Raw genomic sequence first — 57,671 nt, 5'->3', positions numbered from 1 at the left:
CCTGGCGGCGCGGCTCGCCCTCACCCGCGTCGGCCTGGGCCTGACGACGATCGCCAGTGACGAACTGGTCGGGCTGGACCTTGAACAGCAACAGCTTGCACGGCAATGCGCCGTTCCAGAAAGCGTATTGCTTGTGGCTGCGGATACCCATGCGCTTGCCCAGCTCCGGCGCGCCGGTGAACACCGCCGCGTCCCAGCCCATGCATGCCTGGCGCAGGCGCTCGCCGAGGTTCTGGTAGAGGTACAGCAGGCTGGCCTCATCGCCCAGGCGCTCGCCATAGGGTGGGTTGCTGATCACCAGGCCCTTCTGGTTCTGGTCTGGGCGCGGCTCGAAGCTGGCCACCTCTCCCTGATAGATCTTCACCCAGTCGCCCAGGCCTGCGCGCTCGACGTTGTTGCGCCCCGGCTGGATCAGCCGCGGGTCGGCCTCGTAGCCACGAATCCACAACGGTGGCTTGGCCAGGCCCACTTGGGCACGGGCCTGGGCCTCCTCGTGCAGCTTGCGCCACAGCGCCGGTACGTGCCCGAGCCAGGCCGTGAAGCCCCAGCGCTCGCGCTTGAGGTTGGGGGCGATGTCGGCGGCGATCATCGCCGCCTCGACCAGGAAGGTGCCCACACCGCACATCGGGTCAGCCAGCGCGCCGCCCTCGGCCGCAATGCGTGGCCAGCCCGAGCGGATCAGCACCGCCGCTGCCAGGTTTTCCTTCAATGGCGCCGCGCCCTGCTGCAGGCGATAGCCGCGCTGGTGCAGGCTGTGGCCGGACAGGTCGAGGGACAGGATGGCCTCGCCACGGTCCAGGCGCAGGTGTACGCGCACGTCCGGGTCGACCTTCTCCACCGACGGGCGCAGGCCTTCGCGGTTGCGCAGCTTGTCGACGATGGCGTCCTTCACCTTCAGGGCGCCGAAGTGGGTGTTGTCGATACCCGAACCATGGCCGCTGAACTCCACCGCCAACGTACCGTCGGCCGCCAGGTGATCGGCCCAATCGAGGGCGTGCACACCGTCATAGAGGTCATCGGCGTTCTTCATGGAAAAACGCTTGAGCACCAGCAGCACCCGGTTGGCCAGGCGCGACCACAGGCATAGGCGATAGGCGGTTTCCATATCGGCGTCGCCGCGAATGGCCGAGGTGTGTTCACGCACCTCGCTCAGGCCCAGTTGGCGGGCCTCCTCGGCGAGCAGGCCTTCAAGACCCTTGGGGCAGGTGAGATAAAGTTCGAAACGGTCCGACATGTGCAATCCAGAGCCTTTGGCTAGGTAGATGGCAAGCCGACGCATCGGCTGCCGCTGTTTGCCCGGGCACCTTTCCAGCAGGCGCCCGGGTGGCCTTGCGAAGCGTTCGCAAGACCTGGCCGCCCGGCAGACCAACGCCTCGCGCAGAAGCGAAAGAGGCTTTGATCGTCGGGCAGTGTGAAAATTTCGTGGACCCAGGGTTCAGATGTGACCCTTCGTCGCATTACCAATTATTACTGTCATCATCGAGCAACGCTGGCCAATTGACGTCAACGTTGACTAAACCCTGATCATAGCGGGCTCAACGGCAAACAAGGTTGAGTCGCATTTATTTACTTATCCCCTCACCCTCGGAAAGGTTACGTCCTTATGACAAATCGATCATTCACACTGTGACTCGCATTCGTTAGAACTGATCTCAGGCCGCACCGCAACGGGGCGGCACTTTCAGCCCGCGACGCCGGCAGCGGGCGCAAACCGGCAGAACGATTCTGCCCGGCCTCGGAGAGGCCGACGGGACATTACAGTCAACAAGTGAGGGCAACACCCTATGAGAAGACTTAAGCGTGATCCGTTGGAAAGAGCATATTCACGTGGCTACCAGTATGGAGTCACCGGCAAATCCCGCGAACTTTGCCCCTTCAATCTACCCTCTGTACGCCAAGCCTGGATCAACGGCTGGCGCGAAGGTCGCGGCGATAACTGGGATGGCATGACCGGCACCGCTGGCATTCATAGACTCAACGAAAATCACGCCGTTGGCTGAACGAGGACACTGAATTCGAGTCACCATGCGCGCCCTATCCGGGCGGCGGGCTGCGGCCCAGGGGCCCCTTTGAAGGGGCCCTTTTTTATGCACCTTATTTTCTCGCCATATCTTCTATACAGCGTGGGAGCGGCTCATTTCATGGTTTCGGCATCGCCGCAATCGCATCCACCGCTTCACGAATCAACGCCGGGCCTTTGTAGATAAAGCCCGAATAGATCTGCACCAGGCTAGCCCCAGCGGCGATCTTCTCAGCCGCGTGGCGCCCCTCGGTAATGCCGCCAGCGGCGATGATCGGCAGCTTACCGCCCAGCTCGCCCGCCAGCACCTTCACCGTGTGCGTGCTCTTTTGCAGTACCGGCGCACCCGACAGGCCGCCCGCCTCGCCACCGAACGGCAGGCCTTCGACACCTTCGCGGCCCAGGGTGGTATTGGTGGCGATCACCGCGTCCATGCCCGACTCGCGCAGCGCCGCAGCCACCAGCGCGGTCTCTTCGTCGCTCATGTCCGGTGCAATCTTGATCGCCAATGGCACGCGCTTGCCGTTGGCCGTGGCCAGCTGTTCACGGCGCTCGGCCAGGGCATCGAGCAGTTGCTTGAGCGAGTCGCCGAACTGCAGCGAACGCAGGCCCGGGGTATTCGGCGAGCTGACGTTGACGGTGATGTAGCTGGCGTCGTTGTAGACCTTTTCCAGGCAGATCAGGTAGTCGTCCTGGGCCCGTTCGACCGGGGTGTCGAAGTTCTTGCCGATGTTGATACCCAGTACCCCGGTGTACTTCGAGGCGCGCACACGTGCCAGCAAGTGGTCGACACCCAGGTTGTTGAAGCCCATGCGGTTGATGATGGCCGTGGCTTCAGGCAGGCGGAACAGCCGTGGCTTGGGGTTGCCCGGCTGCGGGCGTGGCGTCACGGTGCCGATCTCGACAAAGCCGAAGCCCAGCTGGGCGAAACCGTCGATGGCCGCGCCGTTCTTGTCCAGGCCAGCGGCCAGGCCGACCGGGTTGGCGAAGTTCAAGCCCATCACCGTCACCGGCAACGCCGCTGGCTGCTTGCACAGCAGACCATTGAGCCCCAGGCGGCCACCGGCGCCGATCAGGTCCAGCGAGAGGTCGTGGGAGGTTTCCGGGGAGAGCTTGAACAGCAGCTGGCGGGCCAGGGTATACATGGGCGGGCGGACTCGCGGTGTGTGAGGGGGCGATTATAGCCAGCGCGCCGCCGGGGCGACAGGGCCATGGCACATGGGTTGCTATGTCTGTTGCATGCCGCTCTATTGCGAACGCTCGAGGAACTCCGTGAACACAGCCCTCCCGACAACGCCCCTGGCCTGGGTCAACGGCAGCGACGCGCCGGAAAAACCCAGCCTGGACATCGGTTTCATGGCCCTCACCGACTGCGCCTCGGTGGTGGTCGCCGCCACCCAGGGCTTCGCCCAGCCATTCGGCCTGACGTTAAACCTGCGCCGCCAGGCCTCTTGGGCCGGGCTGCGCGACAAGCTGGTCAGCGGCGAGCTCGACGCCGCCCACTGCCTGTATGGGCTGGTATACGCCGTGCACCTCGGTATCGGCGGCGTGCCCGCCAGCCCCCTGGCCGTGCTTATGGGCCTGAACCAGAACGCCCAGGCCATCAACCTCTCCGCCGCACTGCAGCGCAAGGGCGTGACCAACCCCGAGGCACTGGCGCGGCTGGTGCACCAGCAAGGCGCACGACTCACCTTCGCCCAGACCTTTCCCACCGGCACCCATGCCCTGTGGTTGTACTACTGGCTGGCCAGCCAGGGGATTCACCCATTGCGTGACGTCAGCAGCGTGGTGGTGCCCCCGGCGCAGATGACCGCCCACCTGCAGGCCGGACGTATCGACGGCTTCTGCGTCGGCGAACCCTGGTCGGCGGACGCGCTCGCCAAGGGCCAGGGCTTCACCCTGGCCACCAGCCAGTCGATCTGGCCCGATCACCCGGAAAAGGTCCTGGCCTGCGCCCGGGGTTTCGTCGAACAGTACCCCAACAGCGCCCGCGCACTGATCCAGTCGGTACTCGCCGCCGCGCGCTTCATCGAGCAGAGCCAGGAGAACCGCCGCAGCACCGCGCAACTGCTCAGCGGCAGCGCCTACCTTGACACCCCCGTCGACAGCATCGAGCCGCGCCTGCTCGGCGACTATCAGGATGGCCTCGGTCACCGCTGGCACGACCCCCATGCCCTGCGCCTGTTCGACCAGGGCCGGGCCAACCTGCCCTACCTGTCCGACGGCATGTGGTTCATGACCCAGTTCCGCCGCTGGGGCCTGCTGCGTGACGACCCGGACTACCTCGGGGTCGCCCGCCAGGTGCAACAGCTGGCCCTTTACCGCGAGGCCGCCTCAGCACTGGGCGTGCCCTGCGCCGACCTACCCATGCGCAGCAGCCTGCTGCTCGACGGCCGCCGCTGGGACGGCAGCGACCCCCATGGCTATGCGCGCAGCTTCCCCCTACACGCCCTGGACGCGGCGCCTGATGCCCGCGCCAGTCATTGAGGGGACGAGCATGCTGCGTATCCTGCTGATCGACGACACCGAAAAGAAAGTCGGTCGTCTCAAGGCGGCCCTGATCGAGGCCGGCTTCGAAGTGATCGAGGCCGGCAACCTGAGCATCGACCTGCCCGCCTGTGTCGAAACGGTGCACCCGGACGTGGTGCTGATCGATACCGAGTCACCTGGCCGGGATGTGATGGAACAGGTGGTGCTGGTCAGCCGCGATCGCCCCCGCCCGATCGTGCTATTCACCGACGAGCATGACCCCGACGTGATGCGCCAGGCGATCCAGGCTGGAGTCAGCGCCTATATCGTCGAGGGTATCCAGGCCACGCGCCTGCAGCCGATCCTCGACGTGGCCATGGCCCGTTTCGAAAGCGACCAGGCATTGAAGGCGCAATTGCTGGCCCGCGACCAGCAACTGGCCGAGCGCAAGCGCATCGAAAAAGCCAAGGGGCTGCTGATGAAAATGAAGGACTGCAACGAGGAAGCGGCCTACACCCTGATGCGCCGCCAGGCCATGAGCCGCCAGCAGAAGCTGATCCAGGTGGCGGAGCAGATCATCGCCATGTCGGAGATGCTGGGCTAGTTGCAATGACCCGCAGACCTTGGCCCGTCTCTTGCTCATGGAACCCCAGGTAGCCAACGGCGGTTGCCCCCCAGACCCCGACAAAGACGTCGCTCCCCAGCCACTCATCCGTGGACCGGGCAGCGGCGTCTTTTCGTTTCCGCCCTGTGTTGTGCGCCCCACGAGGTGTCAGATGAATACGAGCTTCTGGAAATCCGGGCATGTGCCCACCCTGTTCGCCGCCTTCCTGTATTTCGACCTGAGTTTCATGGTCTGGTACCTGCTCGGCCCGATGGCGGTGCAGATTGCCGCCGACCTGCAACTGACCGCACAGCAACGCGGCCTGATGGTGGCCACGCCGATCCTGGCCGGCGCGCTGCTGCGCTTTGCCATGGGCGTGCTGGTCGATCGCCTGTCGCCCAAGACCGCCGGGCTGATCGGCCAGGTGGTGGTGATCGTCGCCCTGGCCTGTGCCTGGCAGCTGGGCGTGCGCAGCTACGAACAAGCCTTGCTGCTGGGTGTGTTCCTTGGCTTTGCCGGGGCCTCGTTCGCCGTGTCTCTGCCGCTGGCCTCGCAGTGGTACCCGCCGCAGCACCAGGGCAAGGCCATGGGCATCGCCGGTGCCGGCAACTCCGGCACGGTGTTCGCCGCGCTGCTGGCGCCAGCGCTGGCCGCCGCCTTCGGCTGGAACAATGTGTTCGGCTTTGCCCTGCTGCCGCTGCTGCTGACCCTGGTGCTGTTCGCCTGGCTGGCCCGCAATGCCCCGCAACGGCCCAAGCCCAAGGCCATGGCCGACTACCTCAAGGCCCTCGGCGACCGCGACAGCTGGTGGTTCATGTTCTTCTACAGTGTCACCTTCGGCGGCTTCATCGGCCTGGCCAGCGCCCTGCCCGGCTATTTCAGCGACCAGTACGGCCTGAGCCCGGTGACCGCCGGCTACTACACCGCCGCCTGTGTGTTCGCCGGCAGCCTCATGCGCCCGCTCGGCGGCGCCCTGGCCGATCGCTTCGGCGGCATCCGCACCCTGCTGGCGATGTACAGCGTGGCCGCCGTGTGCATCGCGGCAGTAGGCTTCAACCTGCCCAGCGCGGCGGCGGCCCTGGCGCTGTTCGTCAGCGCCATGCTCGGGCTCGGTGCGGGCAATGGCGCGGTGTTCCAACTGGTGCCGCAGCGCTTCCGCCAGGAGATCGGCGTGATGACCGGGCTGATCGGCATGGCCGGCGGTATCGGCGGTTTCCTGCTCGCTGCGGGCCTTGGCACCATCAAGCAGCACACCGGCGACTACCAGCTCGGCCTGTGGCTGTTCGCCAGCCTCGGCCTGCTGGCCTGGTTCGGCCTGCATGGCGTCAAGCAGCGCTGGCGCACCACCTGGGGCTCGGCCGCAGTCACCGCGGCGCGGGTCTGAGGCGCCGCCATGAGCCTGCTACTGAGCTTCGCCCAGGCCAGCGCCACAGGCCCGCGCACGGATAACCAGGATGCCCTGCGCCTGGTCACCCCTGCAGCCGAGCTGGCGGCCAGCAAGGGCTACCTGTGCGCGCTGGCCGACGGCGTCAGCCAATGCGCCGACGGCGGCCTGGCAGCGCGCGCCAGCTTGCAGGCCCTGGCCCTGGACTACTACGCCACGCCCGCCACCTGGAGCGTGGCCCAGGCCCTGGACCGTCTGCTGATGGCGCAAAACCGCTGGCTGCGCGCCCAAGGCAACGGCCAGCCGCTGCTCACCACCCTCAGCGCCCTGGTGCTGCGCGGGCGACGCTTCACCCTCGCCCACGTCGGCGACTGCCGGGTGTACCGCTGGCAGGACGACCAACTGCAATGCCTGAGTGAAGACCATGTGTGGGACCAGCCCGGCATGCAGCACGTGCTCAAGCGCGCGCTGGGGCTGGACCAGCAGTTGTTGGTGGACTATCTGGAGGGCGATCTGCACGAAGGCGAGTGCTTCGTGCTACTCAGCGACGGCGTGTGGGCCAGCCTGGGCGATGCGCATATCCAGTCGATCCTGCGCGAACACCGCGACCTGCAGGAAGCCGCCGATACCCTCGTGGCCAGCGCCCACCACTGCGGCAGCCAGGACAATGCCAGCGCCTTGCTGGTACGAGTCGACCAGCTGGGCGCGAGCAACCTGGGCGACACCCTGGCGCAGCTCAAGCAGTGGCCGCTGCCAGCCGCTTTGCGTGAAGGCCAGATGATCGATGGCTGGCAGGTCGACGGTTTGCTGGCCCAGAGCAGGCAAGCGCTGCTCTACCGCACCCGTGATCCGCAAGGCCGGCCCTGGTTGCTCAAGACCCTGCCCCCGGCCCGCGATAACGAGCCCGGGGCCGCCCAGACCTTGCTCATGGAAGAGTGGTTCCTGCGCCGGGTCGCCGGCCGCCACTTCCCCGAAGTGCACCCGGCCAGCCAGCGCCAGCACCTGTACTACCTGATGCGCGAATACCCGGGCACGACCCTCGCCAACCTGCTCGTGGCGGGCGGCCCGCTGCCCCTGGCGCAATGGCTGGAAATGACGCGCCAGCTGCTGCAGGCTGTCGGCGCGCTGCACCGGCGCAACCTGCTGCACCGTGACATCAAGCCGGAAAACCTTCACTTGGGCGAAGATGGCCAGTTGCGCCTGCTGGACTTCGGACTGGCGTACTGTCCGGGGCTTTCCGAGGACCCGCCCCGCGCCTTGCCAGGCACGCCTTCGTTCCTTGCCCCGGAAGCCTACGACGGCCTGCCCCCTGCGCCGCGTCAGGACCTCTATGCCGCGGGCGTGACGCTTTACCAGCTGCTTACCGGCCACTACCCCTACGGCGAAGTCGAGGCGTTCCAACGGCCACGCTTCGGTACGCCAGTAAACCCGGCGCGCTACCGCCCGGATGTGCCGGAGTGGTTGCAGCACAACCTGTTGCAGGCGGTGGCGGCAGATCCAGCGCAGCGCTTCGAGACCGCCGAACAGTGGTTGCTGTTGCTGGAGCGGGGGGATCGCCAGGAACTGGACGAGCGACCACGACCACTGCTGGAGCGTGAGCCACTTAAGGTATGGCGCACGATTGGGCTGCTGTCGCTGCTGTTGAACATGGTGCTGTTGCTGGTTCTGCTCAAGCACTGAGCACGCGGCCATCCACGCCCCATCGCCCCCAAAAAATCGCGGACAAAGAAAAACCCGGCCAAGGCCGGGTTTTTCGTGAAGCGTCAAACCAATTACTTGGCCTGGGCTTCTACCTGAGCTTCTACGCGACGGTTGACGGCGCGGCCAGCTTCGGTGGCGTTGTCGGCGACCGGACGGGTCTCACCGTAGCCAACCGAGTCAACACGGCTCGATTCAACACCGTACTGCTGGGTCAGGACCTGCTTGACAGCGCTGGCACGACGCTCGGACAGCTTCTGGTTGTAAGCGTCTGGGCCGACGGAGTCAGTGTGACCTTCCACGGTGGTGGTGGTCTGTGGGTACTGCTTCATGAAGTCAGCCAGGTTCTTGATGTCGCCGTAGCTGTTTGGCTTGACGACCGACTTGTCGAAGTCGAACTTGACGTCCAGCTCAACGCGAACGACTTCGGCAACAGCCGGGCAGCCATCAGCGTCAACGGTAACGTTGGCTGGGGTGTCAGGGCACTTGTCGACGTTGTCGCAGACGCCATCGTTGTCGCTGTCGGAGCAGACTTCGGCAACTGGAGCAGGCGCAGGAGCGGCTTTCTGGCCACCGCTGCCACCGAAGTTCAGACCCAGACCAACGGTCGGGCCCCACTCGGTGTTGCCGTTGTCGATGTTGTACATGGCTTCGACGCCGGCACGGGCGAAGAACATGTCGGTGATGTACCACTTGGCGCCAGCGCCAACGTTGGCGAAGGTGGAGTGGTCACGGCCGCTACGAGTGGCCTGGCCCAGGCTCTCGTGAGCGAAACCGGCGGAAACGTACGGACGCAGTGCATCGCCTACGGTACCGAAGTGGTAGGTAGCGTCGAGCTTGGTCTTGGAGCCTTTGATGTCTTTGTTGAAGACTTCACCACGAGCGTTGTGGGTCTCGTTGTAGCCCAGGTCCAGGGAGACGTCGTCGGTCAGGAAGTAACCGAGGCGAACACCTGGATTGGTGCCGGTGTTCTTGAAGTTACGTTCGCTGTCGTAGAACTGCTTGGTAACGTTACCTTCGATTTCGACTGCGCCTTGGCCTTGAGCCAGAGCGCCGAGCGAAGTCACGGCTACGAGAGAGCCAATGGCCAAGCCCAAGGTGTTTTTCAATTTCATCCGTTAAATCCCCATCTGGTGATAGTTAAGCAGTCCCACCAACATCCGGGGGACAACTCGACGGCAAGTCTAGCAGAACTTGCCGGTTGGTTAGAGGTATTTGCAGGCCACTAAGTTTCAGCCACGCCTGCAAATTTCTCTCTAAGCTTGTCGAGCGCACGCTTGTAGCGCATTTTCGTGGCGCTCAGGCCCATGTGCATGATGTCGGCGATTTCCTGGAATTCCAGCTCCGCGACAAATCGCAGCACCAGGATTTCCCGGTCGATCGGGTTCACATGTACCAGCCATTTATCCAGCCCGCCTTTTTCTTCCGGCTTTGGTGCCTTGTCCTCGGACGCCTCTTCGACAGGGTCCAGGCTCAGCGCATCCATCAGCCGGCGTTTGCGACGCTCCTTGCGGTACTGGGTGATGCATTCGTTGTAGGTGATGCTGTAGAGCCAGGTCTTGAACTTGGACTTGCCCTCGAAGTTCTTCAACCCGTAGAGCACCTTGAGCATCACCTCCTGACAGACATCGTCGGCATCCCGATCGTTCCCCAGGTAGCGCGCACAGACGTTGAACAGCGTGCGCTGGTAGCGCCGCATGAGCTCCTCATAGGCGCGGGTGACGTGAAACAGCTCCTCATGCGAACGCGCCACCAACTCCTCGTCGGTGAGCTCGCGGGGGTCATAACGCATGGGCGGCGAATGAACTTTATTCAAAACGGATCTGGCCGACAGTCAGGTCAATGTCGCCGCTCGGCCCCGTGGGCCGATTTTTGCGGCGGCATACATTAACAGCTTTTGTGCGGTTAGCGGCTATTCACGCGCTGCTCGAGGAGCTCGCGATTAGACAACGACACCAATTCGCCATCATCGGTCAGCAGGGTCGTCTTGACCGTGCCGATCTCCTCGATGTGCCCTTCGACCTCGCCAATGCGCACGTGCTGGCCGACCTGAAAGAGCTCACGCACATAGATGCCGGCCAGGATCTGCCCGGCAATTTCACGGCTGCCCAGGCCCATCGCCAGGGCAATTGCCAGACCAACGGTAATCAGCCCGATGACGATCACGTGGTTGAGCAGGTCGGTCTTGACCTCCAGCTGGCTGATGGCCACCGAAATACTGATGATGATTACCAGGCCCTGGACGATACGCCCGACGCCAGCGGCGTATTCCAGGCCAATGCCCTCGGCGGCGCCACGCACAAGGCCGTTGGCCAGTTGCGCCAACAGCACGCCGGCCAGCATCACCAGCGCCGCGCCGAACACCTTGGGCAGGTACAGCGCCAGCATGTCCAGGGTCGCCGAGACCCGCTCCAGGCCCAGCGATTCAGCCGCCGAAACCAGGAAGATCAACAGCACGAACCAATAGACGATCTTGCCGATCAGCGTCGAAATCGGTACCTGGATACCAATCCGGGCGAGCATCTTGGTCAGGCCGGTACCGCTCATCAGGCGGTCCAGGCCGAACTTGGCCAGTACCTTCGACAGCAAGGTGTCGAGCAGCTTGGCCACGACGAAACCGAGCAGCACCACGACCAGCGCGCCGAACAGGTTGGGGATGAAGTTCGCCACCTTGGTCCAAAGGGCAGTCATGGCGGTGACCAGGCTCTGGGTCCAGAGATCGAGTTCCATATTCAATCGGCCTTATCTGCAGGGCTGCCTGCGGCAGGGTTGCGGGTAGAGTTGCGGCGCACCGGCGCGACATGCGCCGAGCCATTGTTCACGGCGATCAGCAGCGCCTGGCTCCAGCGGCCAAGCAGGCTGAACAGATCGCCCGCGCCAACCTGGCGGTTGGCGGTCTTGAGCACGCGACCCAGGCACGCGGCGTCGTCACGGTCCTGGCCGGACGGCGACGCCTTGAGCAGGTCGCGCAGGGATTCTTCAAACGGATCGTGCATGGGCACCTCGCGCAATGTCAGTCAAAGACGTGGGTGCCAGGCGATGGGTCACACCTGCCACTGGGACGAATGTTTCAAAATGCCTCATTTCAGACCCAGCGCAGTCGACGGAACAACCACCACTGCCCCGCCGCCAGCCCCAGCACCACGGTGCAGGCGAGCGCGAAGCCGTAGGGGTTTTCCGCCCCGGGAATACCGCCGACATTGATGCCCAGCAGGCCCGTGACAAAGCTCATGGGCAGGAAAATGCAGGTAATGATGCCAAACCGGTACATGGTCCGGTTCATTCGCTCGCTGCGGCGCCGATCCTCGCTTTCCAGCACCAGGGCGGCTCGCTCGCGAGCCAGTTCGAGTTCTTCGAGGTAGCGGATCAGGCTGTTGTTCAGCTCGTTCCAGTAGTCCGCGTCAGCATCGGCGAACCAACTGCATTTATTGCGCGAAAGCTGGGCATAGATATCGCGCTGAGGGGCAAGGAAACGGCGCAGGCCGGCGGCACGACGGCGGATCTGCTGCAGGCTGCCCTGGGCTGGAGAATACCGTTCGTCGGATTCTGCCTTTTCCTCTTCCAGATCGACCGCTTCGGACAGGTCGCTGACGAGCGCCTGGACCTTCTCGGTCAGCAGTTCGCCCATCAGCAACAACAGTTCGGAAGCCGTTTTCGGCCCCCTGCCCTCGTCCAGCTGCTGGAGCACCTCGTCGCTGGCGCGCAGCGGCCGCAAACGCAGCGAGATGACCCGCCGCGCCTCGGCGAAGATACGTACCGAAACCATGTCCTCGGGTTCGGCACCCGGGTTGAGGTTGACCCCGCGCAGGAACAGCAGCATCTGCTCGCCGGCCATCTGCAACAGGCGCGGGCGGGTGTTCTCCTCAAGCAACAGTTCGCAGGCGAACTCGCTCAGACCGCTGTCGTGCAGCAGCCAGGTGCGAGTCTGCGGATGGCTGCGGTCCCAGTGCAGCCACAGGCTCTCCTGGGGCTGCAACTGCAGGTCGTCCAGCTCGGTGCGGGCGATCGAACGCGCGCCACCCTTGCCATCGAGCACCAGGGCATGCACCAGGCCCCATTGCGCGTTGTCTTCCTCGAACATCAAAGCTCCATGGGTGTGCGGCGAATCACTCGGGCATCTTCAGCGGGCTTGGCGAGACCAGCACGCCGTTGTTGTCGGCGTACACGTATTCGCCCGGGCGGAAGGTCACGCCGGCAAAGGTCACCGCGACGTTGAGGTCGCCAATGCCGCGTTTGTCGGTCTTCATCGGGTGGCTGGCCAGGGCCTGGATACCGACATCGGTCTGCGCCAGCACGTCCACGTCACGCACGCAGCCGTAGATCAGCAGGCCTTCCCAGCCATTCTTCGCGGCCTTCTCGGCGAGCATGTCGCCCAGTAGCGCACGGCGCAGCGAACCGCCGCCGTCGACCACCAGGACCTTGCCCTTGCCGTCGAGCTCGACCTGTTCCTTGACCAGGGAATTGTCTTCGAAGCACTTGATGGTGACGATTTGGCCGCCGAATGAGTCGTGGCCGCCGAAGTTGCTGAACATGGGTTCAAGCACCTGGACCAGGTCCGGGTAGGCGTCGCACAGGTCGGGCGTTACGTAATGCTGCATGGGAAACTCCTGTCAGTCACAACGAAAGCGGGTGTCGGCCAAGGCTACACCTTGGAAGGGCCGGCAGTCATCCGGGACCGAGTAGTCAGTTGAACCGTCGCCCCGCCGGCCGATGTTCAACTGGCAGCCACAGGCTCCATCACCACCGTCGAGGCATGCACCGGTACCAGGGGGTCGCGCAGCCAGCGCTCCACCAACGGCCACACCTGGGCCTGCGCCGCCTTGCTGACCAGCATGTCGACATGCCCGAAGGCCTCGAAGCCTTCCTCGCGGCCCAGGCGCAGGAACTGCCTGGCATCACCGCCAAACTGCTCGAACAGCTTGCGGCAGGCCCACACCGGATCCTGGAAGTCACCGGCTCCGGCCACCGCCAGCAGCGGCACCTCGACTTCGGCCAGCCCCGACCACCAGTCCTTCTCCTTGTCGCCGAAGCGGCCGAACAGGCCATTCCAGCGCAGGCTCTCCAGGGCCAGGCCGATGGGTTCGTCTTCCGGGCCCCGCTTGAGGCGCGAACCGGAAATCTGCGCAAAACGCTTGAGCAGCATGCGCGCGCCCCACTCCACCGGTGGCACTTTTAACGGCCAATAAACCCGGCTGACCTGGGTGCCAAACAACGCCGCACTGGCCACCAGGCCGGTGTCGAGATAGCCGCTGCCCAGTGCCGCCGCCAACGTGGTGCCGCCCAGCGAGTGGCCGATCCAGCGCGGAACCTGCCCGGCTTTTTCATGTACGAAGGCGCCGATCACCGGCAGATCGTAGCGCGCATAGTCGGCCACGCGATTCTGCCGCCAGTCGCGGTTGCGCGGCGACAGGCCGTGGCCGCGCATCTCCGGGATCCAAACATCGAAACCGGCACGTGCCAGGTAGGCGCCCAGGCCGATGCCCTTGGGCGAATACCAGAAACGCCGGTTGGAGAAGCTGCCGTGCAGGAGAATGACCGGCATGCCCTGGACGCGCTCCTGATCGGCCAGGCCCAGGCGGGTGACGGCCAGTTCTACACTCGCATCCGGGCTGTTGCCGGCCTTGATCCGGTAGACGTCTTCGCTGAGGTCGCCGCGGCGCTCGGCACTGAGCAACGCGACGGGAAATTGGGTGCTGCTGCTTTGCATGGCTTCACAAATTCAGTGGACATGAAACGTGGGAGCGGCGGTGCGCCGATGCGACTTGCCCCACGATGGTGTCAGAGCAGACTACAGAGGTGTCTTTACTGACGCTATCGCGGGGCAAGTCGCATCGGCGCACCGCCGCTCCCACGCACTAACACCAGGGCGCTACAGGCGCCCTGTTACCGCATCAGGCAGCGCCCTGGCCTTCGGCCAGGAAGAACCAGGTCTCAAGCACCGAGTCCGGGTTCAGCGACACGCTTTCGATGCCCTGCTCCATCAACCACTTGGCCAGGTCGGGGTGGTCCGACGGGCCCTGGCCGCAGATGCCGATGTACTTGCCGGCCTTGTTGCACGCGGCGATGGCGTTGGCCAGCAGCTTCTTCACGGCAGGATTTCGCTCATCGAACAGGTGGGCGATGATGCCGGAATCGCGGTCCAGGCCCAGGGTGAGCTGGGTCAGGTCATTGGAGCCGATGGAGAAGCCGTCGAAGTACTCGAGGAACTCTTCGGCCAGGATGGCGTTGGACGGCAGCTCGCACATCATGATCACGCGCAGGCCGTTGTCGCCGCGGGCCAGGCCGTTTTCGGCGAGCAGGTCAACGACCTGGCTGGCCTCGCCCAGGGTGCGCACGAACGGCACCATGATCTCGACGTTGGTCAGGCCCATCTCGTTGCGCACGCGCTTGAGCGCACGGCACTCGAGCTCGAAGCAGTCACGGAACGACTCGCTGATGTAGCGCGACGCACCGCGGAAGCCCAGCATGGGATTTTCTTCTTCCGGCTCGTAGAGCTTGCCGCCGATCAGGTTGGCGTATTCGTTGGACTTGAAGTCCGAAAGGCGCACGATGACCTTTTTCGGGTAGAAGGCCGCAGCCAGGGTGCTGATGCCCTCGACCAGCTTCTCGACATAGAAGCCGACCGGGTCGTTGTAGCCGGCAATGCGCTTGTCGACGCTCTCTTTCAGCTCCGGCGGCAGGCCGGCGTAGTTGAGCAGCGCCTTGGGATGCACGCCGATCATACGGTTGATGATGAACTCCAGGCGCGCCAGGCCGACACCGGCATTGGGCAACTGGGCGAAGTCGAAGGCGCGGTCCGGGTTGCCGACGTTCATCATGATCTTGAACGGCAGCTCCGGCATGGCGTCGACCGAGTTCTGCTTGATGTCGAAGCCCAGCTCACCTTCGAAGATGAAGCCGGTGTCGCCTTCGGCGCAGGAAACGGTGACGCCCTGGCCATCTTTCAGGACCTGGGTGGCGTTACCGCAGCCGACCACCGCCGGGATGCCCAGTTCACGGGCGATGATCGCCGCGTGGCAGGTACGCCCGCCTCGGTTGGTGACGATGGCGCTGGCGCGCTTCATCACCGGCTCCCAGTCAGGGTCGGTCATGTCCGAGACCAGCACATCGCCTGGCTGGACCTTGTCCATCTCGGACACGTCGTTGATCACGCGGACTTTGCCGGCGCCGATGCGCTGGCCGATGGCACGTCCTTCGACCAGCACGGTGCCCTTCTCTTTCAGCAGGTAGCGCTCCATGACATTGGCGCTGGCGCGGCTCTTCACGGTCTCGGGACGGGCCTGGACGATGTACAGCTTGCCGTCGTCACCGTCCTTGGCCCACTCGATGTCCATCGGGCGCTGGTAGTGCTGTTCGATGATCATGGCCTGCTTGGCCAGTTCATTGACTTCGTCGTCGCTCAGGCAGAAGCGCGCACGCTCGGCGCGGTCGACCTCGACGGTCTTGACCGAACGACCGGCCTTGGCTTCGTCGCCATAGACCATCTTGATCGCCTTGCTGCCCAGGTTGCGGCGCAGGATCGCCGGGCGACCGGCCTGCAAGGTGTTCTTGTGCACGTAGAACTCGTCCGGGTTGACCGCACCCTGGACCACGGTTTCACCCAGGCCATAGGCACCGGTGATGAACACCACGTCGCGGAAGCCCGACTCGGTGTCCAGGGTGAACATCACGCCCGCAGTACCGGTCTCGGAGCGGACCATGCGTTGCACGCCAGCGGACAGGGCGACCAGCTTGTGGTCGAAGCCCTGGTGCACGCGGTAGGAAATGGCGCGGTCATTGAACAGCGAGGCGAACACTTCCTTGGCCGCGCGGATCACGTTGTCGACGCCACGGATGTTGAGGAAGGTCTCCTGCTGGCCGGCGAAGGAGGCGTCCGGCAGGTCTTCAGCGGTGGCCGAGGAGCGCACGGCCACGGCCATGTTGTCATTGCCCTGGGACATTTCGGCGAAGGCGGTTCGGATTTCCGAATCGAGGCGCGCCGGGAAATCGGCTTCCATCACCCACTGGCGGATCTGCGCGCCGGTCTTGGCCAGGGCGTTGACATCGTCGACATCCAGCGCGTCGAGCGCCGCATGGATGCGGTCGTTGAGGCCACTTTGCTCGAGAAAATCGCGGTACGCCTGAGCCGTAGTGGCAAAGCCGCCCGGCACCGAGACACCGGCACCTGCGAGGTTACTGATCATCTCGCCCAGGGATGCGTTCTTGCCCCCCACATGCTCCACATCATGGACGCCGAGCTTATCGAGGGAAACTACGTACTCTACCAAGGTGATCTCTCCACTAACTGTATTGGAAAAGCTCAAGGGCGCCCGCCTGCCTGAATGACTGGGCCGGACGCTTGTGGCCTGGACCTGGAAAATAAGTGAGAATGCCGTGCAACCGCGTTCGGCAAACCGAACCTATCATATCCAGAAATCTTCGGCAGCTTAAGGCCCCCAGGTGCAAATGAAACGAACCGCGTTCTTCATCTCCGACGGTACCGGCATCACTGCAGAAACGCTGGGCCAGAGCCTGCTCGCACAATTCGAGAGCATTCCGTTCAATAAATTCACGCGCCCCTACATCGATACGCTGGAAAAGGCCCGGGCCATGGTCCAGCAAATCAACGCCGCGGCCGAGCGCGACGGGGTGCGTCCGATCATTTTCGACACCATCGTCAACCAGGACATCCGTGAGGTCATGGCCACGTCCAATGGCTTCATGATCGACATCTTCTCGACGTTTTTATCCCCGCTCGAGCAGGAATTGACCGCCCATTCGTCGTATTCCGTGGGCAAATCCCACTCGATCGGTGGCAATTCCAACTATATGGAGCGTATCGAGGCGGTCAACTTCGCCCTGGACAACGACGATGGCGCGCGCACCCACTACTACGACAAGGCCGACCTGATCCTGGTGGGCGTGTCGCGTTGCGGCAAGACCCCGACCTGCCTGTACATGGCCATGCAGTTCGGCATCCGCGCCGCCAACTACCCGCTGACCGAGGACGACATGGAGCGCCTGCAGCTGCCGGCGGTGCTCAAGAAGCACCACAACAAGCTGTTCGGCCTGACCATCGACCCCGACCGCCTGACCGCGATCCGCCACGAACGCAAGCCCAACAGCCGCTACGCAAGCTTCGCCCAGTGCGAGTTCGAGGTGCGCGAAGTGGAGAACCTGTTCCGTCGGGAGAACATTCCCAACATCAATTCCACGCATTTTTCGGTGGAGGAGATTTCGGCGAAGATCCTGGTGGAGAAAGGGGTGGAGCGGCGGTTCAAGTAACGCGAGGGGCTCGTCACAGGATTTTTATCGCCAGTGAGACCGAGCGCCGCGCGGGCGGCGCTCGATTCGCGCACCACCACAAACTCCGCGCACGCCCCATGAAAAAGCCCCGGCATCACTGCCGGGGCTTTTTTTCACTTCAGCGCAAGGCTCAGGACGGAATCACCGCCGCCTGACCACTCAGCGCCAGGTCGACCAGCTCACGGTTGGCCACCGCGTACATCGCATAGTCGGTGCCGGTGGCGTTGCGCAGGTCGTCGAGCATGGCGCGCCAGCGCTCGACCATCACCCGGTGCTGCTCGCACCACAGGGCCACGCGGGCGTCCATGTCTTCCGGCGCGTCGGCCATCTGCAGCACGGAGATGGTGATCGCCCGCTGCTGCAGGTCGATGTCGTCGCGGAACGCCTCGCGGGCCAGGGCCTGCCAGTTGTTCTCCACCGGCAGGTTGCTGATCTCCTGCAGGTACCAGGTCAGGTCCAGCGAGCTGCCCACCGCGAAGAACGCCTTGGCCACCTGCGCCGGATCGTGCCCGGTGACATCCGAGGCCTCGATGATCGGCAGCAGGGTGTACAGGTGCGTGGTGCCAGCGACCATGCGCGCCAACAACTCCGGTACCCCGGCGTCGACGAAGCCCTGGTAGCGGTTCATCCAGCGCTCGCGGGTCGGCCCCTCCAGCAGTTCGTCGAGTTTCAGCCCCAACTGGGCGATCTTCGGCCCGAAGTGAGCCACATCACGCCCGGCATCCTGCTCGTTGCGGCGGCTGCGCAGGAACCAGCGGGTGGCCCGACGGCCCAGACGCATCAGTTCGTCCATCAGGGTCAGCTGAATCTCGGCCGGGACTTGGTAGTCCAGGGCCTCGATCTGGCGGAACCAGTGCGGCAGGTGGAAGATGTCGCGCACGATCACGTAGGCGCCCGCCACGTTGGCCGGGCTCATGCCGGTGGACTCCTTCAGGCGCTGCACGAAGGTGATGCCCATGTTGTTGACCAGGTCGTTGGCGATCTGGGTGCTGACGATCTCGCGCTTGAGGCGGTGGCGACGCATGGAGTCGGCGAACTTGCTGACCAGCGACGGCGGGAACGCGGTCTCCATGTCGCGGGTCAGGTAGTCGTCGTCCGGCACCAGCGACTTGAGCAGCTGCTCCTTGAGGTCGATCTTGCTGTACGAGATCAGTACCGACAGCTCGGCGCGGGTCAGGCCCTGCCCCGCCGCCAGGCGTTCGGCCAGCTGCTCCTCGCTGGGCAGGAACTCGATGGCGCGGTCCAGCTTGCCACGGGCCTCCAGGTCGGCCATCAGGCGCTTGTACTCGGCGATGCGCTCGCGGGCACGGCGGGCCGCCAGCGACAGCGCTTGCGTCTGCTTGTAGTTGTTGCCCAGCACCAGCCCGGCGACTTCGTCGGTCATGCTGCCCAGCAACTGGTTGCGCTGCTTCTCGGTCATGTCGCCACCCTGCACCACTTCGTTGAGCAGGATCTTGATGTTGACCTCGTGGTCGGAGCAGTCGACGCCACCGGCGTTGTCGATGAAGTCGGTGTTGGTGGCGCCGCCATTGAGACCGAACTCGACACGGCCGAGCTGGGTCATGCCCAGGTTGCCGCCCTCGCCCACCACCTTGCAGCGCAGCTCGTTGCCGTTGACGCGCAGGGCGTCGTTGGCCTTGTCGCCAACATCGGCGTGGCTTTCGCTGCTGGCCTTGACGTAGGTGCCGATACCGCCGTTCCACAGCAAGTCCACCGGCGCCTGCAGCAGTGCATGCAGCAGTTCGGTCGGGGTCAGGCGGTCGGCCTCGATGGCGAAGCGTTCCTTCATCTGCGGGCTGATGGCGATGCTCTTGGCGCTGCGCGGGAAGATCCCGCCGCCTTCGGACATGATGCCGGTGTCGTAGTCGCTCCAGGCCGAGCGCGGCAGGTCGAACAGGCGCTTGCGCTCGGCGAAGCTGGTGGCCGGGTCCGGGTTCGGGTCGATGAAGATGTGCAGATGGTTGAACGCCGCCACCAGTTGCAGCTTGTCGGACATCAGCAGGCCGTTGCCGAACACGTCGCCGGCCATGTCGCCGACACCGACCACGGTGATCGGGTCTTCCTGCACGTTGATGCCGCGCTCACGGAAGTGGCGCTGCACGCCCACCCACGCGCCACGGGCGGTGATACCCATCTTCTTGTGGTCATAGCCGGCCGAGCCGCCCGAGGCGAACGCATCACCCAGCCAGAAGCCGTAGTCGATGGCGATGCCGTTGGCGATGTCGGAGAAGGTCGCGGTGCCCTTGTCCGCCGCCACCACCAGGTACGGATCGTCGTCATCGTGGCGCACCACGTTGGCCGGCGGCACCACGCCACCGTCCTTGAGGTTGTCGGTGATGTCGAGCAGGCCCGAGATGAAGATGCGGTAGCACGCCACGCCTTCGGCGGCGATCTCGTCACGGCTGCCGCCCAGCGGCAAGCGACGCGGCAGGAAGCCGCCCTTGGCGCCGACCGGCACGATCACCGAGTTCTTCACCTGCTGGGCCTTGACCAGGCCTAGCACCTCGGTGCGGAAGTCTTCCTCGCGGTCCGACCAGCGCAGGCCGCCGCGGGCGACGTTGCCGAAGCGCAGGTGCACGCCCTCGACCCGTGGCGAATAGACGAAGATCTCGAACTTCGGCACCGGCTTGGGCAGCTCGGGGATCAGCTTGGGGTTGAACTTGAAGCTGAAGTACGACTTGTTCTGCCCGTTGGCGTCCGGCTGGTAGAAGTTGGTGCGCAGGGTCGCCTTGATCAGGTCCAGGTAGCGACGCAGGATGCGGTCCTCGTTGAGCACCTGCACGTCGTCCAGGGCGGTGAGTATCGCCTGTTCCAGGCGCTGCTGCTTGTCGTCGAGGTCTTCGTTGGTGAGCTTGCGCGCCAGGTAGAAGCGGGTCTTGAACAACCGGGTCAGCTCGCGGGCGATATCGGTGTGGTTGTTCAGGGTGCTGGCGATGTAGCCCAGGTCGAAGCCCAGGCGGATCTGCTTGAGGTAACGGGCGTAGGCCCGCAGCAGCGCGACGTCGCGCCACGGCAGGCCAGCGGTCAGCACCAGGCGGTTGAACGCGTCGTTCTCGGCGTCGCCCTTGACGATATGGACGAAGGCGTCCTGGAAAGTGTCGTTGAGCTGCTGGATATCGAGGTTGAGGCCTTCGCTGTAGGTGAAGGCAAAGTCGTGGATCCAGAACTCGCGGCCGCTGGCGTGGCGCAGGCGGTAGGGGAACTCGCCGAGCACGCGCAGGCCGAGGTTTTCCAGGATCGGCAGCACGTCCGACAGTGCCAGCGGCGTATCGGCGTGGTAGAGCTTGCAGTGCAGCGTGCGCTCACCGAGCTGGGTCAGCGGCTGGTAGAAGCTCATGGCCAGCGGCTTGGCCTCGGACAGGTTGAGCACATGTTGCATGTCGACCACTGCCGAGTGCGCGGCGAAGCGCTCGCGATAGCCGGCCGGAAAGCCTTTCGGGAAATCGGCGAGGATGTTGGTGCCGTGGGCTTCGCCAAAGTTTTCCACCACCAGCGCCGAGAAATCGTCCTGCCACGAACGGCAGGCCTGGATCACTTCGTTCTCCAGTTGCTGCGGGTCGATCTCGATGCGGTTCTTCGGGTCGACCCGCAGGATCAACTGCACGCGGGCCAGCACAGACTCGGAGAAGAAGGTCCAGAACTCGCAGTCGGTTGCTTTCAGGCGCTCCATCAGCACCTGCTGGATCTTCTGCCGCACCTCGGTGGAGTAGATCTCGCGCGGTACGTAGGCCAGGCAGTAGCAGAAGCGGCCGTACGGATCCTTGCGCAGGAACACGCGGATCTTGTTGCGTTCCTGGATCTGCACGATCGACATGGCGGTGCTGAACAGCTCGTCCACCGGGGTCTGGAACAGGTCGTCGCGGGGCAGCACTTCGAGGACCTGGGCCAGTTCCTTGCCCAGGTGCGCTTTCGGATCGAAGTGCGAACGGCGCTCGACTTCAGCGACCTTGCCGCGGATGTAGGGGATGGTGTGCACGCTCTCGCCGTACACCGACGAGGTGTACAGGCCCATGAAGCGGCATTCCTTGACGACCTTGCCGTCCTGGTCGATCTGGCGGATCGACACGTAATCCGGGTAGGCCGGACGATGCACGCGGCTCGGCTGCGAGGCTTTGGCGAACGACAGCAGGCGCGGTTCGCGCAGGTAGGCGACGGCGTAGTCCTCGATGCGCAGGTCGTCGGCGCCAAGACCGGCGCGCAGCAGGCGGGCCAGGCCCAGGAACGAAGCGTCGTCGTAGACCAGGTGGCCGCCGTCGGCGTCGGACTCGACGGTGAACTCCTCGTAGCCGAGGAAGGTGAAATGGTTGTCCAGCAGCCACGACAGGAAGCTTTTCACCTCAGCCTTGTCGTTCTGCGCGGGGCCGAAGGCGTTCTGCTCCACCAGTTCCAGCAACTCGCGGATCTTGGCTTTCATCGGCTCGAAGTCGGCGACCACGCCGCGCACCTCGGCCAGCACCTGCTCCAGCTCCATGGCCAGGGTGTTGAGCTCGGCGGTATTGGAGCAGCGGTCGATCTCCAGGTACATCAGCGATTCATGGTTGACGCCCTCGCCCAGGGTGCCCTTGGGCAGCAGCTCGACCAGCTCACCCTTGGCGCCGCGGCGCACGCTGAGCACGGTGGTTTGCAGGGTGTGGATGCTGTAGCCGCGGCGGTTGAGCTCGGTGCGTACCGAGTCGACCAGGAATGGCAGGTCGTGGTGCAGCACCTCGACCACGGTGTGCGTGGACTGCCAGCCGTGGCGTTCGTAATCGGGGTTGTAGACCCGCACCTGCGGGTGCGTGGCGTCGAAGCGCTCGATGATGCGCCAGGCGGACAGCGTGCAGCCGGCCAGGTCCGACAGCCTGCGCTGAGTGAGTTCGTCCAGAGAGATGATGCCGAAGAACTGTTCAGCGAACAGTGCCACTTGTGGCAGGGACTGTTCGTTGATGTGCTGCGCCAGGGCCGCTTGCAGTTGATGCTGGAAGTCGGCTTTGCTGGCTGCGGTGAAGAACGCCATCTGTGGTACTCCGCTTGGGCTTTGTTATAGGTGAAGCGTCGCGTACATGCGCCTTGTACGGATCAACCATAGCCAACCCGTGGCAAGACAGAAGCGTTGGGTACCTGCAAAAGCGACTGCCAGGTGGCTGTGCCTTTACGGGAACCCATCGACAGGGCAGCTTAACGACTGAACGGTCACTTGGGCTTGCAGCGCTGCGACAATTTCGGTCAATGCGCGGTAACTTTACGTTTATCAGTGTGCGTAAGGCTGTCAGAATTCCTTTTCATATCCATTGATCCGAGTGCGCCATGCAATTGAAAACCGCCCTGCTCTTCGCCACCCCCTGCGACGACGAGGAAGACAACATGGCGACCCTGTGCTGCCACAGCGACAAGGGCCAGATGTTCCTGCTGACCCGCTACCCGGACGAAGACACCGTCGACCTGACCCTGGACGACGAGCCATCGACACTGGACGGGCTGAAGGTGACCTTGAGCGCCACCCGCCTGCTGATCGAGGTGGCGGCCGGGGATCGCGACGCGCTGAAGGGCGACGAGGAACTGGAGATTATCCTGACTACCTCGGGCAGCGACCTGGAGGAAGTCGCGCTGACCTTGCGCAACATTCTCGACGGCACCGGGACCTTCGTGTCCGAGGTCTAGACCGGTCATTCGGGCCTCCTCGCGGGGGCTTGAGTCTTCCGCGATGAAGGCACAACACCATTGACAGCCGAAGGTGCGAGCAGGCATTGTCTGACAACCTGACCAATAGGCACCCGCACGTCCATGCTAGAGCTCCAGCGCCCCGACACCCTCGTTGAACGCGTCGTCAGCGCCATCCGCGCCGAGATCGATGCCGGCCGCCTGGCCGCCGAGTCGCGTCTGCCCACCGAACAGCAGTTGGCCGAACAGCTCAATGTCAGCCGCTCGGTCGTGCGCGAGGCCGTGGCGCAGCTCAAGGCCGATGGCGTGCTGATCGCTCGCCGCGGGCTCGGTTCGTACATCTCGCAGACCCCCAACGGCACGGTGTTCCGCTTCCCCGGCAGCAACGGGCGCAAGCCGGACCTGGTGCAGATGTTCGAGATGCGCCTGTGGATCGAGACCCAGGCCGCCGCCATCGCCGCTCGCCGCCGCGACGCCGACGACCTGCAGCGCATGGCCGCGGCCCTGGGCACCATGGAAGACCCGCGCAGCGACTTTGCCACCGCCGCGGCCGCTGATGTGGCCTTTCACCGTGCCATCGCCGACGCCGGCAAGAACGACTACTTCGTCGCCTTCCACGATTTCCTCGGTGGCCAGCTGGCCGCCGCGCGCCGCACCGCCTGGGAAAACTCCGCCACCCCGGCCGTGGGCGGTTCGGCCGACGCGCTCCGTGAGCACCGGGCGCTGTACCAGGCCATTGCCGACGGTGATCGGCAGGCGGCCGCCGCCTGCGCCGAGGCCCATCTGCGCGCTTCGGCCAAGCGCCTGAAACTCGATCTTCCCGACCTCGACTGATTCTGGAGACCCCTATCGCAGCCTGGCGAGGTTTTACGCGCACTACTTAGTCTGACAACCTGATAAGCAGATTCACCGACAAGAATTCCAAGGTACCCTGCATGACTTACGACTATTGCATCATCGGCGGCGGCATCGTCGGCCTCGCCACCGCGATGGCCCTGCTCACCCGTCGCCCCGGCGCCTCGCTGCTGATCCTGGAAAAGGAGGCCAGCCTCGGTCGCCACCAGACCGGCCACAACAGCGGTGTGATCCATGCCGGTATCTACTATGCCCCCGGCAGCCTCAAGGCCGACCTGTGCAAGCGCGGCGCCCAGGCCACCAAGGACTTCTGCGCCGAGCACGGCATCGCCTTCGAGGTCTGCGGCAAGCTGCTGGTGGCCTCCAACGACCTGGAGGTGCAGCGCATGCAGGCGCTGTACGAGCGTTCGCAACAGAACGGCCTGAAGGTCGAGCGCCTGGACGCCGGCACCCTGCGCGAGCGCGAGCCGAACATCGTCGGCAAGGGCGCGCTGTTCCTCGATGCCACCGGTATCGTCGACTACCAGCAGGTATGTGACGCCATGGCCAAGGTGATTCGCCAGGCCGGGGGCGAGGTGCACCTGTCCACCGCCGTGCGCGCCATCCAGGAACACGCCGATCATGTCGCGGTCAGCACTGACGGCAACACCTGGCGCGCCCGCCAACTGGTGGCCTGCGCCGGCCTGCAGTCCGACCGCCTGGCGCGCCTGGCCGGGGTGAAGATCGAGCACCAGATCATCCCCTTCCGCGGCGAGTACTACCGCCTGCCGGCGAGCAAGAACCAGATCGTCAACCACCTCATCTACCCGATCCCCGATCCGGAGCTGCCGTTCCTTGGCGTGCACCTGACGCGGATGATCGACGGCAGCGTCACCGTCGGCCCCAACGCGGTGCTCGGCTTTGGCCGGGAAAACTACCGCAAGTTCTCGGTGAACTGGCGCGATGTCGCCGAGTACGCACGCTTCCCCGGCTTCTGGAAAACCATCTGGAACAACCTGGGTTCCGGCACCACCGAGATGAAGAACTCGCTGTTCAAGCGTGGTTACCTGGAACAGTGCCGCAAGTACTGCCCATCCCTCGAAGTCGAGGATCTGCTGCCCTATGAGGCCGGTATCCGCGCCCAGGCGGTAATGCGCGACGGCACCTTGGTCCACGACTTCCTGTTCGCCGAGACGCCGCGCATGGTGCACGTATGCAACGCACCGTCGCCGGCCGCCACCTCGGCCATCCCCATCGGCCAGATGATCGCCGAAAAGATCCTCGAGGCCCGCTGAAGCACCTGCTGCATCCACAACTACAAAGACAACAAGGAAACCTCAGATGTCGGTATACGAGACGGCCCCGGCCGCGCCCGAAACCCCAGAGCAACAACGCAAGCGCCTGCGCAAGGTGGCGGCGGCGACCATCTTCGGTTCGATGCTGGAGTGGTATGACTTCTACCTCTACGCGACCATGGCGGCGATCGTCTTCTCGAAGATCTTCTTCGACCCGAGCAACCCGGCGGTGGCCTCTCTGCTGGCGTTTTCCACCTTCGCCATCGGCTTCATCGCCCGCCCGTTCGGCGGCGTGCTGTTCGGCTACCTGGGCGACCGTTTCGGGCGCAAGCATGTGCTGGTGATCACCTTCTGCATGATGGGGCTGTGCACCATGCTGATCGGCCTGATCCCCGGCTACGCAACCATTGGCATCTGGGCGCCGATCCTGCTGGTGATCATCCGCATCATCCAGGGCCTGGGCGCCGGTGCCGAGTTGTCCGGCGCGGCAGTGACCTCCTACGAACACGCCAGTGAAGGCAAGCGCGGCAGCCAGGGGGCCTGGCCGGCGCTGGGGCTGAACCTGGGCTTGCTGCTATCGTCGCTGACCGTGTACCTGCTGACCATGAACGGCAACGAATTCCTGCTGGCCGGCGGCTGGCGCATCCCGTTCATCGCCAGTATCGCGCTGGTGGCGGTGGGCCTGTGGGTGCGCAAGAGCATCCCCGAGACCCCGGACTTCAAGGAGCTGGACAAGGCCGACGACAAACCGCAGGTGTCGCCGCTGAAGCTGCTGTTCAGGAACGACCTCAAGGGCCTGGCCGTGGTGTTCTTCGTGGCGGTGGGCTACAACGCCCTGAGCTACATCTTCAAGACCTTCTCGCTGGCCTACCTCACCCAGTTCAAGGGCGTCGAGGCGCATGTCACCTCGCTGTCGGTCACCCTGGCCAGCCTGGTGGCGATCTTCGCCGTGCCGTTCTTCGGCTGGCTGTGCGACAAGTGGAGCAGCAAGACTGTACTGATGCTCGGCGGGCTGCTGTCGGCGCTGTTCGCCTTCCCGTTCCTGCAACTGCTGTCGACTGGCGAGCCGATGATGATCTACTTGGCTATCGCCGTGGGCACCGGGATCCTGGCGCCGATGATGTTCGCCCCGCAGGGGTCGTTCCTCAGCCGGCAGTTCCCCACGCAGACGCGCTCGTCCGGGTTCGGCACCGGGCGAGAGGTCGGTACCGCGGTGGCCGGTGGCCTGGCGCCGTTGGGTGGGCTGGCGCTGGTGGCAGGTTCGGCGACTCATTCCACCGATGGCGTGGCGATGATATTGGCGGTGGCCGGGGTGCTGGTGGTGGTGTTTGCGTTCTTTGACCAAGGGTGGCGGCATTCGAAGGCGAAGAACTAAACGAAGCCACGATCCGATCTTGATCTTGATCTTGATCGCGAGATTAACTGCGTAGTCACTAGCGACAGCTGCGTTAGTTCAGGCGCCGCCCGTAACTTCGCGACTTCAGGAGGCCGAACGGAGGTCTTGCGGAGGGAGGTGACGGGCATGGATGCCCGTCAAGCGCTGCGCCCCAGGATGGGGCGTTCAGCGCGGTCCTCCCGGGAGCAAGGCCGGAGTGAGGGGACCCGGAGCGAAGCGGAGGGCCGGATGAATGGAGCGAGGATTTTTTGGTTCCTTTTTGATCCTTCAAAAAGGGACCCGCCGTAAGGGCGGAAAGGTGACTGTGCGTCGACATCGCAAATGAATGCACTTAAAACTATAAAAACCGGTGCCGATTGACTTCGAATTTGAATTTGAATTTGAATTTGAATTTGACAGCGTGTGTTTTGAAAGTTATAGGCGCATTCATTCGCCATGTCGACGCACAGTCACCTTTTCGCCTTTACGGCGACCTTCTTTTGCACGCGGGCAAAAGAAGGCAAAAGCCGCTCGCTCCATCATCCGGCCCCTACGCTTCGCTCCGGGGTCCCCTCACTCCGGGCTCGCTCCGGGAGGACGCGCCGACGGGCCATCCATGGCCTGATCGGCGCTTGACGGGCATCCATGCCCGTCACCTCCCTGCGCAAGCCCTCCGTTCGGCCTCCTGAAGTCGCAATTTGTGTCGCCTGAACTATTGCGCGCTTAGAAGCAAGAGCAACGGCAACGGCAACGGCAAGATCGGGATCGGGATCGGGATCGGGATCGGGATTGGGATTGGGATTGGGATTGGGATTGGGATTGGGATTGGGATTGGGATTGGGACAGTCTTGCTCCCCCAATCCATCCTTTACACGTTTTTTGCAAACCCCCATTGGTCCCCGCCCCCCCGGATGGATTAAAGTATCACCCCTCGCCCGGCATCCGCTCCCAGCGCGCCAGGGCCCATCCCCAGGAACCGTCAACGATGGAACACCGTGAGGCGCTGATCGCGCTGCGCACCTTTCTCTCCTCCCAGATCCTCGGCCAGGAAAAACTGGTCGAGCGCCTGCTGATCGTGCTCCTGGCCGACGGCCACATGCTGGTCGAGGGGGCCCCGGGCCTGGCCAAGACCAAGGCCATCAAGGAGCTCGCCGAAGGCATCGAGGCCCAGTTCCATCGCATCCAGTTCACCCCCGACCTGCTGCCCGCCGATATCACCGGCACCGAGATCTACCGCCCGGAAACCGGCAGCTTCGTGTTCCAGCAAGGCCCGATCTTCCACAACCTGGTGCTGGCCGACGAAATCAACCGCGCCCCCGCCAAGGTGCAGTCGGCCCTGCTCGAGGCCATGGCCGAGCGCCAGGTCAGCGTCGGGCGCAGTACCTACGAGCTGTCGCCGCTGTTCCTGGTGATGGCCACGCAGAACCCGATCGAGCAGGAAGGCACCTACCCGCTGCCCGAAGCCCAGCTCGACCGTTTCCTGATGCACGTGAAGATCGGCTTCCCCGATGCCGCCGTCGAGCGACGCATCCTCCTGCAAGCGCGGGGCGAGGCCCTGGGCGGCGAGGTCAAGCCCGAGCGGCGGGTCAGCCAGCAGGCGATCTTCGCCGCACGCAAGGAAATCCTCGGCCTGTACATGGCCGACGCGGTAGAGGAATACCTGGTGCAACTGGTCATGGCCACCCGCACACCGGCCAAGTTCGACAGCGAACTGGCCGACTGGATCGCCTACGGCGCCAGCCCCCGTGGCTCAATCGCCCTCGACCGCTGCGCCCGCGCCCACGCCTGGCTGGCCGGGCGCGACTTCGTCAGCCCCGAGGATATCCAGGCGGTGCTGTTCGACGTGCTGCGCCACCGCATCATCCTGTCGTTCGAGGCCGAGGCGGCGGGGGTCGACCAGGACCGCGTGGTCCAGCGCATCCTCGACGTCGTCGCCGTCGCCTGACCCCATGCCCACCACGCAGCTGGCCGAACCCGGCATCCGCATCGGCCTGGCCGACCTGATCGACATGCGCCACCGCGTGCGCGAGATCCAACTGTTCTCCCGGCCCGGCCAGCGCAGCCCGCTGGTGGGCCTGCACCACTCGAAACTGCGTGGCCGCGGGGTGGACTTCGACCAGGTGCGGGTCTACCAGGCTGGCGACGATGTGCGCAACATCGACTGGCGCGTCACCGCGCGCACCCAGGAGCCGCACACCAAACTCTTCCACGAAGAGCGCGAGCGGCCGATCTTCATCATGGTCGAGCAGAGCCAGCGGCTGTTCTTCGGCTCCGGGCTGATGTTCAAGTCGGTGCTGGCGGCCCAGGCCGCCGCCCTGTTCGGCTGGGCCGCGCTGGGCCACAACGACCGTATCGGCGGGCTGGTGTTCGGCGACAACGAGCACCATGAAGTCAAGCCCAGGCGCAGCAAGCAGAGCCTGCTGCAACTGCTCAACCGCCTGGCCAAGATCAACCAGGCCCTGCACACCGAGGCCCAGCCCCAGGCCGACAGCCTGGGCCTTGCCCTGCGCCGGGCACGGGAGGTGTTGCGCCCGGGCAGCCTGGCCATCGTCATCTGCGACGAACGCGCCCTCAGCGCCAGCGTCGAGCAGCACCTGGCCATGCTCTCGCGCCACTGCGACGTATTATTGATGCCGGTCAGTGACCCGCTCGACCACGCCCTGCCCGCCGCCGGCCTGCTGCGCTTCGCCCAGCGCGGCGCTCAGCTGGAGCTCGACACCCTCGACGCCAACCTGCGCCAGGCCTACCGCCAGCAGGCCGAGGCGCGCATCGAGCGCTGGGAGCTGCTGGCGCAAAAACTGCGCGTGGTGCTGATGCCGCTGAGCACCCAGAGCGAAATGGTCGAGCAGTTGCGTGAGTACCTGAATGCACAGCGCCTGGGAGGCGCGAAATGAACCCGCTGGACCAGCTGCAGCCGCTGATCGCGCCACCCGCCATCGGCCTGTGGCCGCCCGCGCCCGGCTGGTGGCTGTTGCTGGCCTTGCTGCCCCTGCTCGGGTGGGGCGCCTGGCGCCTGCGCCACTGGCGCCCGGGCAAGCGCAAGGTGGTGCGCGCCGAACTGCCGTTGGACCCGATCCGCGTCGAGGCCCTGGCCGAACTGGCGCGCCTGCCGCGCCCCTATGACGGCGCGCCAGCCGGAGCCTGGCTGCAACAGATCAACGCCCTGCTCAAACGCCTGTGCCGTAATCACTACCCAGGTGCCAACAGCCATACCCTCAACGGCCGCCAGTGGCTGGCATTTCTCGACAACCGCTGCCCGGCCGCCGGCCTGACCCGCTGGATGGTGCTGGTCGAAGGCGCCTACAAGCCCGAGTGCAAGCTCGACGACAAGGCCATCGCCGGGCTCGCCCAGGCGGTCGAAACCTGGATCCGCAAGCATGTTTGAACTGGCCTGGCCGTGGATCTTCCTGCTGTTGCCGCTGCCCTGGCTGGCGCGCCTGCTGCTGCCGGCAGCCGACAGCGGCGAACCGGTGCTCAAAGTCGGCTTCCTTGACGAGCTCGAGGGCCTGGCCGGGCGCCGTGCCCGCCTGAACCTGCCAACCTGGCGCCAGCAGGCACCGTTCATCCTGATCTGGTTGCTGCTGTTGCTGGCCGCGGCGCGCCCGCAATGGCTGGGCGACCCGGTACCGGTCTCGGCCAGCGGTCGCGACCTGCTGGTAGCGGTGGACGTGTCGGGCTCGATGGACTACCCCGACATGCAGTGGAAGGACGACGAGATCAGCCGCCTGGACCTGGTCAAGGCACTGATGGGCGACTTCCTGCAGGACCGCCAGGGCGACCGCGTCGGCCTGATCCTGTTCGGCAGCCAGGCCTACCTGCAGGCCCCGCTGACCTTCGACCGACGCACCGTGCGCACCTTCCTCGACGAAGCGCAGATCGGCATCGCCGGCAAGAATACCGCCATTGGCGACGCCATTGGCCTGGCCGTCAAACGCCTGCGCCAGCGCCCGGCGCAGAGCCGGGTGCTGATCCTGATCACCGACGGCGCCAACAACGGCGGGCAGATCCACCCGCTGACTGCCGCCCGCCTGGCGGCCCAGGAAGGGGTGCGCATCTACACCATTGGCATCGGCGCCAACCCCGAGGCCAGCGGCACGCCGGGCCTGCTGGGGCTGAACCCAAGCCTGGACCTGGACGAAGCCGCGCTCAGGGAGATCGCCGAAATCACACACGGCAGCTACTTCCGCGCCCACGACGGCGCCGAACTAGATGCCATCGGCGACACCCTCGACCAACTGGAACCGGTGGCCCAGCAGCCGACCCAGGCGCGCACCGCCCATGAGCTGTACGCCTGGCCACTGGCCCTGGCGCTGCTGCTCAGCGTGCTGCTGGTGGTGGCCGTGCAGTGGCCGGACAACCTGCTGCAACGCCTGCTGCGCAAACCGCGCTTCCTGCAGCCCCACCCGGAATGGCGACAGCGCCTCGAGCGCTTGCGCCTGAGGAGGCGGCGATGATCGAACTCTGGCCGCAATGGATGCGCCCGCTCTGGCTGCTAGTACTGCCACTGCTTGGCTGGCTGCTGTTCAAGCTCTGGCACCGGCGCAAACGCGCCGGACGCTGGCAGTTGATCCTGCCGCAGCCGTTTCACGCGGTACTGCTCGGTGGCGGCAGCGGCAGCACCAGCAAGCTGCCGTGGATCGCCCTGGGCCTGGCCTGGCTGCTGATCGTCCTGGCCCTGCTCGGCCCCAGCTGGCAACGCCTCGAGGAAACCCGCCAGCGTCCGGCCGACCCGCTGGTGATCCTGCTCGAACTCACGCCGCAGATGCTCGCCGAGGACAGCGCGCCGAACCGCCTGGAGCAGGCCCGACGCAAGGTGCTCGACCTGCTCGAGCATCGTCGCGACAGCCAGACCGCACTGATCGTCTATGCCGGCAGCGCCCACACCCTGGTGCCGCTGTCAGATGACCTGAGCACCACGCGCAACCTGCTCGAGGCCGTCGATCCATCGATCATGCCGCAGCCCGGCCAGCGCGCCGACCTGGCCGTGCGCAAGGGCCTCGCGCTGCTGGCGCAGAGCGGCCTGGGCCAGGGCCGCCTACTGTTGATCGGCTCGTCGCTGAGCGAGCTTGAACGCGAAGGCATACGCCAGGCCCTGGGCCGTCAGGGCCCTAGCCTGCTGATGCTGGGTGTCGGCAGTGCCGAGGGCGCGCCGGTGCGCCAGGCCAATGGCGAATACCTCAAGGACGAACAAGGCGGCATCCTTTTGCCACGCCTGGACAGCGCTTCGCTGAAGACCTTCATCGGCTCGACCGGCGGGCGCTATCGCCATGCCCGCATCGACGACCTCGACCTGCGCGGCCTAGGCCTGTTCGACAACCCGCGCCTGCTGCACAACGATGGCCAGACCCTGCAACTGGACAGCTGGGCCGACCAGGGCTATTGGCTGCTACTGCCCCTGCTGCTGCTCGCCGCCTGCGCCGGCCGGCGTGGCTGGCTATTCTGCCTCCCCCTCCTGGTGGCCCTGCCTCAGCCGAGCCAGGCCTTCGAGTTCAACGACCTGTGGCTGCGCCCCGACCAGCAAGGCCAGCGCCTGCTGGAACGGCAACGCCCCGCCGAGGCCGCCCGGCACTTCGCCGACAGCCAGTGGCGCGGCATGGCCCTGTACCAGGCCGGCGACTTCGAAGGCGCCGCCGCCGCGTTCGCCCAGGCCGGCACGGCAGCCGCCCACTACAATCGAGGTAACGCCCTGGCCCGCGCCGGCGAACTGGAAGCGGCGCTGGACGCTTACGAACAAGCACTGGAGCGCCAACCCGACCTGAAAGCGGCGCTGGACAACCAGGCGCTGGTCCAGCAATTGTTGCAGCAGCGCCAGGCCAAGGCCGAGGAACAGCCGAACAATGCCGATGCCCGGGACACGCCCGGCAACGAGACCGAAGGCAACAGCAGCTCGACCAGCAGCCAGGCCCAGGGCTCGCCGGACAGCGACAACCCGGCACAAGGCCAGCAGAACGGTGACAGCCAGGGCAACTCCCAGGCTCCGTCCGGCACTGCCGGCGGCGATGAAGACAGCATCACCCAGCCGCCCCAGCGGCCGCTCTCCACCAGCCTCGACGCCGAACAGCGCCAGGCCCTGGAACAATGGTTGCGGGAGATCCCCGATAATCCGGCGGAACTGCTGCGGCGCAAATTCTGGTATGAACAGCAATTGCATCAGGAAACCCCACGATGAGTCGCTTCGGCGTCTTTCTCCTAGGCCTGTTGTGGAGCCTCGCGGCCCAGGCCGAACCGACCCTGCAGGCCAGTGTCGACCGCACGCGCCTCGAGGCCGGCGAAACCCTGGAGCTCACCCTCGAGAGCCAGGACGTGACCCAGTTCGGCAAGCCCGACCTGCGCACCCTTGAGCCCGACTTCGAGGTCCGTGGCACGCGCCAGCTCAACAGCCTGCACACCCTCGACGGCGAGACCCGCGCCAGCACCCGCTGGATCATCACCCTGCTGCCCCGGCGCAGCGGCAGCCTGCGCATCCCCGAGCTGCAACTGGGCCAGTCACGCAGCCAGGCCATCGAGCTGCAGGTGCAGCAGGCCGACAGCCAGCGCCCGGACGCAGCCTCGCAAGTGTTCGTCGAGGCCACCCTGGACAGCAGCGCAGTCTATGTCCAGGCCCAGGCCGTGCTGACCCTGCGCATCTACCATTCGGTGGCGCTGTACGACGACAGCAACCTCAGCCCGCTGCAACTGGAGAACGCCAAGGTCGACCCGCTGGGCGAGTCGCGCACCTACGAGAAAGAGATCAACGGCGTGCGCCATGGGGTGATCGAGACCCGCTACGCCATCTACCCCCAGCAAAGCGGCAACCTTGACGTGCCGCCGCTGCGCTTCACCGCCACCGCCGCCGACAATGGCGAGCAACCTGCCGGCACGCCAAGGGTCGGCCGCCAGGTGCAGGTGAGTTCGCTGCCGTTGCGCCTGACGGTCAAGCCGATCCCGGCCGGCTACCCGGCCGACCGCCCCTGGCTGCCGGCACGCAGCCTGACCCTGGAAGAACACTGGAATCCCGACCCGAACAGCCAGCCCACGCAGATCGGCGACTCGCTGACCCGCAACATCAGTGTGCGCGCCGAGGGCCTTTCGAGCACCCAGCTGCCGCCGCTGCCGGCCACCGAGGCCGCCGGCCTGCGCCGCTACCCCGACCAGCCGTTGCTGCGCAATGAGATCGGCGAACGCGGCATGGTCGCCAACCGTGAGGAGCGCGAGGCGCTGGTGCCGACCCACGCCGGCGAGCTGGCGCTGCCGGCGCTGGAGGTGACCTGGTGGAACACCCGCGAGGACCACCTGGAGCACAGCAGCCTGCCGGCACGCACCCTGAACGTGCAGGACAATCCGGCGCTCAGCGCCGACACCCCGGCCGGCGACAGCAACATGGCCCCAGGCCTGCTCTGGCCCTGGCAACTGGCGACGTTGGTGCTGGCGCTGACTACCCTGCTCGGTTTCACCCTGTGGTGGCGCGCCCGTTCGCAACCGGCGGTACTGCGGGCGGCACAGACTGGCCCGAGCCCACGCACGCTGCTCGACGACCTCAAGCGCGCCTGCCAGGCCAACGATCCGCAGGCCACCCGCCAGGCTCTGGACGCCTGGGCGCGGCAGCAGCCGGAAACCCTGGCCGAGATGGCGGCGCGCTTCGTGCCATTGTCCGATGCGCTGGATGGGTTGAACGGTGCGCTGTACAGCGAGGGCGGCCAGTACTGGCAGGGCGACGAGCTGTGGCGCGCCATCGGCGCCATACCACCGGCCGAGCAGGTGCTAGCGCCCACGGGCGAGGCCAGTAGCCTGCCACCGCTGTATCCCAAGTAGCCTCATCGCGGGCCAAGCCCGCTCCCACAAGTCCGCGATGAGTTACCATACCGCCCAAATCCAAACGCCCCCTGCCGCTCACCCTACGGATCTTCCATGCGTCTGTTTCACACCTCCGACTGGCACTTGGGCCAGAGCCTGCATGGCCAGGAACGCGACTTCGAACACGCCTGCTTCCTCGACTGGCTGCTCGGCCAGCTGCGCCTGCGCCAGCCCGATGCGCTGCTGATCGCCGGCGACATCTTCGACACCGTCAATCCGCCGGTCAAAGCCCAGGAGCGCCTCTACGACTTCATCGTCCAGGCCCATGAGCAACAGCCCAAGCTGGACATCGTGATGATCGCCGGCAACCACGACTCCGGCTCGCGCATCGAGCTGCCGGCGCCACTGATGCGCCGCCTGCGCACCCACGCCCTGGGCCGCGTGCACTGGCTCGACGAAGGCCAGCTGGACGCCGAGCGCCTGCTGATCCCGCTGACCAACGCCCGCGGCAAGGTCGGCGCCTGGTGCCTGGCCCTGCCCTTCCTGCGTCCCGCCGAAGTCACCGGGCCGGCGCTGGGTGACGACTACCTGCAGGGCATCACCCAGGTCCACGAGCAGTTGATCGCGGCGGCGCAGAAGAAACGCAAGAAGGGCCAAGCGCTGGTCGCCATCAGCCATGCGCACATGGCCGGCGGCAGCATCTCGGAAGACTCCGAACGCAGCCTGATCATCGGCAATGCCGAGGCGCTGCCAGCGCGGCTGTTCGACAAGGCCATCAGCTATGTCGCCCTGGGTCATCTGCACAAGCCACAGAAGGTCAACCGCGAGGATCGCATCCGCTACAGCGGCGCGCCGATCCCGCTGTCCTTCGCTGAAATCAACTACCCGCACCAGGTGCTGGAAGTGGAGCTTGAGGGTGCCGACCTGGTCAGCGTCGAGCCGCGCCCGGTGCCGCGTGCCGTGGCCCTGCAGCGGGTCGGCCCGGCACCGCTGGGCGAGTTGCTCGAGCAACTGGGGCAGTTGCCGGTGATCGACCTGCTCGAGGACCCCAACCGCCAACCCTGGCTGGAGGTGCGGGTGCGCCTGGACGAGCCGCAGCCCGACCTGCGCCAGCAGATCGAGACGGCCCTGCAGGGCAAGGCTGTGCGCCTGGTGCGCATCAGCGCCGAGTATGCCGGCGCCGGGCGCCAGGAGGAGGACGACCAAGCCTTTGTCGAACTGGCGCAATTGACCCCGCAGGACCTGTTCGGCCGTGCCTGGCAGCAACAGTACGGCAACCCCGCCGACGAGCAGGCCCTGGCCGACTTTGCCGAACTGCTGCAGGACGTGCTGCAAGAAGAGGAACGACCATGAAGATTCTCGCCATCCGCCTGAAGAACCTGGCCTCCCTTGCCGGCCCCATCGACATCGATTTCACCGCCGAGCCCCTGGCCAGCGCCGGCCTGTTCGCCATCACCGGGCCGACCGGGGCCGGCAAGAGCACACTGCTCGACGCGCTTTGCCTGGCCCTGTTCGGCAGCGTGCCACGCCTGAACGATATCGCCCGGGAAGCCAAGGTGCCGGATGCCGACGGCGAGATCCCCACCTCAGACCCACGCAACCTGCTGCGCCGTGGCACCGGCAGCGGCTTTGCCGAGGTGGATTTCATCGGTATCGACGGCTGCCGCTACCGCGCCCGCTGGGAAGCCAATCGCGCCCGCGAGAAAGCCACCGGCAAGCTGCAGAACAGCCGCCAGAGCCTCTACGACCTGGACAGCGAGCAGTTGCTGGGTAGTGGCAAGAACGAATACAAGCAACTGGTCGAGGCTCGCCTGGGCCTGAACTTCGAGCAGTTCACACGTGCAGTGATGCTCGCCCAGAGCGAGTTCGGCGCGTTCCTCAAGGCCGACGACCGTGAGCGCAGCGAGTTGCTGGAAAAGCTCACCAACACGGCGATCTACACCCGCCTCGGCCAGCGCGCCTTCAGCAAGGCTCGGGAAACCGGCGAGGTTCACAACGACCTGAAGAAGCAGGCCGAGCACCTGCTGCCAATGGACGCCGAAGCCCGCGCTGCCCTAGACCAGGAACTGGAACTGGCCCTGCAACAGTTCAAGGCCGACCAGTCGCGCCAGCGCCTGCTCGAGCAACAGCGCACCTGGTTCGAAGAACAGCAGCGCCTGCACGCCCAGCACCATGAGGCCGGCACTGCCCTGCAAGCTGCCGAGCAGGCGTGGCAGCAACTGGCCGAGCAGCGCGTCGACCTGCAACGCCTGGAGCGCCTGGCGCCCCAGCGCCACCAGTTCCATCGCCAACAGCACCTGGCCGCGCAACTGGCCCCAGTGCAGGCGGATATCGACCAGCAACAACGCCAGCAAAGCGATCTGCAGCAACATATCGACGCACTGCAGCAGTCCCTTGAAGCGGCCCGCCAGCACCTGGGCCAGCAGCAGGCCCTGCAAGGCGAAAACGCTCCACGCCTGCGCCAGGCCTTCGCCGCTCAAGGTGACATTGCACGCCTGGACAAGGACCTGGCCGAACAACGCGAAGCCTGCAACCAAGCCAAGCAGGAGGCCAGCGCGGGCCAGCAGCAACTGCACCAGCTGGAAGACCATCAGCAGCGCAGCCAGCAGCAGCTGTCGCAGATCGATGCCGCCCTGGCCGAAAGCCAGCACCTGGGCGGCCTCGCCGACGCCTGGCAGGCCTACCTGCCACAACTCAAGCAGGTCATGCTGATCGGCGGCCGCCTGGCCAAGGGCCGCGAAGAGCTGCCCGGACTGCAGGCCCAGGCCAGCCAGGCCAACGCCCAACTGCAAGCGCAACGCGAGCATTTCGAGCTGCTGTTCCGCGAAGCTGGTGCCGAACCCCATGCGTTGGCCGAGCAGGTCGATCTGCTCGGCGCCATGCTCCAGGACAACCGCAAGCAACAGCGCGCCGTCGAAGAGCTGACCCGCCTGCATGGTCGCGAGCAGGAACTGCGCCAGGCCATCGCCACCCTGCGTGAACGCCAGCAACAAGCCATGCAGCGGCGCCAGCAACTGATCGGCGAAGGCACCGCGGCCAAGGCCGAGCTGGAAAGCGCCGAGCAAGCGCTGACCCTCACCCGTCAATTGCTCGAGCGCCAGCGCCTGGCGCGCAACACCAGCGTCGAGGAGCTGCGCGCGCAACTGCGCGACGGCGAGCCTTGCCCGGTCTGCGGTAGCGCCGAACACCCGTTCCACCAGCCCGAAGCGCTGCTGCACAGCCTTGGTCGGCACGACCAGGCCGAGGAAGAGGCGGCGCACAAGCAAGTCGAGCAGCTCAATGGCAAGCTCGTGGAACTGCGCACCGAACTGGGCGTGGTCAATGCCCAGCTCAAGGATTACCAGCAACAACAGCAGCAGCTCGGCGAGCAGTTGCAGCCTGTGACCGAACAGCTCCAGGCCCATGCCCTGTGGCCGGCGCTTGCCCCGCAGGACGACGCGGCCCGCGGCAAGTGGCTCGACGGCCAGTTACGCCGCCTCGGCGAGGAGATCGACCGCGACGAGAAACGCCAAGGCGCCCTGCTCGCCCTGCAGAAGGATGCCGCTCGCCTTACCCAGCAATTGCAGGCCGCAGGCGAAGCCCAGCAACAGGCGCAGCGTCACCTCGAGCAGCAGCACCAGGCCCTGGCCGCCGACGCCCAGCAACTGGAACAAAGCCTCGACGACCTGGGCAGCGTGCTGCCCCAGGACATTCTCGAGGCCCTGCGCGACGATCCGGCCAACGCCTTCCTCGGCCTCGACCAGCAGATCGCCCAGCGCCGCCAACAGCTCGACCTGCGCAAGGACGAGCAGGAAGAGCAACAGGCCCGACAAGTCCAGCTCGACAAGCTGCGCGACCAGCAACAGGCACGCCTGCAAGGGCAGCAGCAACTGCAACAGAAACTCGCCGCGTTGGACGCGCAACACCAGCAGGTCCGCGCCACCCTGGGCGAGCTGCTCGGTGAACAGCCCAGCGCCGAAGCCTGGCAACAGTACATGGACACCCAGCTGGAACAGGCGCGCAGCGCCGAGGCCGACTGCGCCCAGAAACTGCAAGCGCTGCACACCCAAAGCGTGCAGCTGGCCGCCGACCTCAAGGCCAACCAGCAGCGCCAACAGGCCCTGGAACAGGAGCATCAGCAGTTGCAGGGCGAGATCGCCCACTGGCGCAGCGCGCACCCTGAGCTGGACGATGCCGGCCTTGACCGCCTGCTGGCCATCGACGATGCCCAGCTCGGTGAACTGCGTCAGCGCCTGCAAACCGCGGAGAAGTCCGTCGAGCAGGGCCGCGTGCTGCTTCAGGAGCGTGAACAACGCCTGCAGCAGCATGCCAGCCAGGCCCACGGCGAGTTGCCGGTGGAAGAGCTGGAGCAAGCGCTAAGCGAGCTCCAGCAGCAGCTGGCTGTTCAAGAACAATGCTGCGCCGAGCTACGCGCGCGCCAGGCCGACGACCAGCGCCGCCAGCACGCCAGCCAGGCCCTGGCCGAGCAGATCGAGCAGGCTTACCAGCAATGGCAGCGCTGGGCACGGCTGAATGCGCTGATCGGCTCAGCCTCCGGCGATGTGTTCCGCAAGATCGCCCAGGGCTACAACCTCGACCTGCTACTGCACCACGCCAACAGCCAGCTGCGCCAATTGGCCAAACGCTACCGCCTCAAGCGTGGCGGCAGCGCCCTGGGCCTGCTGGTGCTGGACACCGAGATGGGCGACGAGCTGCGCTCGGTGCACTCGCTGTCGGGTGGCGAAACCTTCCTGGTCTCACTGGCCCTGGCCCTGGGCCTGGCGTCGATGGCCTCGAGCACCCTGCGCATCGAATCGCTGTTCATCGACGAAGGCTTCGGCAGCCTCGACCCCGAGTCGCTGCAACTGGCCATGGACGCCCTCGACGGTCTGCAGGCCCAGGGCCGCAAGGTGGCGGTGATTTCCCACGTGCAGGAGATGCACGAACGCATCCCGGTGCAGATCCAGGTGCGCCGTCAGGGCAATGGCCTGAGCGATGTCGAGGTGTGCGGGTGATTCTCTACTCGTTCCGCCGCTGCCCCTGGGCCATGCGCGCACGCCTGGCGCTGCGCTACGCCGAGTGCGACGTGCAGGTGGTCGAGGTAAAGATGAAGGAAAAGCCCGCCGAGCTGCTGGCACTGTCGCCCAAGGGTACGGTGCCGGTGCTCGATACCGGGAATGGCGTGCTGGAGGAAAGCCTCGACATCATGCGCTGGGCGCTCGACCGACACGACCCCGATGACTGGCGCCTGCTGGCCGACCCGGCGGCGGCGCGCCAGGCCGACGCGCTGATCGCCCGTAACGACAGCGCGTTCAAGGCGCAGGTGAACCTGTACAAATATGCCGAGCGCTATCCAGAGTATTCCCGGGCCCATTACCGCACCCAGGCCGAGCCCTGGCTGGCCGAACTGGAAAGCCTGCTTGAAGGCAGGCCCTGGCTACTCGCCGAGCACCCGAGCCTGGCCGACGCCGCCTTGCTGCCCTTGATGCGCCAGTTTGCCGGGGTCGAACCGCAATGGTTCGCCGAGGCTGCTTATCCGCGGCTGCGGAGCTGGCTTCAGGGCTGGCTGGGGTCATCCCTGTTCAAGGCCGTCATGGCGAAGCCATAGTGCCCCACGCGACACACTGCAGGCCGCAGGAAAAAGCGTCGTTCGCCCTGCGTTTTTTCCTGCGGTCCGCTACTCACAACGCCAGAATCGGCGCGGACATCAGCAACAGCAATACCGCCGTGATACGCCACATCATGCTCTGCCCCTTTGGCGAGTCAAAAATTTAGCGTCAAATTAAATCACATGGCCTTGTGATATCACCACGTTCTTTACACTTGCCCCGATGCACCTGTCATTTTTGCCAGTAGCCAAGCACTGATCGCGCTCCTACTAATGATGTATCAACTGCCACCAATACGTTGGCCGTATCAAGGAGGATAGACATATGCACGCGCGAGCAGCTCTTGTGGCACTGCTTTTAACAATGGGTCTTAATCACGCTTGGGGGGAAGATCTCAATGAGCGAGCGGGGCCTTCACTGAAGGATTTCCCCGTCGACTTCCTGGTCTATTCGGTTACCTGGCAACCTTCCTTTTGCCTGATGAATCCAAAGATGCCTGGATGCAATAGTCCTCCTAACGCTTTTCTGAGCCATGGCATCTGGCCCTACTCCAAAAGTGAAGGTGGGGCGTCTCCCATCACCAACCGTCATCCGCAGTTTTGCGAGGCTCCCTCCGGCTGCACCGGCAAGGCCTGCGTCATCTCTGATGAAGAAATGAACGAGATAATGACTATTCCCCGCCTGGCAAAACTGGTCACTTCCAATCCAGAAGGCATGTTTCGGCACGAATGGCGAAAACACGGCACCTGCTATGGTGGGACTATCAAGGATTACTTCAGCGATCTGGTGAGCCTGAGGAAAGTGGTGAGTTACGACAAAGAGAAACTCAGCAAGCTGATCGGTACCGAGGCATCATTTACCGTGATCAAGGATGCGTTTCCAAAAAACACGGCATTTCGCTGCTACCAGAGTGAGGGCAAGCAATACCTGCACGAAGTGTTCTATTTGATTGACCGCACCGGTAATCCGTACATCCTTGAATCGCCCTTGCAGATCGGCATCGCTTGCAACAAAGTACCGACACTCATGCCACCGGGCGCTCCAGTCGATCTTTGATGCAACGCCCACCTTTTGAAGGTGGGCGCCTGATTAATCAGAGGTGAGGCTTGTGATCAAGCGCCGCATAGAAATTGGCACTCTGCTGCAAGTATTTCTGGGTATAGCTCTGGACGCTGCTTTTACGCTCGGATATCTGCGACTGAGCATGAGCAGGTAGTACGACAGAGGCGGAAATGGCAGAGGCGGCGATAATCGGGAAAAGATTGAAGTTCATGCTGGCAGACCTCGACTTCGGTGGTTGACGTTGGCCCGTCGTGGGCCCTGGGTCAAAACTTACGCCGATAGGTCCGCCTGTAAAAATTCATTGCGGCAGTAGCCATTATCATGGCCATTGATAATCAAGGCGGGAGGGCAACAACGTGGGAGCGGGCTTGCCCCGCGATCGCAGGGCCGGCCTCATCGCGGGGCAAGCCCGCTCCCACGCCGGAGGTTTTCAGCCCCTGCCATTATTCGAGGAACTTGAGGTCCGAAGGCGCCTGCTGCGCCAACTTCTGCACGGTGTCCCCCAGCTTGCCGCTGCGCGGATCGCGGCGCATGACCACGATCTGGTTGCTCTTCTGGTTCGCCACCAGCAGGTAGTTGCCACTGGGGTCGAGGGCAAACTCGCGGGGATGGTCGCCCTCGACCGAGCGGCGCTGCACCAATCTCAGTTGGCCGTCATCCTTGCCTACCGCATACACCACGATCTCGTTGGCAGTGCCGCGATTGCTGACATAGAGGAAGCGGCCATCGGCCGACAGGTGCAGCCCGCCCGCGGCCCTGGCCGCTGCATCCTTGCTGTCGGTCAGCGGCAAGCGCTGGCGCTCGGTCAGAGCACCGTCCTGCACATCGAATACCACCACCTCGGCGCTCATCTCCAGCGTCAGGTAGGCATGCCGGCCCTTGGCGTCGAACAGCAGATGACGCGGGCCACTGCCCGGTGGCAACGCCACCGACGGCGGAATCGCCGGGCTCAGCGGATGCTCGGGGCTGGCGCCGTCGTAGCGGTAGATGAACACCTTGTCCGCGCCCAGGTCGCTGGCATACAGGTGGCGGCCATCGGGCGACAGCACCAGCGAATGCACATGGGCACCGGCCTGGCGCTCGGGGTTGACCTTGCTTGGCGTGTGCCGGGCCTGCTGCACCACCGGCTTGAGCTTGCCGTCCCTGGCCACCGGGATCACCACCAGGCTGCCACCGGGGTCGGGAGCGACGGCGTAGTTGGCGACAAACAGGTAGCGCTGGTCATGGCTCAGGCTGGCGTGGGTCGGCTCGTCGCCCTGGCTGGGCACCTGGTTCAGCAGCTTGATCTCGCCCTTGCTGCTTAGCGAGAAGCTGCTGACGTTGCCCTTGGGCGTTTCATTGACGGCGAACAGCTGGCGCTGGTCGGCAGACAGCACTAGACACGAGGGGCTGACACTCTTGACCACCTGCCGGGGCTTGGCGTCGATCTGGCCAGTGCGAGCGTTGAAGTCGTAGCGGTAGATCCCTTCGCTGCCGTTGTCGGTGTAGCTGCCCACCAGCAACGTGGCAGCCTGGGCGTTGACTGACAAAGCCATGAGGCTAGCGGTCAGCAGGCGTGTCCATTTCCTGTTCATCGTCTTCTTCATCCGGGGCACGAAAAGCACTCATACAGACTAGACGATGCTCGCCTTCATCAGTGGCCAGGCTCCAGTCGTCGCCCTCGCCATTGGCGGCAGCGATCTGCTCGGAGGTGAAGGTCCAGCGGCGCAGTTGGCGGCCGTCCATGCATTCGATGGTGAGGCCGGTTTCGTCGAGGTTGAAGTCGAAGGCGTGCAGGCCGTCGATCAGGAGCATGTCGCAGGCTGCGAGGGCGGTGGCGAGGGTGGTCATGGTAATACCATTTCAGACAAAGGCCGCCATTATACGCAATCGCGGGTCAAGTCGCGTCGGCGGTGCGCCGATGCGACTTGACCCGCGATAATGGCGTCACTCAATGGGCGAAGATCGACCCGCCCTCCTTGCCCGCCAATTTCTCTGGCTTGATCAGGAACCGCGCCAGCGCCGGCAGCAGCCACAGGGCGCCGAACATGTTCCACAGCAGCATGAAGGTCAGCATCAGGCCCATGTCGGCCTGGAACTTGATCGCCGAGAAGATCCAGGTGCACACGCCGATGGCCAGGCACAGGCCGGTGAACAGCACCGCCTTGCCGGTGGAGCGCAGGGTCTCGTAGTAGGCCTCCTGCAACGGCAGGCCGGCGCGCAGGAAGCTCTCCAGGCGGCTGTAGATGTAGATGCCGTAGTCCACGCCGATGCCCACGCCCAGCGCCACCACCGGCAGCGTGGCGACCTTCACGCCAATGCCCATGAAGGCCATCAGCGCGTTGCCCAGTACCGAAGTCAGCACCAGCGGCAGGACGATGCACAAGGTCGCGGCGAACGAGCGGAAGGTGATCATGCACATTACCGCCACGCAGATGTACACGAGGATCAGGATGGTCAGCTCGGCCGACTTGATCACCTCGTTGGTGGCGGCCTCGATGCCAGCATTACCCGCCGCCAGGAGGAACTGCAGGCCGTCCTTGCTGTGGCTGTCGGCGAAGGCCTTGGCCGCGGCGGTGACCCGCTCCAGCGTCTCGGCCTTGTGGTCGTTGAGGAATACCAGCACCGGTGCCAGCGAGCAGTCGGCGTTGTACAGACCGTCGGCCCGGGCAATGGAGTTGTTGAGGATATCCGGGTTGCGCGACAGGGTTTCCCATTTCAGGCTGCCCTCGTTCATGCCCTTGATGACCTGCTTGGAAACGGTCACCAGGGAGATGGTCGACTGCACCCCCGGGGTGTTGTCCATGGTCCACATCAACTCGTCGATCGGCGCCATGGTCGAGTGGATCGAACAGCTCTCGGCCGGGGTCTTGACCATGATCACCAGCACATCGGAACTGGTCGAGTAATTGCTGATGATGAAGCTGTTGTCCTGGTTGTAGCGCGAGTCCGGGCGCAGCTCCGGCGCGCCCTGGTCGAGGTCGCCGATCTTCAGGTTCTGGCTGTACCAGAGGCCGCCGCCGAATGCCAGCAGCGCCAGCACCACCGATACCGGCGCCACCTTGGGGCTGGCGAAGTTGGACAGCAGGCGCCAGAACGGATGCTCGCGGGTCGCATCCTTCTTGCTGCGGGCGATGGCCTTCTGGCTGATGCCGACGTAGCTGATCGCCACCGGCAGCAGGATCAGGTTGGTGAACACGATCACCGCCACGCCGATCGAGGCGCCGATGGCCAGCTCGCGGATCACCCCGATGTCGATGATCAGCAGGGTGATGAAGCCCACGGCGTCGGCGAGGATGGCGATCATCCCCGGCAGGAACAACTGGCGGAACGTGCGCCGCGCTGCGGTCAGGGCGTTGTCGGCGTCGCTGGACTGCAGGGCGATGCCGTTGATCTTCTGCACGCCATGAGAGATACCGATGGCGAAGATCAGGAACGGCACCAGCATCGAGTACGGGTCCAGGCCGAAGCCCACCGCATGCATCAGCCCCAGCTGCCAGACCACCGCCACCAGGGTGGTGATGAGCACGGCGATGGTGCTGCGGATGCACCAGGTGAACCAGTACAGCAGCGCCCAGGTGATCACCAGCGCCACGCCGAAGAACATCGCCACCATCACCAGCCCGTCGATCAGGTCACCGACCTTCTTCGCGAAACCGACGATGTGAATCTTCACGTTGGGGTTCTGTGCCTGGAACTTGTCGCGGATCTTCTCTTCCAGCTGGTGGGAGAACTGCTGGTAGTCGAGCTTGACCTGGCGCCCCGGATCCTGCGGGTCGGGATGGTTCTCCAACAGCGGGATGTCGATGATGCTGGATTTGAAATTGTTGGCCACCAGGCGCCCCACCTGGCCTGACTTGAGCACGTTGTCGCGCAGGGTGTCGAGGCTGTCCTGGGAGCCATTGTAGGTATTGGGGATCACCTCGCCGCCGGAGAAGCCCTCTTCGGTGACCTCGCTCCAGCGCACGCTCGGGCTCCACAGCGACTTGAGCCCGGCGCGGTCGACGCCGGGGATGTAGAACACCTCGTCATGGATCTGGCGCAGTGTCTCCATGTAGTCCTTGTCGAAGATGTCGCCATTGACCGCCTCCACCGAGACGCGCACGGTGTTGCCGAGGTTGGCCAGGTCGTTGCGGTGCTCCATCATCTGCTCGATGAACGGATGCTGCAGCGGGATCATCTTCTCGAAACTGGTGGACGGGCGGATCTGTGTGGCCTGCCAGAACAGGAACACGCTAACCAGCAGGCAGATGGCGATGACCACGGGGCGGTTGTTGAAAATCAGGCGTTCCAGCAGGGTGGCCTTGTCCTTGTGCTGCATGTCGAAGCTCTCCCGGCTGGTCATGGACGCACCTCCTGGGTACCGTCGGCCGAGGCCAGGTGCACGCCCCCTTGCCCGACCAGCAACAGGCCGCCACCGCCCAGGCCACTCACACCCGACAGGGCGATGCGGTCGGCGCGGTTGCGCACACTGAAGGTCTGCCCGTCGTCATGGCTGCGCAGCACGCTGCCGCCATTGCCAACCAGCACCAGGCTGCCGTCCTCGAGAAGCGTAGCGCTTGCCAGGCCGAATTCGAGCGGACCGCGTTCGGCCTTGAGCTCGACTGGCTGCCAGCTGTCGCCGAAATCGGTGGAGCGGAACAGGTTGCCGCGCAGGCCGTAGGCCAGCAGCGTGTTGGACTGGGTGGTACCGATCACACCGAACAGCGAGCCCTCGTAGGGGCCCTGCACCGTTGTCCAGCTCTGGCCGGCATCGCTGGAACGGAACATGCTGCCCTGCTCGCCGACGATGAACAGGCCAGCGTCCTTCACCTGGGTAATGGCGTTGAGGTGAAGCTGGTCGGGGTTGTCCAGGCGCTCGGCGACGTCCTGCCAGTGCTGGCCGCCATCGGTGGTCTCCAGCAGCGCGCCATAGGCGCCCACGGCAAAACCATGCTGCGCGTCGATGAAGCGCACGTCGAGCAAGGGCGCTTCGCGGGACAGGTCTTCGAACTGCTTGCTCCAGGTCGCGCCGCCGTCGTTGCTGGCGAGGATCTGGGCATCATGGCCGACCGCCCAGCCGCGCTTGTCGTCGAGGAAGAACACGGCGGTAAGCAGTTGCCGGGTGGGCACCCGGGCCTGGGTCCAGGTCTTGCCCTGGTCGTCGGAGAACAGAATATGGCCGCGATCGCCAACCACCACCAGGCGCTGGCCGGCGTGGGTGGCGCCGATCAACAGGCTCTGGCTGGCCTTGGCCGACTCCACCGAGTATTCCTCGGCGGCCACCGCCGCCTCGGCATTGCCGGCGCCGATGCCCAGCGCCAGTGCCAGCATCGCGCCTGCCGCCAGCCTGCGGCGTGGCGTAATCCGCTCTCTCATGACTGCCCCCTGTTGTGTTCTTGTGGTGGGTCAATCTATTGCCAGGCACTGCCGAAACCCCTGGTCCAGAGGCCTGGAATAGCTTCTGGCCATCGTATCGGGCTTGTCCGACAGAAAACAACGAGCGGGACGTTATGTTTTGTTAACCGTCAAACGCATCGCGGGGCAAGTCGGTTCGCCGCATCGCCGCTCCCACGCCGCACGAGGTATGGCGTGGGAGCGGCGATGCGGCGAACCGACTTGCCCCGCGATAGCGTTGGACCAGGCTTACGCCAAACTCTTGCTCACCACCTCGTACACATCGCTGGACAGCGCACCGGACGCGAGGATCCGCTCCAGCTCGCCCTTCATCAGCGCCTGACGCTGGTCGTCATACTTGCGCCAGCGGGTCAGCGGCGCCAATTGACGCGAGGCGATCTGCGGGTTCAGCGCATTGAGCTCGATCACCAGATCCGCCAGGAAGCGATACCCCGAACCGTCAGCGGCATGGAAGTTGACCAAGTTCTGCCCGGCGAAACCACCGATCAGCGCGCGCACCTTGTTCGGGTTCTTCAGGGTGAAGGCCGGGTGCTGCATCAATGCCTTGACCCGCGCCAGGCCGCCCGGCAGGGTGCTGGCCGCCTGCACGCTGAACCACTGGTCCATGACCAGCGGGTTGTCCTTGAAGTGCTCGGAGAAGGCATCCAGGGCCTTGGCGCGCTCGGCCTCGAACGGCGAGTTGACCAGCACCGCCAGGGCGGTGAGACGCTCGGTCATGTTGTCGCAGTGCTCGTACTGCTCCAGGGTCGCCTCGAGCACCTGCGGCTTGCCGCTGAGCATCAGGTACGACAGGGCGATGTTCTGCAGGCTGCGGCGGGCGAAGTGCTCGGCCGAGGCCACGTAGGCGGTCTTGCGCGAGACCTCGCGGTTGGCCTGGTAGCGCGCCCACAGGGCACCGAACAGCTGTTCGGCGATCTGCCGGCGGGCGAACTCGCGGGCGGCGTGGATGGCATCCACATCGGCCACCTGGCTGATCTCGGTGAGGTAGGCCTCGCCCGGCAGCGAGAGCATCTCGGCGACCATGGCAGGGTCCAGCGACTCGTTGCCAATCACAGTGCCCAGTGCGGTGATCAGGCGCTGGTCGAGGGCCAGTGCTTCGCCACGCTGGTGCTGGCCGATCAGCTCCTGGAGCACCTGCACGGCCAACTGCTGCCCCGCTTCCCAGCGGTTGAAGCCGTCGCTGTCGTGTTGCATGAGGAACATCAGCTGGTCGCGATCGTACGGGAAGCTCAGCTTGACCGGTGCGCTGAAGCCGCGCAGCAGCGACGGCAGCGGCTGGCTGGCAATACCTTCGAAGGTGAAGGTCTGCTCGGCTTCGGTCACCGACAGCACGCGGCTGGTGCCAGTGGCGGCGCTTTCGCCGGCCAGGCGCAACGGCAGGTCGTTACCTTGGGCATCCAGCAGGCCCAGCGCCACCGGGATCACGAACGGCAGTTTCTCAACCTGCCCCGGTGTCGGCGGGCAGCTCTGGCGGAAGGTCAGGCTGTAGCGCTGCGCGGCAGCGTCATAGGCCTCGCTGACCTCCAGGCGCGGGGTGCCGGCCTGGGTGTACCAGCGCTTGAACTGGGTCAGGTCGACACCGTTGGCGTCTTCCATGGCCTTGATGAAGTCGTCGGTGGTAACCGCCTGGCCATCATGGCGCTCGAAGTACAGGTCGCTACCCTTGCGGAAGCCCTCGGCCCCCAGCAGGGTGTGGACCATGCCGACCACCTCGGCGCCCTTCTCGTACACCGTCAGGGTGTAGAAGTTGGAGATCTCGATGAAGCTGTCCGGGCGGATCGGGTGGGCCATGGGGCCGGCGTCTTCGGCGAACTGATGGGTACGCAGGTAGGCGACATCCTCGATGCGCTTGACCGTGCGCGAATTCATGTCGGCGCTGAACTCGGCATCGCGGAACACCGTGAAGCCTTCCTTGAGCGACAGCTGGAACCAGTCGCGGCAGGTCACGCGGTTGCCCGACCAGTTATGGAAGTACTCGTGGGCCACCACGCCCTCGACCCGCTGGTGGGCGGCGTCGGTTGCGGTCTCGGCGCGGGCCAGCACGCAGCTCGAGTTGAAGATGTTCAGGCCCTTGTTTTCCATGGCGCCCATGTTGAAGTCGTTGACCGCGACGATCATGAAGATGTCCAGGTCATATTCACGGCCGTAGACTTCCTCGTCCCAGCGCATGGACTTCTTCAGGCTGACCATGGCGTGGTCGCACTTGTCGAGGTTTTCTTCCTCGACATAGATACGCAGGGTCACGGCGCGGCCGGACTGGCGGGTGAACTCGCTCTCGACGCACCACAGGTCACCGGCTACCAGGGCAAACAGGTACGCCGGCTTCTTGAACGGGTCTTCCCAGGTCGCCCAGTGGCGGCCATCCTCACCCGGGCCACTGCCCACCGGGTTGCCGTTCGACAGCAGCACCGGATAGCGATGCTGCTCGGCGATCACCGTGGTGGTGAACGTGCTCATCACGTCCGGGCGGTCGAGGTAGTAGGTGATCTTGCGGAAGCCCTCGGCCTCGCACTGGGTGCAGAACATCTTGCCGGACTTGTACAGGCCTTCCAGCGCGGTGTTGCTTTCCGGGTGAATCTTCACGCTGGTGTCGAGGGTGAAGCGCTCGGCCTTGGGCTGCACGGTGAGGCTGTGGTCATCGAGCTGGTAGTCATTGGCGTTCAGCGTCTGGTCGTCCAGTTGCACGCTCAGCAGCTCCAGGTGCTGGCCATCGAGCACCAGCGGCGGCAGGCCGGCGCCGCGCTCGGGGTTTCGGCGCATGACCAGCTGCGCATGGACCAGGCTGTGGTCCTCGAACAGTTCGAAGGTCAGGTGGGTCTCGTCGATCAGGTACTCGGGGGCCTGATAGTCCTTGAGGTAGATCACTTGCGGTTGTTCGGTACGCATGGTGACGATCCTTTTACTGGAGCACGGCCAGCTGGTAGGCCGTGTACTTGCGAATGTTGATCACGCCGGTGTCGAAGATCAGGTACTGGCCCTTGATGCCCAGCAGCGTGCCTTCCACGACGGGATCCTTGTCGAGGTTGAAGCTGACGATCTTTTTCGGGTAGGCCTCGACCGGGTAGCGCATCTGCACCACCTCGGCGTCGGGCAGCGGCTGGATGGCCTGCAGGCCGAAGCGCTCCTGCAGCCCACGGATACCGTCTGCGCAGGCGTCGAAGATCTGCTCGCGGATGGCCGGCAGGTCGAGCACCTCGGCGTCGCCTTTGAGCAGCGCGCGCCAGTTGGTGCGGTCCGGCACCTGGCTGCGCAGCACATCCTCGACCAGCCCGGATTGCTGGCGGGTGGCCACGCGCATGATCGGCAGCGCCTGGCTGGCGCCTTGGTCGAGCCAGCGGGTGGGCAGCTGGGTGGCTCGGGTGATGCCGACCTTGATGCCCGACGAGTTGGCCAGGTACACCACGTGGTCGGTCATGCAGAACTGCTCGCCCCACGACGGCTCGCGGCAGGTGCCGGCGTCGTAGTGGCAGCGTTCCGGGGCCATGATGCACACATCGCACTGGGCCAGCTTGGTCATGCACGGATAGCAGTAGCCCTGGCTGAAGCTGGTCTTGGTGCGTTTGCCGCAATGGCTGCAGTGGATCGCGCCGAGGTACTCCAGGCGGATCGACTGGCCGATCAGCGGGTTGACCGGCACCTCGGTGTCATCCAGGCGGAAACTGTATTGAACGACCGGTGCGTCCAGGCGCACCGCCATCTTGCTCAGAGAGCCACGAGCGAGTTCGATCAATGTACCGAGTCCGACTTGAAGAGGATGTTGGCGATCGGCGCCGACTTCGAGGCGCACTCCTGCGGGCCCATGTAGCCGGTGCGCTGCTCTTCGGGGAGGTTCTTGATCTCCCAGGCGATCACTGCCTGCAGCGACAGCTCCTTCTGCTCAGCGGTCAGCTTGCGGCCGTCGGACCATTTGCCGATCTCCACGGCCGTCTTCAGGCTCTCGTAGATCTCGGGGGTGATGTTTTCGATCATTTGCGCGAACGTGGACATGCTGTCTCCTCAGTCAGGCGGTCAGTTTACGCCTCGCCAGCGCGCCACCCAAGAGCCCCGTCAGGCATCCGATGAGCAACCCGCCGACATGGGCGGCGTTGGCGATCTGGCCGAAGCCGAGCTGGCCGACCACGCCGCTCAGGCAGATCACCAGCCAGATCAGCATCATCACCAACACGCCCTTGGGCAGGTTGAACTGCGGGTTCGGCGCCAGCCACTGGTAAAGCCAGACATGCCCGAGCAAGCCGTAGAGCACGCCAGACAGCCCGCCGAACAGGCTTGGCCCGCTGGTGAAATGCTGAGCCAGGTTGGACACCAGACTGAACAACAGTGTCAGCCCCAGCAACATCCACGGCCCCTGGCGCAGTTCGATACGCTTGCCCAGCTCCCAGTACCACAGGCCGTTCATGGCCAGGTGCAGCACGCCGAAGTGCAGCAGCATCGGCGACACCAGGCGCCACCACTGGCCTTCGGCGAGGCCCTGGAGCAAGGGGGTGAAGTACAGGTAGTCGCCCTGCACCTTGAACGACAGGAAGGTGAACCAGCCGATGGTCGAGAGGTTGTCACCCAGGCCGGTCACCCCGGCGACCACCAGGCTCAGGATCAGTACCGCGGCGGTGACCTTGCAGGCCAGGGCCTGCTCCTTCAGCGAAGGCGCCGCCGGGGCGCTGGGCATGCCGGCGTCCACAGGTTCAGGCATGGCTTCAAGATCGGCATTGCCCTCAGGGAAGCGTCGATAGAGTTCCAGTACTTCGTGGGCCATGGCCGGCGGCGCCCAGAGCACCTGTTCCTCGCCCTCCTCCACCACCCGGTGCGGCACCTGCAGACGACGCAGCAGGGTGACGAAACCGCTGAGATCGACCGCCAGCGGCAGGCGCAGCACTTCGACCACGTTCATTGGCTGGCCTGCGGGCGGTCGACATCGACCCAGACAAACTTGTGCGGGTCGATGCGGGTCTCGTCGTCCAGACGGTAGGCCGCGAGCTTGCCGTAGAGCACGGCGCTGTAGTCCAGGCAGGCCAGGTTGTCGCGGATCGGCGCGGGCCGGCCACTGCGCCAGTAATGGCCGACGAACAGCAACGGTTCGTCCTCGGCATAGCGCAGCAGGGCGTTCTTCTGGCTGTGGCTGAGCGGCGTGCGGGCCACCTCGTCGGGTAGCGCATCGGGCTGGAAGACGATGTCGCCGTAGGTCTGCGGGTCCTCTTCCCAGAACTTGGTGCGGAAGAAGGCGCGGGTCAGGCCGTCGCCGCCGGTCAGGGTCAGGCCGTCCGGCAGGCGCATGTCGGTGCCGCGCAGCAGGCGGTTGCACACTGTCGAGGCGAAGCTGCCGGACACTGCCGAGGCCTGCACGAAGTGCTCGTCGATGCAGCCCGTGGGGTACTGCTGACGCAACGGCTCGATCAGCCGTGGGTCCCAGCAGGCATGCACAAGGCGGAAGCGACCTGCGTCGACGAACAACGGCAGCTCATAGAACCACTGGATGAAATCGTGCCAGTCGCCGGGGTGCTGGGCGAACTGGGTAAGGGTCTCGTCGATCAGCCGGGCATGGCGCGGGGTATGGTCGCGCACGAAGGCTTTGCCACTGCCCGGCAACGCCGGAGTGACCCAGCCCAGGGCGTTGTACTCATGGTTGCCCATGATGCAGAACGCCTGGCCGGCCTCGACCATGTCATGAACGATGTGCAGCGCCTCGCGGATGCGTGGGCCACGGTCGACGATGTCGCCCAGGAACAACGCCTGGCGCCGCGGATGCCGCCAGACCCCGCCGATGCGCTTGTAGCCGAGGGCGTCGAGCAAGCGTTCGAGGGTGAGCGCGCAACCGTGCACGTCACCGATGATGTCGAAACTGCGCGCCGGATCGAGCATCAGTCGTCCCTGCCGCCCAGGCGGCTGCCCCAGCCGAGCTTGGTGCGGCAGACCTCGTAGTAGTTGTGGTCCAGCGGGTGGATCAGGCGCAGCTTCTGCGGTTTCTTGCTCACGGTGATGGTGTCGCCCGGGGCACAGGTGAAGTGGTTCTGGCCGTCGCAGGAGACTTGCGGGTAAATCTGCAAGTCCTTGGACACGACGATCTTCAGCTCGCTGTTGCCGTCAACCACGATCGGCCGGCCGGACAACGTATGCGGGTACATTGGCACGATGACGATGGCATCCAGCTTGGGGTGCATGATCGGGCCGCCGGCGGACAGCGCGTAGGCGGTGGAGCCGGTCGGGGTGGCAACGATCAGGCCGTCGGCCTTCTGGCTGCAGACGAACTGGCCGTCGATGTAGATCTCGAACTCGATCATCCGCGTCGACTTGCCCGGGTGCAGCACCACGTCGTTGAGCGCGTCGCCCTGGCCGATGGCCTCGTTGTGACGACGCACCTCGGCCTGCAGCAGGAAACGGTTCTCCACCAGGTAATGGCCGTCGAGCACCTCGGCGACCTTCTCCTCCAACTCGTCGGGGCGGATATCGGTGAGGAAACCCAGGTTACCGCGGTTGATCCCCAGCACCGGGATGTTGTGACGGGCCAGGGCACGGGCGGCGCCGAGCAGGCTGCCGTCGCCGCCAACCACGATGACCAGGTCGCAGACCTCGCCCAGCAGTTTGCGCGTGGAGGTCTGCAGGCCGTGGCCGGGCAGGACTTCGGCGATGGTGTCCTCGAGAATCACGTGCAGGTGGCGCTCGAGGAGGAATTTTTTCAGTCGGCGAATGGTGTCGAGCACCTGGGAGCTGCCAAGGCGTCCGATGATACCGATATTGCGAAATTGCTCCATGGTGCTCCTGCAAGGCTCTGCGGCGGGGTGACAATGCCGGGATTATGGGCGAAAGGACCGGCCAGCGGCAAACCGGCTATGCTCGCAGGATGACGCCCTTCGCCGATCTCGAGCCCCTGCCCCGCCAGCTGCGCCACCCTGCCGTGCGCGACCTGGCCTGGGCGCTGCTGTCGCCCCCGCTGCTGGCGCAGGCCGGCTGCCCCCAGCGCCACCCGCTGCAGGGCAGCGCCTGGGCCGATGATCCGCAGCGCCTGGGCCAATGGCTCGTGACGCTCGACCAGGAGCCTGCGCCGCTGCTGGACTGGCTGGCACGCCTGAACAGCCGGCGGCTGGGCCTGTACTACGAAAGCCTGTGGCAGTTCGCCCTGCAGCAGGCACCGGGTATCGAGCTGCTGGCGGCCAACCTGGCGATCCGCGACGGCGGGCACACCCTGGGCGAGCTGGACATTCTGCTGCGTGACCGCGAAGGCGATCATCATCTGGAGCTGGCCATCAAGCTCTACCTGGGGCCGCCTAGCGGCGACGGTGGCGACCCAGGCCTCTGGCTCGGCCCCGGTTGCCATGATCGGCTGGGACGCAAGCTGGCACACCTGGTGCAGCACCAGCTGCCCATGTCGAGCGGACCGCAGAGTCACACTGTGCTGGCCGGATTGGGTCTGGACCGGGTGCAAGCCCACCTGTGGCTTGGCGGCTACCTGTTCTACCCACGGTCGGGGCAGCCCCGTCCACCTGACGGGGCCAACCCCCTGCACTTGCGCGGTGGCTGGCTGCGCCAATCTGAATGGAGCGAAGCCGATAACGGATGCTGGCAGCCCCTGCCACGCCAGGCATGGCTGGCGCCAGCGCGCTTTGAAGCACAGGCCTGCTGGAACGCAACGCGCTTCACCGCCTGGCGGCAAGGGCTGGAACCCGATGCCCACGCACACTTGCTGTGCAGAGTGGAGGAACAGGCGGACGGAACGTGGGAAGAGGTCGAACGGATGTTCCTGGTGGCCGACAACTGGCCGCACCTCCCCCCACGCTGAAGCAGCACCCGCTGCCGATTCACCGGCGACGGGTGCTCAAGCGTCAGGACGCCTCGGCCACCGGCTCAGGCGCCGGGCAGTGGGCCTGGGCATCCTTCGGCCACAGCACCTGGCCCTTGCCATCGACCACCTGTTCCGCGCCACAGGGCAAACGGTTGGTGTCGAACACCACGCTGCCATCCAGACGATACAGGGCGCGCAGCGTGCGCACGGCGTCATCGCCATTGCCCTCGACTCGATAGGCGAAGATCGCGCCACGCGCCTCGTCGACTTCCAGATCCTGCCATTTGGCGGGCACCAGCAGCTTGCCATCGATGTCGTACAGCGCGCGCAGGGTATCCGAATTGCTGCCCTCGGCAGCCAGCAGGTGGCGGCCATCGGCCAACAGCTTGAACGACACGAACTGTTCCGGCTGGACCAGCACTTTGCCCTGCTCGTCCATCAGGCCCACGGTATCGGTTTCACTCGGCATACCGAGGAGCATCACCGTCTTCTTCGGCGATTTCAGCTCGGTGAAGGCATAGCGCTTGGGCGCAACCACGCCGATCTGCTTGTATATAGGCTGGAACACGACCTTCCCCTGGTCCAGGTCGATGGTTCCGTAGGTTGCCAGGAACATGCTCTGCAGCTTGCCGATATGGTTGAAACCCGGGCGATGGCCACTCATGCCGAGCAGGCCGATACCCGCATCGCCGATCGAGTCGTACTCGGGCTCGATCAGCCATTTGCCGTCATGCCCGATCATCCCGGCCTTGCCGCGGTCTTCGCCGGTGCGCTGCAACTGCACCATGCCGCCAACCTTGCCGAACGTCTCGCAGTTCTGGTATTGCGCCTCGATGACGACCTTGCCTTGATAATCCAGGTAGCCACAAGGTTTGTCGTAGCCATCCCTGAAGGCCACCAGACCACCGCCTGGCGTGCCCAGCCAACCCTTGTCGAGCGCAATCACCAGGTTGCCGGAGGCATCAGCCAGCCCCTTGCCCGCGCCGCCTTCGCGGGTGACCACCAGATATCCGTCAGCCGCGCTGACAATGGTGTCGAAGTCCAGCTTGCGCAACACCTTGGTCTGGAGGTTGTATCCCCAGCTCTCGCCTTGCCGCTCGGCCAGCACCCAATTGCCACGCTTTGCGAAATCCTCGCGCACGTACAGCGAGTCGAACACCGCTTCGCTGACCTTCTCGCCCTGAGGCGTGAGGATGCCGCGCAGTTCGTCGATCTCATAGACGATGAAGTCGTTGTCACCTCCGACATAGACAGTGTCGAAGATGGCCGGCTGGACTTCCTTGCCCTGCTCATCCATCACTCCGACCTTGCCATTGCGGACGTAGCCGAACAGGCCAGGGGTCAAGGTGTAGAGCTCATCGGTGAGGTCGGCGCGAATCACCTGCTTGCCGTCACCACTTGCCAGGTGCCAGTAGTCGCCACGCCCGAAGATGAAGGCGTTGGTGAAGGCTTGGGTGTAGATCTGGGTGAACTCGCTGCCTGGGGCGACTCGAAATGCGCCGTTCTGGTCCAGCACCGCGCACTCGTCGTTCACGCACAGCGGAATGGTCAGGGCGGCAATCGGAGGAGTTTTGACCGCCGGGGCTTGCTCGCAGCCGGCGAGCAGCAGGGACAGGGCGCCAAACAGCGCTACCCGAGGGGTGGAGATGAGGCGTTTCATTGACACAGGATCCTTGTGCGATGGAGATCGGGTGCAGGCCCAAAGCCATTACCCAGGCCCGTTGTGTCGGCCGTGTTTGATAGATCTGAAGCAAACACATTTCCACGCCAGCGATTAGAGTTAGGGGCAGGCGCCATCAAGAGCGCCCCTTCCGACCTGATGACGAGGACCCACCATGGTTTCATCCACTCCTGCGGCCCACTACGCGCGCCTGTCGATCGCCCTGCACTGGCTGATGCTGGTGCTGCTGGCCGCCGTCTACGCCTGCATCGAGCTGCGCGGCCTGTTCCCCAAGGGCAGCGCCGAACGCGACCTGATGAAAGACCTGCACTTCATGCTCGGGCTGACGGTGTTCGTGCTGGTCTGGCTGCGCCTGGCCCTGCGCCTGTCGCGCCCCACGCCGCCGATCGTGCCCAAGCCACCAGCCTGGCAGACCGGCCTGTCGCACCTGGTGCACCTGCTGTTGTACCTGATGATGATCGGCCTGCCGCTGGCCGGCTGGGCAATCCTCAGCGCCGCCGACAAGCCGATCCCGTTCTATGGCCTGGATCTGCCGGCCATCGTCGCCCCGGATCCGGACCTGAGCAAGTTCATCAAGGGCTGGCATGAACGCATCGGCAGCTGGGGGTACTGGCTGATCGGCCTGCACGCACTGGCCGGGCTTTATCATCACTACGTGCGGCGTGACAACACCCTGCTGCGCATGCTGCCCTACAAGTAACCGCGTCGTCCCTGCAGGCCTCCGGTATGCAGGAATACCAAGCGGGTGCCGGGAGCGAAATGCCCGGCCTCGACCCGGTCGCGCAGGGCCAGCAGGGCCTTGCCGGTGTAGAGCGCCTCCAGCGGCATGCCGGTTTGCCGTTCGGTGTCGGCGATGAACGCCAGCAGTGCGTCGTCGATACGGGCAAAGCCGCCACGGCTGGCGTCGTGCAATTGGTAGCCGTGCACGCCCGCCAGCGCCGCGACGGTTTCCGGTACACCGTGGTCGAGGGGCACGGCCAGGGCGCCATGGACCACATGTCTGCCCGCCTCCTCCAGCACCATTCCGGCCAAGGTCGTGCCGGTGCCTGCCGCCAGCCACCAGGCGTCGTAGCCCGGCCAGCCGAGCGTTGCCAACTGCGCCCGGCATTGCGCGACGATCAAGCCGCAGCCCTGCGCGCCAGCTTGGCCGCCACCGCCTTCAGGGATGCAGTGCCAACCCGGGTAGCGGGCCTGCCAGGGCTCCCAGAAACCGGGTTCATGGCGATTGCGGTAGCCGCCGAAACCGAGCCAATGCAACTCCATGCCCAGGGCCTGCAGGTCTCGCACCGTCGGTGTGTCCTGGGGGTGGCCACGCAATAGCCCGGCAGTGGCGAAGCCGAAGCGCTTGCCAGCCGCCGCCAGGGCATGAAGATGGTTGGAATGGTTACCACCCAGGCTGATCAGGCCCGGCGCATCGGCCTTGCGCGCCTGGAGCAGGTGATGACGCAGCTTGAACCATTTGTTGCCGCTGATCAGCGGGTCGATCAGGTCCAGGCGCAGGACCGCAGCTTCGATTCCCGCGTGGCGTAACCAAGATAGGTCGAGGCATTGCAGGGGGGCTTGGGGGAGAGAAAAATCAGACATGGAGGCAGTTTATCTGATTGCCCAGATGCAAATGTGCTGCTCGTTGCCGTTGCCGTTGCCGTTGCCGTTGCCGTTGCCGTTGCCGTTGCCGATCAGGAGTCTAGCGCCATACCCCGCTAGCGACAGCTGCGTCAGCCCAGGCGCCGCCCGTAACTTCGCGACTTCAGGAGGCCGAACGCAGGTCTTGCGGAGGGAGGTGACGGGCATGGATGCCCGTCAAGCGCTGCGCCCC

46 protein-coding genes (1 of these 46 running past the window's edge) are annotated in these 57,671 nt (G+C 65.0%); 22 read left to right on the top strand and 24 right to left on the bottom strand.

Annotated elements, in window-relative coordinates; all coding sequences use genetic code 11:
- A protein-coding gene (gene rlmKL / locus DFS21_RS26010; protein ID WP_110704507.1) for a bifunctional 23S rRNA (guanine(2069)-N(7))-methyltransferase RlmK/23S rRNA (guanine(2445)-N(2))-methyltransferase RlmL crosses the window boundary here: on the bottom strand, window positions 1–1,234 show its 5' portion. 965 nt of this gene lie to the left of the window's left edge; 1,234 of the gene's 2,199 nt are visible here — the first part of the coding sequence; its start codon is at window positions 1,232–1,234; its stop codon lies beyond the left edge, outside the window.
- 550 nt (window positions 1,235–1,784) lie between these two features.
- On the opposite strand from rlmKL, the gene rmf reads away from it, so the two are divergent.
- Window positions 1,785–2,000 carry a ribosome modulation factor gene (gene rmf / locus DFS21_RS26005; protein WP_003248687.1) on the top strand — a complete coding sequence of 72 codons (216 nt, stop codon included), beginning with the start codon at window positions 1,785–1,787 and terminating at the stop codon, window positions 1,998–2,000.
- 139 nt (window positions 2,001–2,139) lie between these two features.
- Here the strand turns inward: rmf and DFS21_RS26000 are convergent, their stop codons facing one another.
- Complete coding sequence (locus DFS21_RS26000; RefSeq protein ID WP_102682737.1) at window positions 2,140–3,165, bottom strand: quinone-dependent dihydroorotate dehydrogenase; 1,026 nt, start codon at window positions 3,163–3,165, stop codon at window positions 2,140–2,142.
- 94 nt (window positions 3,166–3,259) lie between these two features.
- On the opposite strand from DFS21_RS26000, the gene DFS21_RS25995 reads away from it, so the two are divergent.
- The 4 genes from DFS21_RS25995 (at window position 3,260) to DFS21_RS25980 (ending at window position 8,157) form a co-directional block, all read left to right on the top strand.
- Window positions 3,260–4,507: a CmpA/NrtA family ABC transporter substrate-binding protein gene (locus tag DFS21_RS25995; protein WP_111533440.1), complete on the top strand. Its 1,248-nt coding sequence runs from the start codon at window positions 3,260–3,262 to the stop codon at window positions 4,505–4,507.
- Between the two features lie 10 nt (window positions 4,508–4,517).
- Window positions 4,518–5,093: an ANTAR domain-containing response regulator gene (locus tag DFS21_RS25990; protein WP_111533439.1), complete on the top strand. Its 576-nt coding sequence runs from the start codon at window positions 4,518–4,520 to the stop codon at window positions 5,091–5,093.
- Between the two features lie 172 nt (window positions 5,094–5,265).
- Window positions 5,266–6,477 (top strand): NarK/NasA family nitrate transporter, encoded by a 1,212-nt coding sequence (locus tag DFS21_RS25985; protein WP_110704511.1) that lies wholly within the window; start codon window positions 5,266–5,268, stop codon window positions 6,475–6,477.
- A 9-nt stretch (window positions 6,478–6,486) separates the two neighbouring features.
- A complete protein-coding gene (locus DFS21_RS25980) occupies window positions 6,487–8,157 on the top strand; it encodes a bifunctional protein-serine/threonine kinase/phosphatase (protein ID WP_110704513.1) in 1,671 nt (556 codons plus the stop codon).
- A gap of 92 nt (window positions 8,158–8,249) precedes the next feature.
- Here the strand turns inward: DFS21_RS25980 and DFS21_RS25975 are convergent, their stop codons facing one another.
- From DFS21_RS25975 to ppsA, 8 genes are all read right to left on the bottom strand, one after another.
- A complete protein-coding gene (locus DFS21_RS25975; RefSeq protein WP_046854751.1) occupies window positions 8,250–9,290 on the bottom strand; it encodes an OmpA family protein in 1,041 nt (346 codons plus the stop codon).
- A gap of 110 nt (window positions 9,291–9,400) precedes the next feature.
- Entirely contained in the window at window positions 9,401–9,967 is a 567-nt protein-coding gene (sigX, locus tag DFS21_RS25970; protein WP_046854750.1) for an RNA polymerase sigma factor SigX, read from the bottom strand.
- Window positions 9,968–10,080: 113 nt separating this feature from the next.
- Complete coding sequence (locus tag DFS21_RS25965; RefSeq protein WP_110704515.1) at window positions 10,081–10,905, bottom strand: mechanosensitive ion channel domain-containing protein; 825 nt, start codon at window positions 10,903–10,905, stop codon at window positions 10,081–10,083.
- A gap of 2 nt (window positions 10,906–10,907) precedes the next feature.
- Complete coding sequence (locus tag DFS21_RS25960; RefSeq protein WP_038706516.1) at window positions 10,908–11,171, bottom strand: hypothetical protein; 264 nt, start codon at window positions 11,169–11,171, stop codon at window positions 10,908–10,910.
- A gap of 89 nt (window positions 11,172–11,260) precedes the next feature.
- On the bottom strand, window positions 11,261–12,256 hold the full coding sequence (locus tag DFS21_RS25955; protein WP_110704517.1) for a zinc transporter ZntB: 996 nt from the start codon (window positions 12,254–12,256) through the stop codon (window positions 11,261–11,263).
- Window positions 12,257–12,281: 25 nt separating this feature from the next.
- Window positions 12,282–12,773: a ribonuclease E activity regulator RraA gene (gene rraA / locus DFS21_RS25950; protein ID WP_023630330.1), complete on the bottom strand. Its 492-nt coding sequence runs from the start codon at window positions 12,771–12,773 to the stop codon at window positions 12,282–12,284.
- Window positions 12,774–12,889: 116 nt separating this feature from the next.
- Window positions 12,890–13,882 (bottom strand): alpha/beta fold hydrolase, encoded by a 993-nt coding sequence (locus DFS21_RS25945; protein ID WP_110704519.1) that lies wholly within the window; start codon window positions 13,880–13,882, stop codon window positions 12,890–12,892.
- A gap of 184 nt (window positions 13,883–14,066) precedes the next feature.
- On the bottom strand, window positions 14,067–16,442 hold the full coding sequence (gene ppsA / locus DFS21_RS25940) for a phosphoenolpyruvate synthase (protein WP_102682729.1): 2,376 nt from the start codon (window positions 16,440–16,442) through the stop codon (window positions 14,067–14,069).
- Between the two features lie 178 nt (window positions 16,443–16,620).
- On the opposite strand from ppsA, the gene DFS21_RS25930 reads away from it, so the two are divergent.
- Window positions 16,621–17,439, top strand: a complete 819-nt coding sequence (locus tag DFS21_RS25930) for a pyruvate, water dikinase regulatory protein (RefSeq protein ID WP_046854746.1) — start codon at window positions 16,621–16,623, stop codon at window positions 17,437–17,439.
- A 151-nt stretch (window positions 17,440–17,590) separates the two neighbouring features.
- On the opposite strand, the gene DFS21_RS25925 is transcribed toward DFS21_RS25930, so the two are convergent.
- Entirely contained in the window at window positions 17,591–22,456 is a 4,866-nt protein-coding gene (locus DFS21_RS25925) for an NAD-glutamate dehydrogenase (RefSeq protein WP_110704521.1), read from the bottom strand.
- 290 nt (window positions 22,457–22,746) lie between these two features.
- Here DFS21_RS25925 and DFS21_RS25920 point away from each other — a divergent pair, with 290 nt between their 5' ends.
- From DFS21_RS25920 to DFS21_RS25850, 14 genes are all read left to right on the top strand, one after another.
- Window positions 22,747–23,100 (top strand): hypothetical protein, encoded by a 354-nt coding sequence (locus DFS21_RS25920; RefSeq protein ID WP_046854744.1) that lies wholly within the window; start codon window positions 22,747–22,749, stop codon window positions 23,098–23,100.
- A 123-nt stretch (window positions 23,101–23,223) separates the two neighbouring features.
- On the top strand, window positions 23,224–23,934 hold the full coding sequence (locus tag DFS21_RS25915; RefSeq protein WP_110704525.1) for a FadR/GntR family transcriptional regulator: 711 nt from the start codon (window positions 23,224–23,226) through the stop codon (window positions 23,932–23,934).
- Between the two features lie 101 nt (window positions 23,935–24,035).
- The gene (gene lhgO, locus DFS21_RS25910) at window positions 24,036–25,229 is read left to right on the top strand and encodes an L-2-hydroxyglutarate oxidase (protein ID WP_111533437.1); all 1,194 of its coding nucleotides are present in this window, start codon (window positions 24,036–24,038) and stop codon (window positions 25,227–25,229) included.
- A gap of 46 nt (window positions 25,230–25,275) precedes the next feature.
- Entirely contained in the window at window positions 25,276–26,604 is a 1,329-nt protein-coding gene (locus tag DFS21_RS25905) for an MFS transporter (RefSeq protein WP_023632061.1), read from the top strand.
- 985 nt (window positions 26,605–27,589) lie between these two features.
- Window positions 27,590–28,549 carry a MoxR family ATPase gene (locus DFS21_RS25895; protein WP_011532987.1) on the top strand — a complete coding sequence of 320 codons (960 nt, stop codon included), beginning with the start codon at window positions 27,590–27,592 and terminating at the stop codon, window positions 28,547–28,549.
- Window positions 28,550–28,553: 4 nt separating this feature from the next.
- On the top strand, window positions 28,554–29,498 hold the full coding sequence (locus DFS21_RS25890) for a DUF58 domain-containing protein (protein ID WP_110704501.1): 945 nt from the start codon (window positions 28,554–28,556) through the stop codon (window positions 29,496–29,498).
- Window positions 29,495–29,989 (top strand): DUF4381 domain-containing protein, encoded by a 495-nt coding sequence (locus DFS21_RS25885; protein ID WP_110704499.1) that lies wholly within the window; start codon window positions 29,495–29,497, stop codon window positions 29,987–29,989. Before DFS21_RS25890 ends, DFS21_RS25885 begins: the two co-directional genes overlap by 4 nt.
- Entirely contained in the window at window positions 29,982–31,058 is a 1,077-nt protein-coding gene (locus DFS21_RS25880; RefSeq protein WP_110704497.1) for a VWA domain-containing protein, read from the top strand. The genes DFS21_RS25885 and DFS21_RS25880 overlap by 8 nt, the downstream gene beginning before the upstream one ends.
- On the top strand, window positions 31,055–32,773 hold the full coding sequence (locus DFS21_RS25875) for a tetratricopeptide repeat protein (protein ID WP_111533433.1): 1,719 nt from the start codon (window positions 31,055–31,057) through the stop codon (window positions 32,771–32,773). Before DFS21_RS25880 ends, DFS21_RS25875 begins: the two co-directional genes overlap by 4 nt.
- The gene (locus tag DFS21_RS25870) at window positions 32,770–34,395 is read left to right on the top strand and encodes a BatD family protein (protein WP_110704493.1); all 1,626 of its coding nucleotides are present in this window, start codon (window positions 32,770–32,772) and stop codon (window positions 34,393–34,395) included. Before DFS21_RS25875 ends, DFS21_RS25870 begins: the two co-directional genes overlap by 4 nt.
- A 96-nt stretch (window positions 34,396–34,491) precedes the next feature.
- Window positions 34,492–35,730, top strand: coding sequence for an exonuclease SbcCD subunit D C-terminal domain-containing protein (locus DFS21_RS25865; RefSeq protein ID WP_111533431.1), 1,239 nt, complete (start codon window positions 34,492–34,494; stop codon window positions 35,728–35,730).
- A complete protein-coding gene (locus DFS21_RS25860; protein WP_111533429.1) occupies window positions 35,727–39,371 on the top strand; it encodes an AAA family ATPase in 3,645 nt (1,214 codons plus the stop codon). The genes DFS21_RS25865 and DFS21_RS25860 overlap by 4 nt, the downstream gene beginning before the upstream one ends.
- The gene (locus tag DFS21_RS25855; protein WP_111533428.1) at window positions 39,368–39,964 is read left to right on the top strand and encodes a glutathione S-transferase; all 597 of its coding nucleotides are present in this window, start codon (window positions 39,368–39,370) and stop codon (window positions 39,962–39,964) included. Before DFS21_RS25860 ends, DFS21_RS25855 begins: the two co-directional genes overlap by 4 nt.
- A 325-nt stretch (window positions 39,965–40,289) precedes the next feature.
- Window positions 40,290–41,021: a ribonuclease gene (locus DFS21_RS25850; RefSeq protein ID WP_110704484.1), complete on the top strand. Its 732-nt coding sequence runs from the start codon at window positions 40,290–40,292 to the stop codon at window positions 41,019–41,021.
- A 37-nt stretch (window positions 41,022–41,058) separates the two neighbouring features.
- Here DFS21_RS25850 and DFS21_RS25845 read toward each other — a convergent pair whose 3' ends face one another.
- The 11 genes from DFS21_RS25845 to DFS21_RS25795 all read right to left on the bottom strand — a co-directional run bounded on the left by DFS21_RS25845 (window position 41,059) and on the right by DFS21_RS25795 (window position 53,146).
- A complete protein-coding gene (locus DFS21_RS25845; RefSeq protein ID WP_102685371.1) occupies window positions 41,059–41,238 on the bottom strand; it encodes a hypothetical protein in 180 nt (59 codons plus the stop codon).
- 232 nt (window positions 41,239–41,470) lie between these two features.
- A complete protein-coding gene (locus tag DFS21_RS25840) occupies window positions 41,471–42,601 on the bottom strand; it encodes a lactonase family protein (protein ID WP_178082061.1) in 1,131 nt (376 codons plus the stop codon).
- The gene (locus tag DFS21_RS25835; protein WP_110704480.1) at window positions 42,567–42,857 is read right to left on the bottom strand and encodes a DUF5629 family protein; all 291 of its coding nucleotides are present in this window, start codon (window positions 42,855–42,857) and stop codon (window positions 42,567–42,569) included. The genes DFS21_RS25840 and DFS21_RS25835 overlap by 35 nt, the downstream gene beginning before the upstream one ends.
- Window positions 42,858–42,957: 100 nt before the next feature.
- Window positions 42,958–45,351, bottom strand: a complete 2,394-nt coding sequence (locus DFS21_RS25830) for an RND family transporter (protein WP_102685351.1) — start codon at window positions 45,349–45,351, stop codon at window positions 42,958–42,960.
- A complete protein-coding gene (locus tag DFS21_RS25825) occupies window positions 45,348–46,364 on the bottom strand; it encodes a YCF48-related protein (RefSeq protein WP_110704479.1) in 1,017 nt (338 codons plus the stop codon). The genes DFS21_RS25830 and DFS21_RS25825 overlap by 4 nt, the downstream gene beginning before the upstream one ends.
- Window positions 46,365–46,631: 267 nt before the next feature.
- Window positions 46,632–49,289 carry an aminopeptidase N gene (pepN, locus tag DFS21_RS25820; protein WP_111533424.1) on the bottom strand — a complete coding sequence of 886 codons (2,658 nt, stop codon included), beginning with the start codon at window positions 49,287–49,289 and terminating at the stop codon, window positions 46,632–46,634.
- A 13-nt stretch (window positions 49,290–49,302) separates the two neighbouring features.
- Window positions 49,303–50,133 carry a DUF2797 domain-containing protein gene (locus DFS21_RS25815; protein WP_102685348.1) on the bottom strand — a complete coding sequence of 277 codons (831 nt, stop codon included), beginning with the start codon at window positions 50,131–50,133 and terminating at the stop codon, window positions 49,303–49,305.
- Window positions 50,130–50,390 (bottom strand): YeaC family protein, encoded by a 261-nt coding sequence (locus tag DFS21_RS25810; protein ID WP_023630887.1) that lies wholly within the window; start codon window positions 50,388–50,390, stop codon window positions 50,130–50,132. The genes DFS21_RS25815 and DFS21_RS25810 overlap by 4 nt, the downstream gene beginning before the upstream one ends.
- 13 nt (window positions 50,391–50,403) lie before the next feature.
- Complete coding sequence (locus DFS21_RS25805) at window positions 50,404–51,288, bottom strand: rhomboid family intramembrane serine protease (protein WP_111533422.1); 885 nt, start codon at window positions 51,286–51,288, stop codon at window positions 50,404–50,406.
- The gene (locus DFS21_RS25800) at window positions 51,285–52,256 is read right to left on the bottom strand and encodes a metallophosphoesterase (RefSeq protein WP_102685346.1); all 972 of its coding nucleotides are present in this window, start codon (window positions 52,254–52,256) and stop codon (window positions 51,285–51,287) included. Before DFS21_RS25800 ends, DFS21_RS25805 begins: the two co-directional genes overlap by 4 nt.
- On the bottom strand, window positions 52,256–53,146 hold the full coding sequence (locus tag DFS21_RS25795) for an NAD(+) kinase (RefSeq protein WP_011532967.1): 891 nt from the start codon (window positions 53,144–53,146) through the stop codon (window positions 52,256–52,258). The genes DFS21_RS25800 and DFS21_RS25795 overlap by 1 nt, the downstream gene beginning before the upstream one ends.
- Window positions 53,147–53,190: 44 nt before the next feature.
- On the opposite strand from DFS21_RS25795, the gene DFS21_RS25790 reads away from it, so the two are divergent.
- Window positions 53,191–54,171: a DUF1853 family protein gene (locus DFS21_RS25790; protein WP_110704473.1), complete on the top strand. Its 981-nt coding sequence runs from the start codon at window positions 53,191–53,193 to the stop codon at window positions 54,169–54,171.
- Between the two features lie 43 nt (window positions 54,172–54,214).
- Here DFS21_RS25790 and DFS21_RS25785 read toward each other — a convergent pair whose 3' ends face one another.
- On the bottom strand, window positions 54,215–55,834 hold the full coding sequence (locus DFS21_RS25785; RefSeq protein WP_110704471.1) for a WG repeat-containing protein: 1,620 nt from the start codon (window positions 55,832–55,834) through the stop codon (window positions 54,215–54,217).
- 175 nt (window positions 55,835–56,009) lie between these two features.
- Between DFS21_RS25785 and DFS21_RS25780 the strand changes: the two genes are divergently transcribed.
- On the top strand, window positions 56,010–56,555 hold the full coding sequence (locus tag DFS21_RS25780) for a cytochrome b (RefSeq protein ID WP_110704469.1): 546 nt from the start codon (window positions 56,010–56,012) through the stop codon (window positions 56,553–56,555).
- Here the strand turns inward: DFS21_RS25780 and DFS21_RS25775 are convergent.
- Window positions 56,546–57,439: a 1-aminocyclopropane-1-carboxylate deaminase/D-cysteine desulfhydrase gene (locus DFS21_RS25775; RefSeq protein WP_110704467.1), complete on the bottom strand. Its 894-nt coding sequence runs from the start codon at window positions 57,437–57,439 to the stop codon at window positions 56,546–56,548. The genes DFS21_RS25780 and DFS21_RS25775 overlap by 10 nt on opposite strands.
- Between the last annotated feature and the right edge of the window lie 232 nt (window positions 57,440–57,671).

The sequence above is a fragment of the Pseudomonas sp. 2848 genome (genome assembly GCF_003253945.1).
Taxonomy (GTDB): Bacteria; Pseudomonadota; Gammaproteobacteria; order Pseudomonadales; family Pseudomonadaceae; genus Aquipseudomonas.
Note: the sequence above shows the minus strand (reverse complement) of the source record. Positions and strands in the feature narration are given on the sequence as shown.

Excerpts from the sequence above, each read along its gene's own strand:
- DFS21_RS25840 (WP_178082061.1), bottom strand. The coding sequence starts at position 42,601 with ATGAACAGGAAATGGACACGCCTGCTGACCGCTAGCCTCATGGCTTTG.
- pepN (WP_111533424.1), bottom strand. The coding sequence starts at position 49,289 with ATGCGTACCGAACAACCGCAAGTGATCTACCTCAAGGACTATCAGGCC.
- DFS21_RS25955 (WP_110704517.1), bottom strand. The coding sequence starts at position 12,256 with ATGTTCGAGGAAGACAACGCGCAATGGGGCCTGGTGCATGCCCTGGTG.
- DFS21_RS25850 (WP_110704484.1), top strand. The coding sequence starts at position 40,290 with ATGCACGCGCGAGCAGCTCTTGTGGCACTGCTTTTAACAATGGGTCTT.
- DFS21_RS25895 (WP_011532987.1), top strand. The coding sequence starts at position 27,590 with ATGGAACACCGTGAGGCGCTGATCGCGCTGCGCACCTTTCTCTCCTCC.
- DFS21_RS25995 (WP_111533440.1), top strand. The coding sequence starts at position 3,260 with ATGCCGCTCTATTGCGAACGCTCGAGGAACTCCGTGAACACAGCCCTC.
- DFS21_RS25790 (WP_110704473.1), top strand. The coding sequence starts at position 53,191 with ATGGGCGAAAGGACCGGCCAGCGGCAAACCGGCTATGCTCGCAGGATG.
- DFS21_RS25875 (WP_111533433.1), top strand. The coding sequence starts at position 31,055 with ATGATCGAACTCTGGCCGCAATGGATGCGCCCGCTCTGGCTGCTAGTA.
- DFS21_RS25905 (WP_023632061.1), top strand. The coding sequence starts at position 25,276 with ATGTCGGTATACGAGACGGCCCCGGCCGCGCCCGAAACCCCAGAGCAA.
- DFS21_RS25990 (WP_111533439.1), top strand. The coding sequence starts at position 4,518 with ATGCTGCGTATCCTGCTGATCGACGACACCGAAAAGAAAGTCGGTCGT.
- DFS21_RS25965 (WP_110704515.1), bottom strand. The coding sequence starts at position 10,905 with ATGGAACTCGATCTCTGGACCCAGAGCCTGGTCACCGCCATGACTGCC.
- sigX (WP_046854750.1), bottom strand. The coding sequence starts at position 9,967 with ATGCGTTATGACCCCCGCGAGCTCACCGACGAGGAGTTGGTGGCGCGT.
- DFS21_RS25780 (WP_110704469.1), top strand. The coding sequence starts at position 56,010 with ATGGTTTCATCCACTCCTGCGGCCCACTACGCGCGCCTGTCGATCGCC.
- DFS21_RS25865 (WP_111533431.1), top strand. The coding sequence starts at position 34,492 with ATGCGTCTGTTTCACACCTCCGACTGGCACTTGGGCCAGAGCCTGCAT.
- DFS21_RS25800 (WP_102685346.1), bottom strand. The coding sequence starts at position 52,256 with ATGCTCGATCCGGCGCGCAGTTTCGACATCATCGGTGACGTGCACGGT.
- DFS21_RS25845 (WP_102685371.1), bottom strand. The coding sequence starts at position 41,238 with ATGAACTTCAATCTTTTCCCGATTATCGCCGCCTCTGCCATTTCCGCC.
- DFS21_RS25880 (WP_110704497.1), top strand. The coding sequence starts at position 29,982 with ATGTTTGAACTGGCCTGGCCGTGGATCTTCCTGCTGTTGCCGCTGCCC.
- DFS21_RS25775 (WP_110704467.1), bottom strand. The coding sequence starts at position 57,439 with ATGTCTGATTTTTCTCTCCCCCAAGCCCCCCTGCAATGCCTCGACCTA.
- DFS21_RS26000 (WP_102682737.1), bottom strand. The coding sequence starts at position 3,165 with ATGTATACCCTGGCCCGCCAGCTGCTGTTCAAGCTCTCCCCGGAAACC.
- DFS21_RS25930 (WP_046854746.1), top strand. The coding sequence starts at position 16,621 with ATGAAACGAACCGCGTTCTTCATCTCCGACGGTACCGGCATCACTGCA.
- DFS21_RS25975 (WP_046854751.1), bottom strand. The coding sequence starts at position 9,290 with ATGAAATTGAAAAACACCTTGGGCTTGGCCATTGGCTCTCTCGTAGCC.
- DFS21_RS25810 (WP_023630887.1), bottom strand. The coding sequence starts at position 50,390 with ATGTCCACGTTCGCGCAAATGATCGAAAACATCACCCCCGAGATCTAC.
- DFS21_RS25825 (WP_110704479.1), bottom strand. The coding sequence starts at position 46,364 with ATGAGAGAGCGGATTACGCCACGCCGCAGGCTGGCGGCAGGCGCGATG.
- DFS21_RS25835 (WP_110704480.1), bottom strand. The coding sequence starts at position 42,857 with ATGACCACCCTCGCCACCGCCCTCGCAGCCTGCGACATGCTCCTGATC.
- rmf (WP_003248687.1), top strand. The coding sequence starts at position 1,785 with ATGAGAAGACTTAAGCGTGATCCGTTGGAAAGAGCATATTCACGTGGC.
- DFS21_RS25925 (WP_110704521.1), bottom strand. The coding sequence starts at position 22,456 with ATGGCGTTCTTCACCGCAGCCAGCAAAGCCGACTTCCAGCATCAACTG.
- DFS21_RS25890 (WP_110704501.1), top strand. The coding sequence starts at position 28,554 with ATGCCCACCACGCAGCTGGCCGAACCCGGCATCCGCATCGGCCTGGCC.
- DFS21_RS25795 (WP_011532967.1), bottom strand. The coding sequence starts at position 53,146 with ATGGAGCAATTTCGCAATATCGGTATCATCGGACGCCTTGGCAGCTCC.
- DFS21_RS25920 (WP_046854744.1), top strand. The coding sequence starts at position 22,747 with ATGCAATTGAAAACCGCCCTGCTCTTCGCCACCCCCTGCGACGACGAG.
- DFS21_RS25915 (WP_110704525.1), top strand. The coding sequence starts at position 23,224 with ATGCTAGAGCTCCAGCGCCCCGACACCCTCGTTGAACGCGTCGTCAGC.
- DFS21_RS25860 (WP_111533429.1), top strand. The coding sequence starts at position 35,727 with ATGAAGATTCTCGCCATCCGCCTGAAGAACCTGGCCTCCCTTGCCGGC.
- lhgO (WP_111533437.1), top strand. The coding sequence starts at position 24,036 with ATGACTTACGACTATTGCATCATCGGCGGCGGCATCGTCGGCCTCGCC.
- DFS21_RS25985 (WP_110704511.1), top strand. The coding sequence starts at position 5,266 with ATGAATACGAGCTTCTGGAAATCCGGGCATGTGCCCACCCTGTTCGCC.
- DFS21_RS25870 (WP_110704493.1), top strand. The coding sequence starts at position 32,770 with ATGAGTCGCTTCGGCGTCTTTCTCCTAGGCCTGTTGTGGAGCCTCGCG.
- rraA (WP_023630330.1), bottom strand. The coding sequence starts at position 12,773 with ATGCAGCATTACGTAACGCCCGACCTGTGCGACGCCTACCCGGACCTG.
- DFS21_RS25980 (WP_110704513.1), top strand. The coding sequence starts at position 6,487 with ATGAGCCTGCTACTGAGCTTCGCCCAGGCCAGCGCCACAGGCCCGCGC.
- DFS21_RS25960 (WP_038706516.1), bottom strand. The coding sequence starts at position 11,171 with ATGCACGATCCGTTTGAAGAATCCCTGCGCGACCTGCTCAAGGCGTCG.
- DFS21_RS25805 (WP_111533422.1), bottom strand. The coding sequence starts at position 51,288 with ATGAACGTGGTCGAAGTGCTGCGCCTGCCGCTGGCGGTCGATCTCAGC.
- DFS21_RS25945 (WP_110704519.1), bottom strand. The coding sequence starts at position 13,882 with ATGCAAAGCAGCAGCACCCAATTTCCCGTCGCGTTGCTCAGTGCCGAG.
- DFS21_RS25885 (WP_110704499.1), top strand. The coding sequence starts at position 29,495 with ATGAACCCGCTGGACCAGCTGCAGCCGCTGATCGCGCCACCCGCCATC.
- DFS21_RS25785 (WP_110704471.1), bottom strand. The coding sequence starts at position 55,834 with ATGAAACGCCTCATCTCCACCCCTCGGGTAGCGCTGTTTGGCGCCCTG.
- DFS21_RS25830 (WP_102685351.1), bottom strand. The coding sequence starts at position 45,351 with ATGACCAGCCGGGAGAGCTTCGACATGCAGCACAAGGACAAGGCCACC.